Source organism: Marinobacter sp. ELB17, assembly GCF_000169375.1.
GTDB lineage: Bacteria > Pseudomonadota > Gammaproteobacteria > Pseudomonadales > Oleiphilaceae > Marinobacter.
On record NZ_AAXY01000002.1, the window covers coordinates 229518 to 287188 of the forward strand.

56 protein-coding genes, 1 tRNA gene and 2 pseudogenes (1 of these 59 only partly in view) are annotated in these 57671 nt (G+C 53.9%); 33 read left to right on the forward strand and 26 right to left on the reverse strand.

Translation table 11 applies throughout. The annotated features are described in order from the left end of the window. Positions 1-53: 53 nt before the first annotated feature. Entirely contained in the window at positions 54-626 is a 573-nt protein-coding gene (locus tag MELB17_RS03835) for a glutathione S-transferase family protein (RefSeq protein WP_007348824.1), read from the reverse strand. 158 nt (positions 627-784) lie between these two features. Here MELB17_RS03835 and MELB17_RS03840 point away from each other — a divergent pair, with 158 nt between their 5' ends. After that, a complete protein-coding gene (locus MELB17_RS03840; protein WP_007348825.1) occupies positions 785-1585 on the forward strand; it encodes a dienelactone hydrolase family protein in 801 nt (266 codons plus the stop codon). Positions 1586-1765: 180 nt separating this feature from the next. Here MELB17_RS03840 and MELB17_RS03845 read toward each other — a convergent pair. Continuing rightward, positions 1766-2611 (reverse strand): annotated as a pseudogene (locus MELB17_RS03845) (bile acid:sodium symporter family protein); the annotation flags it as partial. Positions 2612-2915: 304 nt separating this feature from the next. Further along, positions 2916-4691, reverse strand: a complete 1776-nt coding sequence (locus tag MELB17_RS03850) for an acyl-CoA dehydrogenase C-terminal domain-containing protein (protein WP_007348827.1) — start codon at positions 4689-4691, stop codon at positions 2916-2918. A 248-nt stretch (positions 4692-4939) separates the two neighbouring features. On the opposite strand from MELB17_RS03850, the gene MELB17_RS03855 reads away from it, so the two are divergent. Both MELB17_RS03855 and MELB17_RS03860 read left to right on the forward strand, forming a co-directional pair. Next, a complete protein-coding gene (locus MELB17_RS03855; RefSeq protein WP_007348828.1) occupies positions 4940-5683 on the forward strand; it encodes a ParA family protein in 744 nt (247 codons plus the stop codon). Between the two features lie 218 nt (positions 5684-5901). Then, positions 5902-6108: a hypothetical protein gene (locus tag MELB17_RS03860; RefSeq protein WP_007348829.1), complete on the forward strand. Its 207-nt coding sequence runs from the start codon at positions 5902-5904 to the stop codon at positions 6106-6108. A gap of 157 nt (positions 6109-6265) precedes the next feature. Here MELB17_RS03860 and MELB17_RS03865 read toward each other — a convergent pair whose 3' ends face one another. Beyond that, entirely contained in the window at positions 6266-6721 is a 456-nt protein-coding gene (locus MELB17_RS03865; RefSeq protein ID WP_007348830.1) for a phosphate-starvation-inducible protein PsiE, read from the reverse strand. 371 nt (positions 6722-7092) lie between these two features. On the opposite strand from MELB17_RS03865, the gene MELB17_RS03870 reads away from it, so the two are divergent. Beyond that, positions 7093-7677, forward strand: coding sequence for a histidine phosphatase family protein (locus tag MELB17_RS03870; RefSeq protein ID WP_007348831.1), 585 nt, complete (start codon positions 7093-7095; stop codon positions 7675-7677). 119 nt (positions 7678-7796) lie between these two features. On the opposite strand, the gene MELB17_RS03875 is transcribed toward MELB17_RS03870, so the two are convergent. Next, a complete protein-coding gene (locus tag MELB17_RS03875; protein WP_227498780.1) occupies positions 7797-8168 on the reverse strand; it encodes a DUF2784 domain-containing protein in 372 nt (123 codons plus the stop codon). A gap of 144 nt (positions 8169-8312) precedes the next feature. Further along, entirely contained in the window at positions 8313-8642 is a 330-nt protein-coding gene (locus MELB17_RS03880) for a HigA family addiction module antitoxin (RefSeq protein WP_007348833.1), read from the reverse strand. A 549-nt stretch (positions 8643-9191) separates the two neighbouring features. Here MELB17_RS03880 and MELB17_RS03890 point away from each other — a divergent pair. Continuing rightward, a complete protein-coding gene (locus MELB17_RS03890; RefSeq protein ID WP_007348835.1) occupies positions 9192-10151 on the forward strand; it encodes a transposase in 960 nt (319 codons plus the stop codon). A gap of 120 nt (positions 10152-10271) precedes the next feature. On the opposite strand, the gene MELB17_RS03895 is transcribed toward MELB17_RS03890, so the two are convergent. Together MELB17_RS03895 and MELB17_RS03900 are read right to left on the reverse strand one after the other, a co-directional pair. Then, positions 10272-10571 carry a type II toxin-antitoxin system RelE/ParE family toxin gene (locus MELB17_RS03895; RefSeq protein ID WP_007348836.1) on the reverse strand — a complete coding sequence of 100 codons (300 nt, stop codon included), beginning with the start codon at positions 10569-10571 and terminating at the stop codon, positions 10272-10274. Continuing rightward, positions 10568-10834: a YlcI/YnfO family protein gene (locus MELB17_RS03900; protein WP_036183525.1), complete on the reverse strand. Its 267-nt coding sequence runs from the start codon at positions 10832-10834 to the stop codon at positions 10568-10570. Before MELB17_RS03900 ends, MELB17_RS03895 begins: the two co-directional genes overlap by 4 nt. 915 nt (positions 10835-11749) lie before the next feature. Here MELB17_RS03900 and MELB17_RS03905 point away from each other — a divergent pair. Both MELB17_RS03905 and MELB17_RS03910 read left to right on the forward strand, forming a co-directional pair. Further along, the gene (locus MELB17_RS03905) at positions 11750-12202 is read left to right on the forward strand and encodes a hypothetical protein (protein WP_007348838.1); all 453 of its coding nucleotides are present in this window, start codon (positions 11750-11752) and stop codon (positions 12200-12202) included. A 20-nt stretch (positions 12203-12222) separates the two neighbouring features. Next, positions 12223-12531: a type II toxin-antitoxin system RelE/ParE family toxin gene (locus tag MELB17_RS03910; RefSeq protein WP_007348839.1), complete on the forward strand. Its 309-nt coding sequence runs from the start codon at positions 12223-12225 to the stop codon at positions 12529-12531. 320 nt (positions 12532-12851) lie between these two features. Here the strand turns inward: MELB17_RS03910 and MELB17_RS03915 are convergent, their stop codons facing one another. The 5 genes from MELB17_RS03915 to MELB17_RS26060 all read right to left on the reverse strand — a co-directional run bounded on the left by MELB17_RS03915 (position 12852) and on the right by MELB17_RS26060 (position 18001). Further along, positions 12852-13151 carry a HigA family addiction module antitoxin gene (locus tag MELB17_RS03915; protein WP_007348840.1) on the reverse strand — a complete coding sequence of 100 codons (300 nt, stop codon included), beginning with the start codon at positions 13149-13151 and terminating at the stop codon, positions 12852-12854. A gap of 12 nt (positions 13152-13163) precedes the next feature. Then, positions 13164-13442: a type II toxin-antitoxin system RelE/ParE family toxin gene (locus MELB17_RS03920; protein ID WP_007348841.1), complete on the reverse strand. Its 279-nt coding sequence runs from the start codon at positions 13440-13442 to the stop codon at positions 13164-13166. Positions 13443-14204: 762 nt separating this feature from the next. Then, positions 14205-14603, reverse strand: coding sequence for a hypothetical protein (locus tag MELB17_RS03925; protein WP_007348842.1), 399 nt, complete (start codon positions 14601-14603; stop codon positions 14205-14207). 726 nt (positions 14604-15329) lie between these two features. Next, positions 15330-17036: a PglL family O-oligosaccharyltransferase gene (locus MELB17_RS03930; RefSeq protein ID WP_007348843.1), complete on the reverse strand. Its 1707-nt coding sequence runs from the start codon at positions 17034-17036 to the stop codon at positions 15330-15332. 506 nt (positions 17037-17542) lie between these two features. Beyond that, positions 17543-18001 (reverse strand): pilin, encoded by a 459-nt coding sequence (locus MELB17_RS26060; RefSeq protein WP_007348844.1) that lies wholly within the window; start codon positions 17999-18001, stop codon positions 17543-17545. A gap of 305 nt (positions 18002-18306) precedes the next feature. Here MELB17_RS26060 and pilB point away from each other — a divergent pair, with 305 nt between their 5' ends. The 13 genes from pilB (at position 18307) to MELB17_RS04000 (ending at position 30627) form a co-directional block, all read left to right on the forward strand. Beyond that, on the forward strand, positions 18307-20022 hold the full coding sequence (gene pilB, locus MELB17_RS03940) for a type IV-A pilus assembly ATPase PilB (RefSeq protein WP_007348845.1): 1716 nt from the start codon (positions 18307-18309) through the stop codon (positions 20020-20022). 2 nt (positions 20023-20024) lie between these two features. Beyond that, positions 20025-21245 carry a type II secretion system F family protein gene (locus MELB17_RS03945; protein ID WP_007348846.1) on the forward strand — a complete coding sequence of 407 codons (1221 nt, stop codon included), beginning with the start codon at positions 20025-20027 and terminating at the stop codon, positions 21243-21245. Positions 21246-21248: 3 nt separating this feature from the next. After that, positions 21249-22124, forward strand: a complete 876-nt coding sequence (locus tag MELB17_RS03950) for a prepilin peptidase (protein WP_007348847.1) — start codon at positions 21249-21251, stop codon at positions 22122-22124. A gap of 29 nt (positions 22125-22153) precedes the next feature. Further along, positions 22154-22762, forward strand: coding sequence for a dephospho-CoA kinase (gene coaE, locus MELB17_RS03955; RefSeq protein WP_007348848.1), 609 nt, complete (start codon positions 22154-22156; stop codon positions 22760-22762). Beyond that, entirely contained in the window at positions 22734-23870 is a 1137-nt protein-coding gene (locus MELB17_RS03960; protein WP_007348849.1) for a hypothetical protein, read from the forward strand. Before coaE ends, MELB17_RS03960 begins: the two co-directional genes overlap by 29 nt. A gap of 5 nt (positions 23871-23875) precedes the next feature. Next, positions 23876-24679, forward strand: a complete 804-nt coding sequence (gene tsaA, locus MELB17_RS03965; protein ID WP_007348850.1) for a tRNA (N6-threonylcarbamoyladenosine(37)-N6)-methyltransferase TrmO — start codon at positions 23876-23878, stop codon at positions 24677-24679. Positions 24680-24752: 73 nt separating this feature from the next. Next, positions 24753-24950, forward strand: a complete 198-nt coding sequence (gene yacG, locus MELB17_RS03970; protein WP_007348851.1) for a DNA gyrase inhibitor YacG — start codon at positions 24753-24755, stop codon at positions 24948-24950. Positions 24951-25158: 208 nt separating this feature from the next. Further along, on the forward strand, positions 25159-25719 hold the full coding sequence (locus MELB17_RS03975; protein ID WP_007348852.1) for a YfaZ family outer membrane protein: 561 nt from the start codon (positions 25159-25161) through the stop codon (positions 25717-25719). Positions 25720-25857: 138 nt separating this feature from the next. Further along, positions 25858-26787 (forward strand): glucosaminidase domain-containing protein, encoded by a 930-nt coding sequence (locus tag MELB17_RS03980; RefSeq protein WP_036183445.1) that lies wholly within the window; start codon positions 25858-25860, stop codon positions 26785-26787. A gap of 87 nt (positions 26788-26874) precedes the next feature. Further along, a complete protein-coding gene (locus MELB17_RS03985) occupies positions 26875-28737 on the forward strand; it encodes a phospholipase effector Tle1 domain-containing protein (RefSeq protein WP_007348854.1) in 1863 nt (620 codons plus the stop codon). Further along, positions 28734-29342, forward strand: a complete 609-nt coding sequence (locus MELB17_RS03990; RefSeq protein WP_007348855.1) for a DUF2931 family protein — start codon at positions 28734-28736, stop codon at positions 29340-29342. Before MELB17_RS03985 ends, MELB17_RS03990 begins: the two co-directional genes overlap by 4 nt. A gap of 245 nt (positions 29343-29587) precedes the next feature. Then, positions 29588-30151, forward strand: coding sequence for an antitoxin Xre/MbcA/ParS toxin-binding domain-containing protein (locus MELB17_RS23140; protein WP_007348856.1), 564 nt, complete (start codon positions 29588-29590; stop codon positions 30149-30151). Then, the gene (locus tag MELB17_RS04000) at positions 30148-30627 is read left to right on the forward strand and encodes an RES family NAD+ phosphorylase (protein ID WP_007348857.1); all 480 of its coding nucleotides are present in this window, start codon (positions 30148-30150) and stop codon (positions 30625-30627) included. The genes MELB17_RS23140 and MELB17_RS04000 overlap by 4 nt, the downstream gene beginning before the upstream one ends. 209 nt (positions 30628-30836) lie before the next feature. On the opposite strand, the gene MELB17_RS04005 is transcribed toward MELB17_RS04000, so the two are convergent. The 8 genes from MELB17_RS04005 to MELB17_RS04040 form a co-directional block, all read right to left on the reverse strand. Continuing rightward, on the reverse strand, positions 30837-33671 hold the full coding sequence (locus tag MELB17_RS04005) for a LuxR C-terminal-related transcriptional regulator (RefSeq protein WP_198136433.1): 2835 nt from the start codon (positions 33669-33671) through the stop codon (positions 30837-30839). Between the two features lie 150 nt (positions 33672-33821). Next, positions 33822-35183, reverse strand: coding sequence for a DUF1329 domain-containing protein (locus MELB17_RS04010; protein ID WP_007348859.1), 1362 nt, complete (start codon positions 35181-35183; stop codon positions 33822-33824). Between the two features lie 33 nt (positions 35184-35216). After that, on the reverse strand, positions 35217-37088 hold the full coding sequence (locus MELB17_RS04015; RefSeq protein WP_007348860.1) for a DUF1302 domain-containing protein: 1872 nt from the start codon (positions 37086-37088) through the stop codon (positions 35217-35219). A gap of 178 nt (positions 37089-37266) precedes the next feature. Then, entirely contained in the window at positions 37267-38334 is a 1068-nt protein-coding gene (locus MELB17_RS04020; RefSeq protein ID WP_007348861.1) for a succinylglutamate desuccinylase/aspartoacylase family protein, read from the reverse strand. Between the two features lie 3 nt (positions 38335-38337). After that, positions 38338-39243, reverse strand: a complete 906-nt coding sequence (gene rimK / locus MELB17_RS04025) for a 30S ribosomal protein S6--L-glutamate ligase (RefSeq protein ID WP_007348862.1) — start codon at positions 39241-39243, stop codon at positions 38338-38340. Further along, positions 39243-39728 carry an ATP-dependent zinc protease gene (locus MELB17_RS04030; protein ID WP_007348863.1) on the reverse strand — a complete coding sequence of 162 codons (486 nt, stop codon included), beginning with the start codon at positions 39726-39728 and terminating at the stop codon, positions 39243-39245. The genes rimK and MELB17_RS04030 overlap by 1 nt, the downstream gene beginning before the upstream one ends. Then, entirely contained in the window at positions 39709-40596 is an 888-nt protein-coding gene (locus MELB17_RS04035) for a mechanosensitive ion channel family protein (RefSeq protein ID WP_007348864.1), read from the reverse strand. Before MELB17_RS04035 ends, MELB17_RS04030 begins: the two co-directional genes overlap by 20 nt. Before the next feature lie 119 nt (positions 40597-40715). Continuing rightward, a complete protein-coding gene (locus tag MELB17_RS04040; protein WP_007348865.1) occupies positions 40716-41594 on the reverse strand; it encodes a hypothetical protein in 879 nt (292 codons plus the stop codon). A gap of 166 nt (positions 41595-41760) precedes the next feature. On the opposite strand from MELB17_RS04040, the gene phrB reads away from it, so the two are divergent. After that, positions 41761-43227, forward strand: a complete 1467-nt coding sequence (phrB, locus tag MELB17_RS04045; protein ID WP_007348866.1) for a deoxyribodipyrimidine photo-lyase — start codon at positions 41761-41763, stop codon at positions 43225-43227. A gap of 122 nt (positions 43228-43349) precedes the next feature. On the opposite strand, the gene MELB17_RS04050 is transcribed toward phrB, so the two are convergent. The 4 genes from MELB17_RS04050 to hemA are packed head-to-tail and all read right to left on the reverse strand — an operon-like array spanning position 43350 to position 47459. After that, entirely contained in the window at positions 43350-44099 is a 750-nt protein-coding gene (locus MELB17_RS04050; RefSeq protein WP_007348867.1) for a molybdopterin-synthase adenylyltransferase MoeB, read from the reverse strand. Between the two features lie 45 nt (positions 44100-44144). Then, the gene (prmC, locus tag MELB17_RS04055) at positions 44145-45089 is read right to left on the reverse strand and encodes a peptide chain release factor N(5)-glutamine methyltransferase (RefSeq protein ID WP_007348868.1); all 945 of its coding nucleotides are present in this window, start codon (positions 45087-45089) and stop codon (positions 44145-44147) included. Beyond that, the gene (gene prfA, locus MELB17_RS04060; RefSeq protein ID WP_007348869.1) at positions 45079-46173 is read right to left on the reverse strand and encodes a peptide chain release factor 1; all 1095 of its coding nucleotides are present in this window, start codon (positions 46171-46173) and stop codon (positions 45079-45081) included. The genes prmC and prfA overlap by 11 nt, the downstream gene beginning before the upstream one ends. Further along, positions 46170-47459 carry a glutamyl-tRNA reductase gene (hemA, locus tag MELB17_RS04065; RefSeq protein WP_036183550.1) on the reverse strand — a complete coding sequence of 430 codons (1290 nt, stop codon included), beginning with the start codon at positions 47457-47459 and terminating at the stop codon, positions 46170-46172. The genes prfA and hemA overlap by 4 nt, the downstream gene beginning before the upstream one ends. Before the next feature lie 206 nt (positions 47460-47665). Here hemA and MELB17_RS04070 point away from each other — a divergent pair, with 206 nt between their 5' ends. The 8 genes from MELB17_RS04070 (at position 47666) to ychF (ending at position 54885) form a co-directional block, all read left to right on the forward strand. Beyond that, on the forward strand, positions 47666-49531 hold the full coding sequence (locus tag MELB17_RS04070; protein ID WP_007348871.1) for a tetratricopeptide repeat protein: 1866 nt from the start codon (positions 47666-47668) through the stop codon (positions 49529-49531). 2 nt (positions 49532-49533) lie between these two features. After that, positions 49534-50181 carry a lipoprotein insertase outer membrane protein LolB gene (lolB, locus tag MELB17_RS04075; RefSeq protein WP_007348872.1) on the forward strand — a complete coding sequence of 216 codons (648 nt, stop codon included), beginning with the start codon at positions 49534-49536 and terminating at the stop codon, positions 50179-50181. 113 nt (positions 50182-50294) lie between these two features. Beyond that, positions 50295-51152, forward strand: a complete 858-nt coding sequence (gene ispE / locus MELB17_RS04080; protein ID WP_036183554.1) for a 4-(cytidine 5'-diphospho)-2-C-methyl-D-erythritol kinase — start codon at positions 50295-50297, stop codon at positions 51150-51152. A gap of 22 nt (positions 51153-51174) precedes the next feature. Further along, positions 51175-51249: transfer RNA gene (locus tag MELB17_RS04085), tRNA-Gln, on the forward strand. A gap of 52 nt (positions 51250-51301) precedes the next feature. Next, on the forward strand, positions 51302-52252 hold the full coding sequence (locus MELB17_RS04090; protein ID WP_007348874.1) for a ribose-phosphate diphosphokinase: 951 nt from the start codon (positions 51302-51304) through the stop codon (positions 52250-52252). A gap of 185 nt (positions 52253-52437) precedes the next feature. Beyond that, on the forward strand, positions 52438-53073 hold the full coding sequence (locus tag MELB17_RS04095) for a 50S ribosomal protein L25/general stress protein Ctc (RefSeq protein ID WP_007348875.1): 636 nt from the start codon (positions 52438-52440) through the stop codon (positions 53071-53073). A 21-nt stretch (positions 53074-53094) separates the two neighbouring features. After that, entirely contained in the window at positions 53095-53685 is a 591-nt protein-coding gene (gene pth, locus MELB17_RS04100) for an aminoacyl-tRNA hydrolase (protein WP_007348876.1), read from the forward strand. A gap of 108 nt (positions 53686-53793) precedes the next feature. Continuing rightward, complete coding sequence (gene ychF, locus MELB17_RS04105; protein ID WP_007348877.1) at positions 53794-54885, forward strand: redox-regulated ATPase YchF; 1092 nt, start codon at positions 53794-53796, stop codon at positions 54883-54885. A gap of 173 nt (positions 54886-55058) precedes the next feature. On the opposite strand, the gene MELB17_RS04110 is transcribed toward ychF, so the two are convergent. Then, entirely contained in the window at positions 55059-56027 is a 969-nt protein-coding gene (locus MELB17_RS04110; protein ID WP_007348878.1) for an asparaginase, read from the reverse strand. A 197-nt stretch (positions 56028-56224) separates the two neighbouring features. Here MELB17_RS04110 and MELB17_RS04115 point away from each other — a divergent pair. From MELB17_RS04115 to MELB17_RS04125, 4 genes and pseudogenes are all read left to right on the forward strand, one after another. Then, positions 56225-56647, forward strand: a pseudogene (locus MELB17_RS04115) (PAS domain-containing protein); the annotation flags it as partial. A 234-nt stretch (positions 56648-56881) separates the two neighbouring features. Beyond that, complete coding sequence (locus MELB17_RS26410; protein ID WP_413540275.1) at positions 56882-57091, forward strand: hypothetical protein; 210 nt, start codon at positions 56882-56884, stop codon at positions 57089-57091. After that, positions 57054-57281, forward strand: coding sequence for a hypothetical protein (locus tag MELB17_RS24940; protein ID WP_198136445.1), 228 nt, complete (start codon positions 57054-57056; stop codon positions 57279-57281). The genes MELB17_RS26410 and MELB17_RS24940 overlap by 38 nt, the downstream gene beginning before the upstream one ends. Before the next feature lie 2 nt (positions 57282-57283). Then, positions 57284-57671, forward strand: partial view of a GGDEF domain-containing phosphodiesterase gene (locus tag MELB17_RS04125; RefSeq protein ID WP_007348882.1) — the 5' portion only. 272 nt of this gene lie beyond the right edge of the window; the window shows 388 of its 660 coding nt (coding positions 1-388); the start codon lies at positions 57284-57286; the stop codon falls past the right edge of the window.

Below are 57671 nucleotides of genomic sequence, written 5' to 3' on the forward strand. Positions count from 1 at the left end.
TTCTCACCACAGTGAAGGTGGATGAATTGATGTTTACTGTGGATACAAAGAAGTCAGGCTTTGCGGGGGTCCGTTTCCGCGACCATAGGTTGTTGCAAATTTTGGTCGCGGAATGACAACAAGTTCTCGATGCCCTCAAAATCGACAAGAGCCCGGAAATCCAGCCAGTCGATCAGGCTGAACAGACAGATTGACGGATAATGCCAGTCTGTGAATTCGCCCGCATCCACCATGGCTGACAACTTACGCAAGGTCGTTATGATGCGTTCGCGCTGGATGTTGTAAAACATCACATCCTGCTCGATGTCGAGGCCGGATCGTTTCGACAACAGCATCGTGACAAAGGAATCGTTGGCCGCATCAATCAACGTTAGCTGGTTTTCCTGATCCCAGCTCGGGGCAGCGTTGCCCAGCTTAGCCCCAAGATAGCGAGCGATAACCCGGGAATCGTATATTTCCTGGCCGTCATCATCCAGCATCGGAATTTTGAGCGCCGGGTTATTTTTACGCAACTCGTCTCGCCCCTCGCCGTAGATATTCAGGTTCACAAAATCATAAGGACGGTCCGCCAGCAGCAGCCGGGTGCGTCGGACATAAGGGGATGTGGTCGAGCCAAGCAGCTTCATGGAGCCTCCGATTTGTCGTGTTATCGTATAAGTGTCTGTAGCTAACCTCATAGCGCCAGACCGGGCAACAGGCAGTCCCAACAATATGGCACGGAGCAGCCGCTCATGAATAGTGAACAATCAGGCCTTACAATAATCGAAGCAAAAGGATCCGGACAATGAACATGATGCAACGACTCGCGCTTACCGCGGCGACCTCTCTCGTTTTCACTACTGCAGCCTTTGCCGAGATAGTGTCTGAAACGGTGGAGTATACCGTCGATGGTGATTCGTTCACCGGCTACATGGTGTATGACGACGATGTTGAGGGCGAGCGCCCGGGAATACTGGTAGTTCACGAGTGGTGGGGCCACAACGAATTTGTCCGCAGCCAGGCCGAAAGGCTGGCTGAAGAGGGCTACACTGCGTTTGCACTGGACATGTACGGCACTGGTAAGCTGGCCGAACATCCTGACGACGCCAAGAAATTCATGCAGGCCACCATGGGCGACAAACAGGCACTCGAAGCCCGCTTCCGCGAGGCCATGAGCATTCTGCAGGACCATGAAACGGTCGACGAATCCCGGATTGCGGCCCAGGGTTATTGTTTTGGTGGTGCGGTCGTGCTCAACATGGCGCGGCTCGGCCTCGATCTTGACGGCGTCGTCAGCCTGCACGGATCACTGGGTAGCGACATCCAGCCCGAACAGGGCGCAGTTACGGCTAGGATTTTGGCCTACACCGGTGGCGCTGATCCGTTCGTTCCAGTGGAGCAGGTCACCGGTTTTGTCAGTGAAATGACCAAAGCCGGTGCAGACCTTAGCCTGACTGTGTTCCCCGGCGTCAAGCACTCCTTCACCTCCAAAGCGGCTAATGACACCGGTGAAAAGTTCGGGTTGCCCATGGCCTATAATAAAGAAGCCGCCAATCGTGCATGGGAAGGCACGATGGCGTTCTATCAGGATATATTTGCCCAGTAATCGGCCGTGTCGGTTGTCAGGGAGAACACTTGGTGCAGTTTCTCCCTGCCACTCTCATTGCCCTCAGCTACTTCGCCCAACGTGCTGGCACAGGAGGTGGGGGTGATAGGCATTTTTTCAGACTGGCCCGCCGCCGCCTACTACGCCAACTGCATGGGGCTTTGAGCGATTCAGACAGTAGACCAACACGCCAGCGGTGATAAACATCACCCCAGTGTAAATCGCTGGTACCAGCGACATCGCGTAATTGTTCAGCATACCCAGCGCCAACACCATCGACAGGCCACTGTTCTGGAGGCCAGTCTCCAACGTGATCGAAATGCTTTGCTGACGATTAAGTGCGAACAACCGAGCGCCATAAAAGCCAATAAGCATGGTCGAAAGGTTCAGCAGCAACGCTACCGGTCCGGCACTGATGATCGAATCAGCAAAGGTCTCCCGTTGTTGGTAGACCAGAAAGGCGATCAACAAGGCCAGGAAAATCACCGCAAAATACTTGACCCTTTGCTCGACGGCGATGGCAAGCACCGGCATAAAACGCCGGACTGTCATGCCAATAGAGATCGGGATAATGGTCAATAACACCAGGCTGACCATGGTACGGCCTATCGGTAGGGTTATTGCCTCACTCTCTCCCATAAAGTGGAGCAGCGAACCATTGACGATAAACGGAATGGAGAACACCGTCACTACACTCGCCACTGCCGTCAGGGTAACCGACAGTGCCACATCACCCTTGGCAATGTGCGCGTAAAGATTTGAGGTAGTGCCACCCGGGCAAACCACCAGCAACATCACACCGACCGCAAGTTCAGGCGAAAGAGGCACCAGATTGGCGAGACCAAAGCCAATCAGGGGTAACAGTACCAATTGGCAGCTGAGGCCAATGGCGACAGCCTTGGGGTAAGCCAGCACTCGCCTGAAATCGTCAGGAACCAGAGATAATCCCATTCCGAGCATGATCAGAAACAACGAAATGGGTACGATCTGAACGTTAACAAGGTGGACCAGCTGCTCCGCACTCATGACTTCTCCAATGCCGGGGCGGCATTACAAAGGGTTTTATTTTCTGACTTATTTGTCCTCCGAAACCAACGCTCAGAAACGACGCAATAATGTCATCAGAGTCTAGCGGCTTGACAGATATGCGGGAAATTCATTTGCAGAATGGACATGCCTGTCCATCACCAAATCTGAAGTCAGTGATCAGATAGTAGCCTTTGGGTTTTGGTGGATTGCTCCCGCGCCAATTCTCAATCCAGCAGACTAAGCCCAAACCAAAAAAGCCACGCGGTGCGTGGCTTGATTCAAAACGCCGGGATATAGAGGCTCACGCCGCCCAGTGATCGTCTCCCATATCCATCAGGCTGCCCTTGCCGCTTTCGATGTCGCTGAGCAACCAGTGAATTTCCAGCAGCAGCTTTTCAAAGTAAAAGCGGGCAGACACCAGCTTGCTTTCGAGCAGAGGCTTGTTGCCTTCGCCGGCTGCAATTTGCTGGCCGGCAACGTTGGCCATGCGTGACCACATGTAACCGATAACCGTCAGAGCCATCAGGCGCAGGTATGGCGTGGCAGCGGCACCCGCCTGCTCCGGATCTTTCGGGGCGTTGGTTGCCAGCCAGAGAGTGGCCTTTTCCAGCGAACTTACAGCGCCTTTCAGCTCATCGCGATGGGGTGCTTCCGGGTTGTCCTTCAGGTAGCTGGTCAGTACGCCAAACAGGGTGCGCACAAGCCGCCCGCCTTTCAGACTCAGTTTTCGGCCCACCAAATCCAGCGCCTGTATGCCATTTGTACCTTCATAAATGCGCGCAATACGGCCATCGCGAACCAGTTGCTCCAGAGGCCAGTCGGTGGTGAAGCCCGAACCGCCCAGCACTTGCAGGCCGATGTTCGTATTGTTAGAGCCTTCGTCGGTCAGAAACGCTTTCACCACCGGAGTAAGCAGTTGCACCAGGTCATCGGCGGATTCCCGTACCGCCTCGTCCGGATGGGCAACCGAGAGATCAAGCTGGTGACCGGCAAACAGGGCCATGGCACGCATGCCTTCGTTCAGAACTTTCTGGCGCATCAGCATACGGCGCACATCCGGGTGCACGATAATCGGGTCGGCCGGGCCATCCGGGTTCTTCACGCCGCTCATAGAACGGCCCTGCAGACGCTCGCGGGCAAATCCGAGGCTTTCCTGATAGGCCATCTCTGCCAGTCCAAGGCCCTGCATGCCCACCATCAGGCGTGCTTCGTTCATCATGGTAAACATGGCACGCATGCCGTCGTTGGGCTCACCCACCAGCCAGCCTTTGGCGCCCTCAAAATTCATCACGCAGGTCGCGGAGCCCTTGATGCCCATTTTGTGTTCCAGGCCACCACAGAAAGCCGGGTTGCGCTCGCCAGACTCAGGCAGAACCTTGGGAACCACAAACAGCGAAATGCCTTTTGTGGTGTCCGGCGCGCCGGGCAGTTTTGCCAGCACCAGATGCACAATGTTGTCGGTCAGGTCGTGTTCACCGCCAGTGATCCAGATTTTGGTGCCCTCAATGGCGTAGCTGCCATCTGCGTTGGGCGTAGCACGGGTGCGAATCAGACCCAAATCGGTGCCACACTGGGGTTCGGTTAGGCACATGGTACCTGTCCACTTGCCGGACACCAGTTTTTCCAGGTAAGTCTGTTTAAGCTCGTCGGAACCGTGGGCGTACAGTGCGCTGATAGCACCGTGGGTTAGCCCCGGGTACATGCCTAAAGACAGGTTGGTGGAGCAGACCATTTCATCCACCACAAACTTAAGCGTATGGGGTAACCCCTGCCCGCCAAACTCCACCGGCGCATCCAGTGCGGTCCAACCACCTTCTACAAACTTTTTGTAGGCCGGCTTAAACGCTTCAGGCGTTGTCACAGCGTGGGTTTCGGGGTCGTAATGGCAGCCTTCGCGGTCACCGGCTTGATTGGTCGGCTGAATCACTTCAGCCGCCACTTTTCCAGCTTCATCAATAACTGCAGAAATCAGATCCGGTGTGGCATCGGCGTATTTTTCCAGCTCATGAAGCCGGTCTACGCCCAGTACATCAAACAACAAAAAACGAAGATCATTTGCCGGGGCTTGGTATTTCATGAGCACTCTCCTAAATCGGATTCTTTGGTCTAGCAGTTTAGCGTTAATTCATACGACTGTTTTAATTTTGTGGTTCACCCGTTTATGACCTATTTATGCCCGTCCAAGATCCGATTTTTTCTGCGCGCAGAGCTGATCTGTACCTGCACGTGATCAGGCCGTGTCACAAAAGTGTCATCAGGCAGGGCCAAACGCCTGCTATTCTGTAGGTCCTAATTCACTGGAATCAATACAGGAACAGGGCAGCAATGAGGATTATTGCGTTCTATAGCCCCAAGGGCGGAGTTGGCAAAACGGCGGCGGCAGTGAACGTTGCATACCTTGCAAGCAAGGACAACTGTCAAACTCTATTGTGGGATCTCGACCCTCAAGGCGCTTCCAGCTTCTATCTTTCCGGTGCCGAGCCACTCAAAGGCAACAAACTCTCCAAACTGCTTGAGGGCAAATCGCCTATCGCCAAGTTCATCCACAGTGATGTTTACCCCCGCCTGGATTTTATTCCGGCACACTCGAGTTTCCGCAACTTCGACATCAAGCTTGATCAGGAAACCGATGGCAACCAACTCAAGAAGCTGCTCGCCCCACTTTCCGAAGAAACCAGCCTGGTGATTCTGGACTGCCCACCTACGCTGTCACGATTAACCGAACAGGTGCTGGAGGTGGCAGACCAGGTTTACGTGCCACTGGTGCCTACCTGGCTGTCCATGAACAGCTGGAATCAGCTGCACGATTTTGCCAAGAGCAAGAAATTGGGTGTTAAAAAGCTGCGCCCGTTTTTCTCTATGGTCGATCGCCGCAAGAAGCTGCACCGGGAGTTGGTTGAGCGTGGCCCGGAACTGACAGCCAACTGTCTGAACGTCGCAATACCCTACGCAAGCGTGGTTGAGCGTATGGGCGAAGAAGGCCAACCTCTGGAAAAACTGGATGCCAGAAGCACGGCGGCCGGGGCTTATCGCCAACTTTGGGCCAGCATTAAAAAAGACCTTGGGTGAGATCGGGTTGGTTTCGTTGTGTGAACCTTTTTAAAGCTGGGTTGTGCCTGCTCTTGATCCTTCAGGGGACAGATTTGAAATCTGTCCCCTGAAGGATCAAGCTATGCCTATACACGGTAAGTTCAATATGCAAGCCCAACACAACCGCTTGCAAATCCGCCGTTGGAAGGCCAGCGTAATATTGAGTACAGCACAAATGGACCCGGAGGTATTTCAAGATGCCAATCAGCGCAACGGATTTTCTGAAGAAGCACGGCTACGACGAGGAAGATAAGGGAGACCACAGTCTGCAACACAACGCGAAGGAGCATGCCAAGCACCTGAAAAAACCGCATGCCGGAACGCCTCATGACTGGGAAGACTGGGAGCGTTATAAGCAGGAGCATCCGGACGAGGTGGAAGACGACGACGCAAACGAGGAATAGGCATTTTTATGGTCCTTAATGAACCTGAATGACCTGTGACTGCTACCTGCCCTGCCGTAAGGAATTCTGCACTGTTTAGGTAGCAGCCAAATCGAACTTGGGTCTGTGCATGTTCACCGAACCCGGGTCTGTGCCTGTCTGGATTGCTATTGCCTCTTCAAATTCGGTTCAAACGAATGATAACAATCGCGGCCAAAGCCAAGATTAGGATTGCAATTGCTTCGTACAAAATGTTCTCAGGCGCCATGTCTTTGCCTTGCAGGATAATGAGTCGGGCGAGTGCCGTAATCGCAATGAAAATCGGGTAGACAAAGGCAGAGCGCCGATCCGAGTAAAACACAGCCACCATGCCGATCACCTCCAGGTAAAGAAACATCAGCAGGATGTCCGCAAGTTGGATTCTCTGGGCGCTGTAGACCGTGAGAAGCTCGAAGGCCACACCGCCCAGCGTCATCAACACAACGATGATCAGCAACAGGTTCTCGATCACCTTGAAAGTAGCAAGAGCGAAAGTCTTTTTGCCGGAATCGACACCGGCTACGTCGTCATTCCCGCTTGCCGTTGACTGCGTTTCTGAGTCTTGACTGCAATCTGTATTTCTTTTAATGCTCATAATTATGACTTAAGTATCAGGTGATTTTAGCGCACATCTAGGCTCCGGCGGACTGCGCTGGGGATCTAAGCTGCACCGGAGACTAAGCTGTGCCGAGACTAAGCTGTGCCTGTCCACCTTCAGACCATACGTATATTGCGCAGCTATTGATCAGTTCGAACCCGAAAGACTGCTGTGCCTGAAGACTGCTGTGCCTGTCCAGAAAGACTGCTGTGCCTGTCCAGACATTTGTGCCGGCTGCTGTGCCTGTCAGAAAGACTGCTGTGCCTGTCCAGACATTTGTGCCGGCTGCTGTGCCTGTCCATAATCTGCAGTAATGATCCTGAGCGGTGCCTGTCCAAGCTATAATTTCTGTACGAAGGAAAGACCTCATGACGCTACTTATGCGCTGCCTGCTTATCACAACGGTGTTGGCGCTGACGTCCGGGCCGGCGGCGGCTGACGCTACTTTCGACGAAAATGTTGCCTGGCAGGCATTGAAAGAAGGCAAGGCGCTATTGGTGCTCCGCCATGCGTTGGCTCCTGGCTTTGGCGATCCGGAGTCTTTCCAACTGAAGGACTGCAGCACCCAACGCAATCTGAGCGCAGAGGGCCGCAGGCAGGCGCAGGCGTGGAAGCCTTTTCTGGCAGCTCAGGGTATAAATGAAGCCCGGGTGTTCAGCAGCCAATGGTGCCGGTGCCTGGATACGGCAAGCGGGATGGCCATCGGCCCCGTAACCGAGTGGTCGTCTTTAAATTCGTTCTTTCAGGGCCGCGGTGATAGGAGGCTGCAAACCCAGCAGACCATTAAACAAGTGAACGAGATGCCGCCGGGCAAGCCAGTGATTATGGTGTCGCACCAAGTGAATATTACCGCCCTCACGGGCGTATACCCGTCGTCAAACGAGGGGGTCATCATTTCGCTGCCGCTGTCAGAAAATCCCAGGGTATTGGCACGCGTATCGCCTTCGACTTGACCTTTCGAATCAAGCACTTTCCGGCAAAACGTCTATGACCAAGTCGATTTCTATAGCCCCTCTGTGAAGAGTTCCTATGAAGAGTGCCTGTCTATATGAAGAGTGCCTGTCTACGAATATTAATTCCGAGAGGCAAGGTTTGGCCGAACCAGAAACCAACTGAGCAACACCAGCCCACCAAAAGCGGTGTAGCAGGCAACAAAGACCCACGGCGGCGCTTGAAAATATAAAAGCTGGTGCAACCAATGTGCGATGAAAGAACCATCGTAAACAATTTGACCTGCCCGCGCTCGCAGACTCATTTCCCAGGTTGTAAGCGGGCAAATGAAGCCGAACCAAGACTGCAAAACGACAACGCCGATTGCAACCAAGTGCACACTACGGAACCACACATTTCTCACCCACTGCCACTTCAGAAAAAAGCCCGCATAAACCAGTATCAGCCCGAAAACGACAAAAGCCACGAACAATACATGCGTGACAAGTATCACGTCAGCGGCAAAAGAATACAGCGTACTGAAGTCGATAAAGCCTCCTAACGCGCCGGTTTGGCGCCTGAGTGACTGTTCATGGGCCGTTAGGGGACAGATTTAAAATCTGTCCCCGGGATGTCATGGTCGGATTTATGCTGAGATCTAACCTACTATTATTTCACTCCGGCCCAAATGCGGCTTTACCAAGCGAACATTTTCGGATTCCTGTTCATAAGCATTGTGGCGAACATCCCAAAGCTCCACAGCATGCTGAATGTTCAGCCAGAACTCTGGAGTGTTACCAAGCGCAGCAGCCAGTTTGATTGCCATGGGCGCAGTCAGCGTTCCTTTATCATGCACAAGTCGACTCAGTGTGTTTCTGTGAACGCCCATGGCTGCTGCCAGCTCGCTAATCTCAATATGCATCGCCTCCAAAAATTCGATCGCCAGCATTTGACCAACCGTTACCGGACGACGTTTTGTATTCTTCATAGCCTCTACCTCCACTAGCCCTTGTAAACATGGGGATCCAGATAAGTATCCTGAGCGATACCATCCACCCAGCGAAAAATGAGCCAATTTGTTTGTTCACTCGAACAGAGCACTGATCAAAACTAGCGCCCCCTTACAGTGCCGGGTATTTCTTATGGCCCAGATCCTCCTCATAGAAGGCCTCGAGCCCTGTGTCTCTGAATTCAACAGCCATACATTCCCTGTTCGCTTTTTAATCATCTTATGCACAACATCATTGTGCGTCAAGCTAACGGCCAGATCCTGAGCTGTGCCCATCCTGAGCTGTGCCTGTCCATGATCACTTCTTAGTCCATGATCACTTCTTAGTCCATGATCACTTCTTAGTCCATGATCACTTCTTAGATCCTGAGCTGCATTGAGCTGTGCCTGTCCATGGTCAAAACTTCCTGTAGCAAGGCTGAATGCATTGAGCTGTGCCTGTCCATGGTCAAAACTAGATATACAGTTCTTTATACAGTATCGTACAAGCATGCCAACGGTAGAAACCAAAATGACAGGAAGTCAATTATGCCAAAACCACGAGCACAGCAAGTCAGCGTATCCGATACGCCCTTCTACCACGTTATTTCCCGCTGCGTACGGCGAACCTTTTTATGCGGGGAAGACCGCTCGACAGGTCAAAGCTATGAGCATCGACGCCTGTGGATTGAAGAGCGTATTCGGCTGCTAGCGTCCGTATTTGCAATAGATGTGGCCGCTTATGCGGTCATGTCCAACCACTATCACGTGGTGGTAAAAATCAATCCGGACGAAGTGGTGCACTGGAATAACGATGACGTTCTGGAGCGCTGGTGCTGCCTGCACAAAGGTCCGCCCCTGGTACAGCGTTATCAGCGCGGAGACGAGCTGATTCCCGCAGAAATACGCCGGGTTGTTCAATACGCCGACACCTTCCGTGAAAGACTCGCTAATTTGAGCTGGTTCATGAAGTGTTTGAATGAGCCTGTAGCGCGGCGAGCCAATAAAGAGGACAACTGTACAGGGCATTTCTGGGAAAGTCGGTTCAAGTCACAGGCTTTGGATACCGAAGAAGCCGTGCTTTCCTGCATGGCCTACGTTGACCTGAATCCGGTTCGAGCCGCAATTGCGCCAACGCCGGAAACTTCCGAACACACCAGTATAAAAGAGCGCATAGCGCCGCAGTTCGACCTGGCAGAGGCGATACAAAGTCAGACAGCCCAGCACGCTTTGAACAACTTTACAGTCCCGTTAAAACCCCTTCTGGGTTTCGAGGGCGTTATCCGTAAAGGCTTCCAACGCGGCATTCTATTCGGGTTCGAGGATTACCTTACGCTGGTTGATTGCACCGGGCGCATCGCACGCGAAGACAAGCGCGGCGCTATTGAAGAGAACATGCTGCCGATTTTAAAGCGCCTCAACCTCGACCCAGACCGATGGTGCGAGCGAGCTACGCAGTTCGAAACAACCTACAACGATTATCGCTGTCATCGGCGAAGAGCGGCTTGAACCTAGCCATGATCAACTGCTCAGTGGTCCGTAGACGTGTTAACCGCCCATTCCGGATCTTTATATTGCGCTGTGCCTGTCCATTACTCACCTCCTGTAGTAAGGCTGAAAGAGCGAGAATCAATAAAAGTCATCTTCGCGCTGATGGCGTATAGCCAAAATGGTGACGTAGTCTGCGTCCTCAATCTCAAACAGCGCAACGTATCCTGCCGCCCCAAAGGCAATAACAAGCTCACGAAGAAATGGATTCGAGTCGTCGGCTTTACGACATGCAAACGGCATTAACTCGGCAAATTCATAAGCCTTTTCTATCGCTGCGCGAGCACGTATCGCAGCTTTCAGGTCATTCGCCGCCAAAAACTCAAACAACCGCTCTAGGTCTTCCTGCGCAGCTTCCGATACACGCAGTTGATAGCTCATTTAGTGCCGCGATATTTATCCAGAATAGCGTCCAAGGCCTCCAGAGAGTCTTCCTTACTCACGTACTTACCCGATTCTTTAGCGCTTTCACGCGCGGCCAAACCCCTTGCGATGAATGCCGCTTGGTTCTTGCGAAATTCGACCTGCTTTACCAGCGATTTTTCAACAAAACTGCTAAGGCTCTCACCATCTTGAAGCACACTTTCAGCGGCTTGCCGTAATTCAGGTGTAACACGCAGTGGTGGAATTGTGGCTGATTTCATAACAAACACCTCGCATTGCATATGCAATACAAAATACACCTTTTCGAGCCGCACAGCCAACAACAGGTCGGAGATTGCTGCATGGTCGCGGTGCCTGTCCTGCATGGTCGCGGTGCCTGTCCTAGGTTCAGGCCCGGTCCTAGGTTCAGGCCCGTGCACAGCGGGAATTAGGCGCATAACAAGGTCAGGTTGTGCGCCGAGCCGGCAATACGGATAAAGAAAGATCACTGATCGCTACAAATTCAGGCCTTTACAGCTGCTTACCGTAACGCACCCTTAAGCACAGAACAGCAAGAAGGCCCGGGGACGAATCCGCGGGCTTTATTTTTAAGCATCTGATAAATAATGATTTTTGTTTAAGGGTATTCGTTGTGCCTGTCCATGATCACTCCTGACCGGCCAAGAAGCTCGCGCCTGGTTGAATACTTGGGGCAACGATGATGAAAAGGTAGCGCCAGAGTGCCACGAGTAATTATCACCGAAGGCGCTGCGAAAGGCCTGGAACGATGCCGCAGGTTCTTAGCCACCAAAGCACCCGAGGGTTCTTAGCGGTGCCTGTCCCGATCCTGCGTGTTTGTCATGCCTGTCCATGATCAGGCAGATGATCAGGCACCGAGTGACCGACAAGGAATTGCAGTTAGCCCGAACCGGAACGCATGCGGATTTGTTTCAGGAGTAGTTCCGCCTGTGTGGACGGTTGCCAAGACTTCAGCCAGGCCCGGCCGTTCAGCCTTCGCACCGCTGGCCGAGTCCATTTAGACCTTTTCACAACCGGTCGCCTTTAGCGCGGCCCGTTGAAGATCCATAAAAAGCCCACAAAACGACCGTTAACTGATCATAAAACGCTTTCATAAATTCCATAGGTCATACACAATAAATGCTTGAGTACACGCTTAGCTTATAAAGGATCGAATCATGCAAAGCATGACACTAGAGCAGCTACGCGCCACAGCCAGCGCCGGCGGCGTTGTAGGCGTCACTTTGAAAGGCGAGGGCAGTGGCTTTTTCATGGAGATTGCCACCCGCAGCGGACAAGACGCTTTTTTGGTGAAGGCCCGGAGCACCGAGCCGCGCCGCTTCGGTAGTGCTAATTCGGCGCTGACTGTATTGCGCGGCATCGGTATTGCTGTTGCACAGATCGACGCGACTAACTGGGACCCCGACCAAAAAGAAGTCACGCAGAACCGGGATAACCGCGCCCAAGCAATGCGCCAAGCCCACGAAGCCGCCGCCTATAACCAGTGGTTGGCTGCGGAAATTCAGGAAGCCATCGACGACCCACGGCCGAGCGTTCCGCACAATGAAGTTATGACCCGGATGGACGCCCGCATTGCACGCCACAAGGCAGCAGGTGCGAAGCTAGCATGAATCAGCAGGCCAACTGACTCATGACGAAACCAAAGACCCCTTACCAAATTGTCTGGCGACCGATAGCCGAAGCCGACTTAGACAACATCGTTGACTACATCGCCCAGGACAACCCGATCAAGGCCGAGGAATTCGGCCAAGAACTGCGTGCCAAGGTGTTGCCGCTTGCGCAGCATCCAAAACTTGGCCGCACTGGCAGGCCCGGTCTAACGACCTTCCTGCGTGAGCTAGTTGCGCATCGAAATTACATTATTTTTTATCGCGTGCTGGACGAGGCACGCACTATCGAAATTTTGAGAGTGAAGCACGCGGCGAGGCAAACGCCGTGATTACCCCCGGTGCGCTAACACCGGTTTTTCAGGGGTGGCTGATGATGAATTTAGAGCGAAGTGCCGGGGTCAAAGCGAAGTGCCGGGGTCAGGTCTTGCGTTTTGCCCCTGCCTTGCCCTGCCGTTGTAGTCGTCTCAATCTGTCCGGCCTCAATGGTGGCAGCTTTGCCGTGGAATCAGTGGCAGCTTTCACGTGAAATGGGTGGCAGGCTTCGTCTGGAATCATTGGCAACCTTGGTCTGGAATACGCAGCCGAGTATACCGTCGATCCTGAGGTCTGCCTGTCCATGATCACTTCCACGACCAACCCAAACCGAACCTCATGCTGCGTGCGGCTGAATCTCTCGGGTCACTTGTTCCGCTTTGCTAATCTGAGCCCGGCGAAGCTCATACTCCGTTTGCAGATTCAGCCAAAAGCGGTCACTGGTGCCGAAGTACCGAGCAAGCCGGAGCGCCGTATCCGCGGTGACTCCCCGGTTTTCCCGGACAATTTCATTCATCCGGGTTGCCGGAACATGTAGCGCCTTGGAAAGCGCATTAACGCTCATTCCCAGCGGGTTTAAATACTCCTCCCGAAGAATCTCTCCCGGATGAATGGGGCGCATACCATTGCGAATCATAGTGCATTCTCCTCAGTGATAATCGGTAATTTCAACATCCTCAGGCCCATCCTCCGTCCATCGAAAACACACGCGCCACTGCTTGTTTATGCGGATGCTGTGTTGGCCTTTGCGGTCTCCCTCCAGCGGCTCCAGACGGTTACCAGGTGGCGACTTCAGATCATTCAGCACCTCTGAAGACTCAAGCATGATGAGCTTGCGCTCAGCCGCTGCTTTGATTGCAGAAAACCGCCGTGTTTTTCCTGTTTCATACAGAGCCTGTGAATCTTTACATCGGAAACTTTTAATCATGCAAAATAGCGTATGACGCTTATCGTTAAACGTCAAGCGTCAAATAATGCCTGCGTTTGGACTGAACGTTACCTCAAGGGTCCTTAGCGGTGCCTGTCCATGATTACTTGTCCGCAGTGGCTTACCATAACGCCCTCTTACGCGCAGCACAGCAAGAAGGCCCGGGGACGGATCCGCGGGCCTTCTTTGTAAGCATCTGATCAATCAGGATATTTGTGGTGCCTGTCCATGATCAAATTTTTCGTGATCCGCTTACCCTGCAAGCAACTGATTACACTACAAATGAACAGTGCCTGTCCATGATGACACCCCTGATCAGTTATTGGTGAGATATTTTGAAAAGGCCCGGGGACGAATCCACGGGCCTTTCTGGTAAACATCTGATCAATCAGGATATTCGTTGTGCCTGTCCATGATCAATCTGGATCAAGATATTCGTTGTGCCTGTCCATGATGAGAACCAGAAGGCCCGGGGACAAATCCGCGGGCCTTCTTTTTAAGAAGCTGATTAATATAGGTATTTGTTGTGCCTGTCTTTGATCAGCCCCTTTGATCAATCGAAATATTTGTGGTGCCTGTCCATGATCAGGTTCCGGTCCATGATCCGTTGCCCTGAACAGCAAGAAGGCCCGGGGACGAATCCGCGGGCCTTCTTTGTAACCATTTGATCAATCGGGATATTTGTTGTGCCTGTCCATGATCAGTCCATTCGTTGTGCCTGTCCATGATCAGACTTGATGATCAGACTTGCTAAGCATCTGATCAATCAGGATATTCGTTGTGCCTGTCCATGATCTGTAGCCGAGGCAACCGCCCAGCCAGCACAAATCCCAGAAAAAACACCGCATACATGCCCGGCTCCACCCAAACAAACGGAGCCTTGCCAAATGGCAATGACAACAAAACGAATCCGACCGATAACACTGCTGCCGGCAATACTTCTACTGAACACTGAAGGCCATCACGGTAGATCAAAAAAGCTGACGCGAAGACACCCACTAGCCCCAAAAAGCCCACAAGAAAAAGCCGCTGAGCTGCATAACTGCCAACCGGCATGGGCATAAAATCAGCAAACAGAACAAGCAAAAAAAACGCAACAATCAATAGACAGAGAGCCATACTCCAAGCTTTTTGCATCGTTTTCTCATTATGCTTATCCATAAAAAACCGCTTACCCTGCAAGCAACTGATTACACTACAAATGAACAGTGCCTGTCCATGATGACACCCGTATATTCGTTGTGCCTGTCCATGATATATTTTCTCCAAGCTTTTTGCATTGCTTTCTCATTATGCCTATCCATAAACAATCCGCTTACCCTGCAAGCAACTGATTAGACTACGAATTGACAGTGCCTGTCCATGTTCACTTTATGCCACGAATTGACAGTGCCTGTCCATGTTCACTTTATGCCAGGGTATTCGTTGTGCCTGTCCATGATCAGATCGCACAAGCAACTGATTAGACAGAGAATTAACAGTGCCTGTCCATGATCACTCATGATCACTCATTGGGTGCCTGTCCGTGATCCGATTCCGTGATCCGATTCAATGGTCATGATTGATCAATCAGGATATTCGTTGTGCCTGTCCATGATCACTACCTGTGTCCATGATCGGACCGTCATCAATGGGGATATTCGTTGTGCCTGTCCATGATGATCACGTTGTGCCTGTCCATGATGATCATATTTAGCAATACGGATAAAGAAAGATCACTGATCGCTACAAATCCAGGCCGTTGCACCGGCTCACCATAACGCACCCTTATGTGCAGAACAGCAAAAAGGCCCGGGGACGAATCCGCGGGCCTTTTTGGTAAGCATCTGATCAATTGAGATATTCGTTGTGCCTGTTCATGATCAGATTGATGATCAAGATGCATGATTATTGTTCGGCTTTTTTGTCCATCCAATTAGCTAAATTTGCTCGTGATGTTTCATATATTTCGTCACCATGCAGATGCTTTATTAAAAGCAACTCGCGATAGGCGTCTTCAATTCGACCTTGCTGCACTCTGAGTTGCGCCAGCTTGTAAATTGGCATAGGCAAAGGATAACGGAGGGCGATATTTTCAATTAGCTCAGCTTCGCCCTCTTCTAGGTTCACAAACTCGTGTGTTCGCGCAACCCAAGTAAAGGCTCGAAGTTGATCAAACAAAAACACATCCGGCGCTTTTTTATCTGCTCTTAAGGTGCCAATAGACGCTGCTTCGAACCTTAGCAATCTATGATCTTCTTCCAGAACCCGGTAATCTATCCATGCAAGGGTTAAAAAGGAGCCGTAGATTAAGATACACATACCTAGAACCCACTGAGGAACATTAACACTTTTTTCTAAATGACCCCAAGTTTTCAAGAACCTATTGATTAGCGGGCGCAACAAATTCGATATACGATCTGGATTAATAACATCAAATAAAGATAAACCGATAAAAAAACCAGCAATTAGCAAAAAATAACTGTACGCGTGTGGGTATTCCAGTAAAGAGTGAACCAATATAGAAGAAAAAGCCGATATGCTATAGAACCCTTTTTTACTGTCAGAAACCAAAAAAATTTTTATCCAAAACAAACTAATTAAGCAAAATATTAAAAGCCCTAGTGGGATCCCAGCCCAAACTAATAAATCCAGAAATAAGTTGTGGGTATATTGAGTCATACCAACGGCGGGATAACTCTCGGCCACTGCAACTTGAGCGTGCGACACTTGCCCAAAACCATAGCCAAACCATGGTTTTTCAAGAATTGCAGTCCAGAAGGAACTCCACATATCAATTCGTATATCAGTCAGGTGCAATCTTGTGGATTTAACACCGTCGAAAAAAAGAAAATTATTAATATGAGGCCACGCCCAACCAGAAATAAAATACGCCAAGCCGGCCAAAGCTACAAAACGCAGCCGACCAGCCTTCCAACTTCTAAAAATAGCGCAATGCCCTAAGGCAACGAAGAGCAAAACAAATAACAAAACATATGATGTGCGGGACTGCGCTAACGCGGCTCCACCAACAAGGAAAAAACCACATATCAGACCACCAGCGCGTCCAATACATTTTTTTTCATACAAATAGTAAAGCGAAAAAACAGCCAACCAAATAAGCGTTGAATAATTATTCGGCTGTCCTAGGTTGGCATATGGACGAGCATGCAACGGGAGGTTGTGAATAAGAGGCGAAGAAAATAATTGTAATGATTGAATAAGCGCCAACCATACCGAAATGATACCTATTACCAAAAAAGATAGCGCGACTGAATCAACTGTTTTTGAATTTATCTCTTCACCTACAATGAAATTTGAAACTATTAAACATAATACAAAACTACTCAAATAAAAAAATACGGTAACTGCATCACCAAAAAAGTCAATTTTTCCTGTTGCCACTTGCAAAATAGGTAGTAAAGAAACGAAAAAAAACATAATGGAAATTCGAGGAACAACAACAGAACCAGACCTACTTGCGACCTTCAGAAGCGCTGAAAAGAGAGCGATGAAGGCAGCAAATTCTAAATAAAAAGAACCCCAAGGGTAATAATGATTGGGCAATAAAAATGCGATAAAAAATGTCATAAAAAAAAATAAATTTAAAACCATGAAAAACCCTCTGCCAAAAAATCTTATTTAACCGCGCCTACGATCAAAAGGCCTAAAGTCGAAAATAAAAATCACCTGCGATTTTAAGTCGCCATTTACGAGACATGGAAATCTCAAAGGCTGAATTCTCTTAAACTTTTAGCAGGTAAGTCAAAAGGGGCAAAACAATAACTGCATATGACTAAACTCTAGTCATGATGGTTTGAACCAGGAAGGCTCTTAAGTAAAACTCTCTTGAACTGTCGACAACGGCATCGAAATGCAGTCCGCAGTGCATGTCCAAAATCAAACCGTTTCGTCCTCCGAGTCAGGCTAAGCTGTGCCCGCTCTATAATTTTCTTTAAACTAAATTAACGGCTACACAATTTTGCATGGCAAATTGATGTACTTTTTCATACTTAATAGAGAAACAGATAGACTCAGTACTCAAAAAAAAGCCTGAAAATATGATTTTCAGGCTTTTTTTTCAATACATATATGCGACTGTAGCGATCCGATTGTTCAGATTAAGTTTGGCCGTTATCATCAAACGCTTGACAACTAGCAGGGCGATACTTGGCATCAATAGTACCTCCACACGTCCAAACAACCTTCCCGCCAACATTCTCTCCCCTCAGAACGATCGTATCTGCCGCAATAACGTCACCGCCTACAGCGTTCGTTGCTGTAACTGTCACCACACCTAGAACATCAGACACACCGGTGTATATTAAGCTACCGACATATGTTGAGCTCTGATCCTCGATCGTGACATCGCTAATGCTGCCAGTCACTGCAGCTGCCTCTGATACATTAGTCCGCGCAGAAGAAGCTACTAAGATCATCTCCGATACTTTAGCCCGCACCGTATAATCCTGATAAGCCGGAATCGCAATCGCCGCCAAAATACCAATAATAGCCACAACAATCATAAGTTCGATCAGCGTAAAACCCTGCTGACCATGTTTCATTTGCATATTTCTCATAAAAACACCTCTATCATCATCGTTAGAAAATCTTTTCACCCTGCCCAACGTGCTGCAGCCCCCGTGCCAGTTGTCTAATTTTTACAAATATCACAGTAATTCAAGGTACTACCGCCTTTCGTAAAACAGCCCGAATTCACCAAAAAACAAAAGAACCACCACCCCACGTCAAAACCTGACAATTTTTGTCACTTACAACCCGCACACCCCAACCCATCCCAGCCTTTCCAAACCGCCCCTACCCATCTAAACTCAAGCCTCGTCATTACTCGCACCTCAACCGCCAGGCTGCAGCGCCCTAATCTATGACAATAAACACAAGCAACATCACCTTAACGGGTCTGGCACGGCGCTTTGTGAGCGACGGCCTGCTGGATGAATCCACGGCCAAAGACGCCTTTTTTCAGGCTTCTCAGAACCGTATTCCGCTGATTACCTACCTGACCCAGCACAAGTTGGCAAACAGCTCGGCGTTGGCGTTTTCGGCGGCCATGGAGTTTGGTATTTCGGTGCTGGACCTGGATGCGTTTTTGCCAGAGGCCATGCCAGACAATCTGGTGGACGAAAAACTGCTGCGCAAGCACAACGCACTGCCTCTGTATAAGCGTGGCAACCGGCTGTTTATTGCGGTGAGCGACCCCACCAACGTTCAGGCCCTGGACGAGATCAAGTTCAACACCGGCTTAAGCACTGATGCGATTCTGGTGGACGATTCCAAGCTTCGCGCCGCTATCGAAAAGTATCTGGCGTCCAGTGAAAGCTCCATGGGCGACTTGGCCGATTCAGACCTTGAAGGTATCGATACAGAAGGCGCAGATGGAAGCGAGGACGACAGCGCCGTCGTTGTTGCAGAAATAGACGATGCGCCCATCGTAAAATATGTCAATAAAATGCTGCTGGATGCGATTCGCGGAGGCTCGTCAGACGTTCACTTTGAACCTTACGAGAAAACCTACCGCGTACGCTTTCGCACTGACGGCATTCTGAAAGAAATGTCGCGACCCTCTATAAAGCTGGCACCGAAAATATCCGCGCGAATAAAAATCATGGCTCAGCTGGATATTTCCGAGCGACGCCTGCCGCAAGACGGCCGCATAAAGATGAGGCTATCCAAAACCAAGTCCATCGACTTTCGGGTGAACACCCTACCCACGTTGTGGGGCGAGAAAATTGTACTGCGTATTCTGGACCCCAGCCAGGCAAAGCTGGGTATTGACGCCCTTGGGTACGAGGAAGACCAGAAGAAGCTGTACATGGACGCGCTGGCGCAGCCACAAGGCATGATTTTGGTCACGGGCCCCACCGGTTCCGGTAAAACCGTATCGCTGTATACCGGCCTGAACATTCTGAACACCGACGAGCGCAATATTTCCACAGCGGAGGACCCAGCAGAGATTAACCTGGAAGGCGTGAATCAGGTAAACGTGAACAACAAAGTGGGGCTTGGCTTCGCCGAAGCGCTACGGGCGTTTTTGCGGCAAGACCCGGACGTCATCATGGTGGGCGAGATTCGAGACCTGGAAACCGCCAATATTGCCATCAAAGCGGCGCAGACCGGTCACCTTGTATTATCCACCCTGCACACCAACAGCGCAGCCGAAACGTTAACCCGTATGATGAACATGGGCGTGCCTGCGTTTAACATTGCCACATCTGTTAGCCTGATTATTGCCCAGCGCCTGGGCCGCCGGCTTTGCAGCTGCAAACAGGTTGGAAACATCCCAAAAGACGTACTTATAGCCGAAGGGTTCTCAACTGAACAAATTGAAACAGGGTTCACGTTGTACCACCCGAAGGGCTGTGATAAATGCACTAATGGGTATAAAGGCCGCGTCGGCATTTACGAGGTGGTTAAAGTGACCGAGCAGCTGGCCAACATGATTATGGAAGAGGCCAGTTCTATCAAGATTGCAAAAGCAGCTCAGGCTGAAGGCTTTCGAACCCTGCGCCAATCCGCTCTGTTAAAAGTGATTGAGGGTGTAACCAGCCTTGAAGAAGCCAACCGCGTGACCAAGGATTAAGCATGGCTCAAAAAGCGAAGAAACTCGAATCCTACGTATGGGAAGGCAAAGATCGCCGGGGCAACAAAGCCAAGGGTGAACTGTCTGGCGCTAGCCTGGCTTTGGCCAAGGCCCAGTTGCGCAAGCAGGGCATAGTTCCAGACAAGGTAAAAAAGAAATCCAAGCCCTTGTTCGGCGGCAGCAAAAAAATTACGCCCTTTGACGTTGCCATGCTCACACGCCAGCTGGCCACCATGATGAAAGCCGGTGTGCCCCTTGTGCAAAGCTTTGACATTGTGGCTGATGGCTTGGAAAACAGAGGCTTGCAGGACCTAGTGATGTCGGTTCGGAACGACATTGCCTCTGGCAACAGTTTCGCCGGATCGTTGCGTAAACACCCCCGTCAATTTGACGACCTGTACTGCAACTTGGTGGATTCCGGCGAAAAAGCCGGTGCGCTCGAGAAGATGCTCGACCGTATCGCTACCTATATGGAAAAAACAGAAATTTTGAAGAAAAAAGTCAAAAAGGCAATGACTTATCCGATCGCCGTTGTGGTGGTTGCGATCGTGGTAACGGCCATTTTGCTGGTAAAAGTAGTACCGCAATTTGAATCGCTTTTCAACGGGTTTGGTGCGGAGCTGCCGGTGTTCACTCAGATGGTGGTGCGCCTATCAGAATGGATGCAGACCTGGTGGTTTGTAGTGCTACTCGGCATTATCGGCACCATCGTTTTATTCAAAGAGTCAAAACGACGGTCACAGAAGTTTTCAGACGCTGTCGACAAATATGTGCTGAAAGTGCCGGTTATCGGAGAAATTCTGGACAAATCCGCCGTCGCGAAGTTTGGCCGGGTGTTATCAACAACTTTCGCAGCCGGTGTTCCCCTTGTGGACGCCCTTGAATCCGTTGCGGGCGCTACCGGCAACGCGGTTTATCGCGATGCCATCATGCGCATTCGTAGTGATGTTTCCAGCGGTACCCAGCTTCAGGCCTCTATGCGGGCGCAGGACGTGTTTCCGGTGATGGCGGTTCAGCTGACGGCGATTGGCGAGGAATCCGGTAACTTAGACGAAATGCTGGAAAAAGTAGCCGAGCACTACGAGGCCGTAGTGGATGACATGGTAGACAACCTGACTGCGCTGATGGAGCCGATGATTATGTCGGTGCTGGGCGTGCTGGTGGGTGGTTTGATTATCGCCATGTACCTGCCGATCTTCAAAATGGGCCAGGTTGTTGGGTAATTCATGGTCGATTTAAGCATTCTTCTGGACACACCCTGGTTGCTGTACAGCACGGTTGCCTTTGTGTCTTTGTGCATTGGCAGTTTTCTGAACGTGGTTATTTTTCGCCTGCCGGCGATGATGCAGCAGGAGTGGCGCTGCCAGTGTGAAGATCTGTTGGAAGTGCCAGAGGCCAAGCGGGAACCGGCGAAGGTTCTGAGTCTGTCAAAGCCGGCTTCTACCTGCCCCCACTGCGGCTACGGTATTCGCGCCTGGCAGAATGTACCGGTCATCAGCTACCTAGTGCTGAAAGGCAAATGCGCCAATTGCAGCGAACCGATTTCAGCGCGCTACCCGATTATTGAGTTAGCGACAGCGGTGCTTTCGGTATTTACCGTGTACATGCTGGGCCCAACGCCTGCGGCGCTTTGGGCGTTATTGCTGGTGTGGGCGTTGGTAGCGCTGACAATGATTGATTTTGATACTCAACTGCTGCCAGACTCCATTACCCTGCCCCTACTTTGGTTAGGGCTGATGGTGAATTACTTTGGCCAGCTGGTGCCTTTTGACGAAGCATTCTGGGGCGCCATAGTCGGTTACCTGGCACTCTGGTCGGTTTACTGGCTGTTCAAGCTGGTTACCGGTAAGGAAGGCATGGGCTACGGCGATTTCAAGCTGTTGGCAGCGCTGGGCGCCTGGCTGGGTTGGACGTTATTGCCGGCGGTTATTCTGTTATCCTCTGTTGTAGGCGCAGCCGTTGGTATAGCCTTAATGGTGTTCAAACAGCAGGGCAGAGAGGTACCCATTCCATTTGGGCCTTATTTGGCCACGGCTGGCTTGATGTGCTTGTGGTTTGGTGATGAAATTGTGGGTGTGTGGTTCCGTTTTCTTGGTGTATAGGCTTGGTTACAAAAGGAGTAGGCGCGCGTATGGCACCCAAAATTGTGGGGCTGACCGGTGGTATTGGATCAGGAAAATCGATGGTTGCCAGCCTCTTTGGCGCCTTTGGCGTGCATTGGGTAGATGCAGATGATATCGCCCGCCAGGTGGTAGAACCCGGCACCCGAGCGCTGGAGCTGATTGCCGAGCACTTTGGTCACGACATTTTGATGTCTGGTGGGGCGCTGAATCGCGCAGCCTTGCGCAAGCTGGTGTTTGACGACGCCGACGAGCGCAGGTGGCTGGAAGAATTGATACACCCCATTATCCACACGGAACTGGAACGCCAGTTAAAGCCCGACGATTACGACTTGCCTTATGTATTGCTGGTGTCGCCGCTGTTATTTGAAACGATTCAGCACACCATTACCGAGCGGGTGATTGTTATAGACAGCCCAGAGAGCGTGCAAATACAGCGCACCATGGCGCGGGACAACAACCCCCGAGACCAGGTTGAACGCATTATTGCCGCACAGATTCCGCGCCAGCAGCGGCTTGACAAGGCCGACCTGATAATTGATAACGGCGGCACCAAAGACAACGTACGCCAACAGGTGCGAGACGCCCACAATGCGCTGCTGGTGGAATTTGGCCATTAACCGGCGCCAAGTGTTTGGCGCCGGTTTCTTTACTATTTCTGCAGTGCTTACAGTGCTTACAGTGCTTACAGTGCTTACAGTGCCCTCAGCCTATGCGCTGGAACCTTCAATACAATTCCACCAGCGATCTATTCCCCAGCACCTTGCCCCGCAGGCGTTACCCAGCAACTTTTACGACTTCGCCCCAGAGGACTACTGGGCCGAGCCGGAAGACTCTTATTGGCTGAACTTCAGCAACTGGGTGCTGTTGCAGGAGCGCACTCAGGGAGAGCGTGTGGGACAGCTGGGGCAGTGGGCAGACAGAACCCTGTCAGGCGAACGTCACAGCCTGCCGCTGAACGAAAGTTATTTGCGCCTGAGCTTCGCCACCGAAACCCGTGCCGGCACAGTGTTGGATTTTGAACCAGAGGCGCGCTTTCGGGTGGATATACCCACTGCCCGCAAAAAGCTGAGGCTGGTCATTGAAAGCGAAAGCGAAGAGCTGATTCCGCTGGCAGAGCGGCAGCGCGACCGTCAGCTTACGGAACCCGAGCGCTCTTCAACCAGCGCCACGGGGGCCCTCCGGTTTTTGGGCCAATTGGGTGACTCGATTAATTTCTCCAATGATTTTGGCGCGCGCCTGCACTTGCCCCCCGATGCTTTCTGGCGCGCCACAGTGCGCAAGAGCTGGCGGCCACCTGGAGACTGGGGCTTGCTGGCTCAACAGCGTTTTTATTATTACCATCAAAACGGCTGGGGTTCGCGCAGCTGGTTTGAGGCTCGGCACGATTTAGGTAAGGGCTGGGAGTTTATAAACTCATCCGAGCTCGAGTGGGTGCACAGTGACAGGGAGTTTGTGGCGGCCCAAGTGTTCAGTGTGAGCAAACGGATGAATAACCGTGCGGTGCTTACGCCCCGTATTGGTGTGCTGGGTGAAAGCCAGCCCGGTTGGCGCACCACGGAAGCCTTTGCCGACGTTACCTGGCGCTATCGTATGTACAGCGATTGGTTGTTCGGAGAGGTTATTCCTGCGCTGCAGTTTGCGCGAGATAATTCGTTTAAAGACGATAGCTCGCTGGTTTTGCGGCTGGAGATGTATTTTTCTGGCAACATTGTTCGGCGCAACTAACACTTATGCCTCGCCATAACGCGAAAGATGCCACTGAAGCACTGACTCTTACTCCGATTGCTATCACTCGCTCCTGCTTTGCCGACAAGTTCGGCGTGCCGCGGCAGCCGGGCTTAACCCGCCATGCCCACGCTGACTTATTGATTCAACCGCCGTTTGACCGCGAGGACGCTTTTCGCGGTTTAGAGAGCGCCAGTCATTTATGGCTTACGTTTCAGTTTCATCAGGCGGTGCGAGCCGAGTGGCGGCCTGTGGTGCGGCCACCCCGTTTGGGAGGCAACCGCAAGATTGGCGTGTTTGCCAGCCGGTCGCCGTTTCGCCCCAACAGCCTGGGGCTGTCGGTAGTGCGTAATCGCGGGCTGGTGCGCAAGCAAGGCAAGCTGGTGTTACAAATCACTGATCACGATTTGATTGAAGGCACGCCGATTCTGGACATCAAACCGTATCTACCTTTTGCAGATGCGGTAAGCGGTGCGCACTTGGGTTGGGCCGAAGAGGCGCCGGTAGAGCGTTTGCCCGTGGTGTTTTTGCCCGAGGCACAGCAGCAGCTAGATGAGCTTTGTGCAGGGCAATCTTCAGAGGGCTCTTCAGGTAATTCGTCAGATAATTCGCCAGAGAATTCTTTACAAAAATATCCAGATTTTGCCGCTCTGATTGAGGATGTGGTGAGTTACGATCCGCGGCCGTCGTTTCGCCGCGGCCGCGAAGAGGAGCGGATTTACGGCGCGCATCTGTACGATGTCAATGTGCGCTTTCGATTTGTAACCGACGAAGCAGGCAGCCGTGTGGAAGTGCTGACGGTTTGTTAAACTGCTTTAGTTCAGTTTCTTATTTCATAAATGATTAGATAGATTTCTCTCACCAATGATTAGATAGGTTGCCATGAACGTTGAATGCCCCACCTGCCGTAAAGCCGTGGAATGGACCGATGCCAATCCGGAGCGCCCATTCTGTTCGCACCGCTGCAAGTTGATTGACCTGGGCGCCTGGGCCAATGAGGAATACCGGGTACCGGCACAGAATGTAAGCTCGGAAGACCTGGATCAACTGGACCAGTTGGAAGACGACACCCAGCACTGAGCGCACTGTTTGTAGCCGTTTTCAAACCATATGCAAAAAAACAGTGTGGATTGTGCAAACCGTTCATACCCAGCGGTTACGGGCTTTTAAGTTGTGGGTTACCGTCGTGCGCTTTATCATCGCCTTAAGAGCCTTCCGCCATTGCCGGCAGCTTACACTTTCGTTCATGACCCGCTCATCACTCTTTCATCACCAAAAAGGTAGCATTATGAAAGCCTCTCGTATTTCCCTGATGGCCCTGTCACTTGCTATGGGCGCAGCACCTGCGCTGGCCAGCGACGTTGACCTGAGCTTGACCACAGAATCCGCAAAGGCACAGATGAACTTCTTTGACAGTCGCGACGACATGCAGTTGGGCGCCGGTTATACCTACCACGAAGGCAGCCGCCACATCGGCAACGTGGATTTTCACGCCCAAGGCCGCACAGCCCTTGGCAATCTGCCTACCACCGCAGGCCTTGGCATGCGCCTGATCGGTTGGGACGACGACCGGGTTGACGGCGGCGCTTTGGCGCTGGGTGGCTATGCAACGGTGAATATTCCCGATGTACCGGGTTTGTCTGTCACTGGCGGCCTGCACTATGCGCCCAGCATTCTGGCGTTTGGCGATTCCGATGACATGACCAGCCTTGAGGCCCGCGTTAGTTACCGTGTGATTCGTAACGCAGAGTTGTTTGCCGGTTACCGCTACCTCAACACAGATTTGGATGGCCGCGGCGATCTGAACCTGGATGAAGGCCTTATGGCCGGTATGAAATTGTACTTCTGATCAATTTGTTACCGAACCTGAAAAAATCCCCGGCCCGCGTACTGCGGCCCGGGGATTTTTGTATATTGGCTGCGCTGCTGTTATTTTGATCGCTTAATCACAATAACCATCAGGTTATTATTAAAGCCCAGAGGTGATATGTCAGTTAACACAGGCGCACCTTCCTCCGCTGCCAAGAAGCGTCATGCTTTGGCGTTCATTCTATTGCTACTTGCCGGTGCTTTGTTTGGAGCATTTTATAAACCGTCGCCGAACGCATTTAGCAGCCGTTACTATCCCGGCGAGGAGTTTCAGTTTGCCTCGTTACCGGCATTGCCCAGCTGGGCCAATGCACCTTTGCCAGATTTTTCTGGCTACGCCGATACTGACGGAAAAAAAGCCGCTTTTTTTGAATTTCTGTTCCCCCGCATTGTGCTGGCCAACAGCCGCATTTTGTTGGAACGTGAGTACCTGGACGCTCTGGCGGCAAAGTCCGAGTTTACCGGCAAAGAAAAGCAATGGCTGAAAGACGAAGCCAAGCGCCTGCGGGTAGACCCTGCGCCGGCGGGCAAAGCCCAGATTGCCAAGCTGAAAAAGCGCCTGGACGTAATACCGCCGTCGCTGATTATGGCCCAGGCGGCTAACGAGTCCGCTTGGGGCACGTCGCGTTTTGCGGTGGAAGGGAACAATCTTTTCGGCCAATGGTGTTTCACCGCTGGCTGCGGCCTGGTTCCGCTTAGCCGGGTATCGGGCGCCAGCCACGAGGTGGCAAAGTTCTCTTCTCCCTATCGTTCGGTACGGGCCTATATCCAGAACTTGAACCGCCACCCTGCTTATCAAACATTGCGGGATATTCGCCTGACCGATCGCAAACAACAGGAACCGCTGTCTGGCAAGGGGCTGGCCGCGGGGTTGGAGCTTTACTCCGAGCGCGGGGAAGAGTACATCGGCGAAATAACGGCAATGATCCGCCATAACAATCTGGCCGTGTACGATCAGGCGTTTGCCGAGATTTTGCAAAATCGCAACCCGGCTCACTTGCAACAACTGGCCAGCGCCCGCAATATTAACGAGCTGATGCCGCGCTAAAAGCGGCCGGTAACCAGAAGCATTGTTGACTTAAAGCAAGCCAGTTTTCGGAGTAAAACCGGTTATCACCCAAGGAAGGAATATCTCATGAGCAACCTCATGGTCGCCTGCGTTGGCGACACCCACGTTTGCCCCCTGCACGGCCACGGCAGCAGCCCCATTATTGCGAACGGCGCGACTGCGAGCGTGGATGGTGTAGCCATCGCCCGGGTGGGTGATACCTGCGGCTGCGGTGCCGTGATCGTTCAGGGCTACCCGCTGGCCCTACTGGACGGTCGCCCTATGGCCCACATGGGCAGCCCTACCTCCCACGGTGGCCAGATCATCACCGGCAAACCTCGTGTCCTATTAGGCGTCGCCACCTTCACGGCACCAGTGGTGGATTTCGCCAAGGCTGGCGCCTTGAACAGCCAGGGCCAACTGACCCCGGAGGCTGAACAGGCGCTGAACAAAGACCCTTTCGGCTTTGTTGAGTGGGCCAAAGCCAAAGGCGCACTGGTAGACGAAGGCCTGGAAGGCGCGACCCCGGAAGAAATCGAAGCTTCGAAGCGCTATTCAGAAGGCCGGTCTGACCTCCGCCCCAAAGTGACCGTTGAAGCCGGCGTGTTCTTTGACGGCACCGGCAACAGCATCGGTAACACCGGTGCCTTTGAGCGAAAAGTAGATGAATGCCTGACCGCTCAGGCAGCGGGAGCCATCAGTGAGGAAGCCTGCAGCGCTGAAATCTCGCAATTGATGGAAGGGAGCTACCTTAATGCTGAGACCAATGTGTCGAAGCTCCACACGCTCTATCAACCCTTGTCCACCGACACGGTCACCGTAGAGAATCACCGTATTCCCGTATACGTCTCGGGCGTTGGCACCAAATCCGGTAAAGAGGACGATGCCTGGGCCATGGGAACCGGTATGGGGGAGCGGGGGATCTTGGCCAAGATTGAGTTAGCAGTGGAACGCCTGTCGACTGAGCTTTCCAATATGCTAACAGCTCAAATGGATGAGCTGATTCTGGATGTCTTCGGCTTCAGCCGGGGAGCGGCCACTGCCCGGCATTTTGTGAACGAGGTGCAAGATGGGGCCAGCGGTGCATTGGGCCAAGCGTTTCAGGGGGAGGGTATTGCCTGGCCGAAAGCCGTCACTATTCGTTTTCTAGGGCTGTTTGATACCGTCACCGCAGTTGTAGACCTGCGAAATGGCGATTTTTCAGCTCACAATGCCAACAATGGTGAGGTGCGCGTGAATATGGCCGCCGATGCAGTCCAGCGGGCTGTGCACCTGACCGCCCGGGACGAATGGCGTTACAACTTTTCCCTCAACAGCCTGCGAGGACCAGATGGCCGCCTGCCGGAAAATTTTAACGAGTGGGTGCTGCCCGGTGCCCACTCCGACATTGGCGGTGGCTACCCCGAAAATTTCCACGAACACGTCCAGGTAACCCAGCCCCGTAAGTTCCTCGGCCACCACCCCAGAGAAAGCTATGAGTACGCAAGGGTACTGATGGAGCGCAGGCAGATGATTGATCAAGGCTGGCTGGGGCCAAATAACCCTGAAGCCACGTTAACGGTTGAAGAAGCCTACCGGCGGCGGCTAAAAGAGGGCGAAGTCGAATTGCAGTTCCAACTCTGGCTGGACCGGCGAGTACAGGCCGAGTATTCCCGTGTGGCCTTGCGGCAAATGTACCGGCTGGCGAAAGATGCGGGTGTGCCACTGGATACCGTGAAACCAACAGATATTGGTTTTTCGTTATCTGACGAACTCCAACCCATCGCCACCCAGATCACTCGTCACATCAACGAAGGTCGGCCACTGCAATTGATGCCCAAAGAAGAAGCCCTGCTTCGCCAACGCTACATTCATCACTCAGCCCATTATCAGACCGCCGGACCACTTTTTCCATTCAAACCCGCACCCGGTGGCATGCGGAACATCCATCCAAACGGCGGACTCAAATGATCAGAAGACTCGTAGTGCTTGTAACAGTAATCTGCACGAGCCTCCTGTTAAGTGGTTGCTCTTTCGCGGGCAAGCCTGAATGGGACAAACAGGTGAAATATCGACTCAAGGTCAGTGTGCCCCGACATTACGATGCCTGGGTCAAGACATTACAGTTTGAAGCGACAGGTGAGCGAGCTTGGTGGTGGCCGGTTGGCATCACCAGTTGTTGCTGGAAAGGTCTAGGGAGAGGGGGTGGCGAATTGGAACCCATGCCCGACTACATTTACATCAGTTGGTTTTCACTTGCCGAACAGCAGTCTTACGCCAGACTGATCCACATACCTGACCCGGAAGCGTTGCGTGAACGAATGGAGCAACTTGCACCGGTTCATAAGATTGGCAAGTTGTATAATCTTCCTCGCTACAACCTGGTACTGGGCCTCGCTCCAGGAGGGACCGTTGTCATGTGGATTATGAGTAAAGCTGAAACCGCCATCGAAGTGGGGCGTTATAAGGCGGTGCCGTTTGACGATGATGCCAGATACGAGGGTGCCCTAGAGTCCTATATGGAACGTGAGGGTGACTACCTCAAACAAAACGGTCTTCAGCTTGATCGTTGGTGAAGATCATTTACGAAGAAGCGCGCTGGGGGTAGGCCTGGGTGTCAATACCAATACAGGCCGGAGGGCCAGCCCGTTTCAAGATTTAAAAATGCCCCCGGGTCGATGCAAATCAGATAGCGTGCGATCACCCCGTAGATTGAGGGTGTGGTGGCTCACCAGTCGGGCCACCTGTTGAGACGGTTACGCTGGCTATAGCTTATGCGCGGGCCTACAATGAAATCAAATGAGTAATTGGAGGCTATCAAATGTCGGCTCGTGATGACATGCACGGCACACCAAATCAGGGTGAGCTGCGTGGAAGATCAGTGAATCCAAAAGTTTTTCGTCCTTCAAATGAAGAAGTTGCGCCTGGTACTGTTCGCTGGATTTCTAATCCGGAACATTTTTTTATCGATGTTGTGATGGGTATTGACGCTGAAGCTGTTGATAAGCGCCATTTGAATCTTTACAAGATCATCAGCGAAGGCGTCCCATTGGAAAGTGTTCATCGGATCAAAAAAGTTCTCAAGCTTCCCAAAGACAAAGTGCTGAAATATCTGGACATCTCACAAGCTACCTTTAATCGTAGAATGAAAGGTGAGGCGAAACGACTTACCGGCAGAGAATCAGGCCAGGTCTATCGCTATTCCCGATTGATCTCTCTTGCTACCAACATGTTTCATGGTGACCAAGAGGAGGCGCTGCGGTGGCTCAAATCCCCAGCCTACGCTTTTAAGGGCGAGACGCCTCTGGAACATGCTCGAACGGAATATGGCAACAATGAGGTTGAAACTCTCATTGGCAGAATGGAGCACGGCATACCGTCATGAGCTCTATTACTCTCTGGCGCATGAGTGCTCCACATCACGCAAAAACCATTGCCGAGATGCTTAGTGGAGAAGGCGCGGTTATGTATGGTGGACGCTGGAACAGTCCTGGGAACCGGGTTGTCTATCTTTCTGAAACCCTTTCCCTTGCCGCGTTCGAAATCCTGGTTCATGCCGCAAGTACCGCCATTCTTCAGCCCTACCAGTTCCTAAAGGTTGAGGTTCCTGAGGATTTGATAATGGCTTTGGACGATAATGTCTTGCCGCCTGACTGGAAAGAGCCGTTCAACTACGCTCTTCAGGCCATCGGTGATGACTGGATTGCCTCTGACCAATCGTTGGGTCTATCGTTACCCAGCGCGGTCATCCCCGGCGAGCGTAACGTCATCCTTCGACCAACCCATCCGGACTTCAAGCATGTTCGTGTCGGCACAATTGAGCCTTTCAGCTTTGATGATCGAATCTTCGCTGAAAACTAAAACTTCTTTCGCCCCTGTTGAATTTTCCAACTTTCAGCAGCAACACCCGCACGCCGGGTAATGGGAATACAGATTTGGATCCTATGCGCGACTGATTCACATCCCCGACCGGGAAGCCCTGCGTGAGCGTATGGAGCAACCTGCTCCGGTTCAGAGAAATGGTAAGACGGTCAACATGCCACGGGATACGTTGATTCGGGGCCTGAGGTTTAAAGTACGCCCAGTTCGCGGGCTCGAACAATGGCTTGGGTGCGGGATTTCACACCAAGCTTGGCGTTTATACGGCGGGCGTGGGTTTTAACGGTGTGCAGTGAAATGTGCAGTTTGTCTGCAACTTCCTGATTCGACAGGCCGCGGGCAATGCATTCCAACACGCCTTTTTCCCGTTCACTGATGGGCTCGGCAAGGGGCACAATCACCCTCGTCGCACTCGTCGCTGCCTTGATGCCGAACAGCTTTACCAGGGCGTCGGTGAAAACACCGGTTGGAAGCTGGTCAAACGTTTGCCGTAGCAGTGGCTCAAGTTCTTGTTTGAGCTCGTTAAACGGGCTGATGAAATGCTCTTTGGCCGCCAACTCAACAATACTGACCAGGCGTTTGACGGCTTGGGCAGGACTTTTTTCCCGGGCAAGCAGCGCGACGTCTAACAGGCTCATGTGTATGTCTACGCCCATGGGAACGGAATCGCGGTAGCCAGCACGCAGGCCATTCAGCCGGGTTCTGGCCGCGCCATATTCCCCGCGGGCCATGGCAATGCGCACTTGCAGGCAATCCATCAGCCCCGGCATAGTGGGGAAGAGCTCCGGTGAATAGCCAGCTTGGCGATAAGGCAATATTTTGGCCATCGCCTGGGCCGCCCTGTCAGTCTCGCGCTGGGCCAGCCAGCACGATGCCTTTAATGCTTCCAATACCGGCACGTAAAGTTCACCGTCTACCTGCCATGACTGCATGGTGCGTTCGGCGCGGGCAATCCAGGCAAAGGCTTCGTCAAAATGGCTCTGGCTGCGGCAGATAAGTACCCGCAAACACATAGCCATTAACAGGCCCAGATCCCGGGTTTGTTCGGCCTGCCGAGTGCACACGGCCAAAACCCGGTCTACATCCTGATATCTACCCTGGTGCCATAACACCAGCGCGAGATTCAGCTGTAGCCGGATTTCCCCTACCCGCGCTGGCCGCGCCAACTCTTGCATGGCCGTGTCCAGACTGCTGCGCAGCAGGTGTTCGGTATGGCGAAGTTCGCCCTTACTCAGTTCGATGCGGGCATGGGCGTAAACCGCCAGGGCTTCGGAGCCGGTATCGCCAGCCTGTCGCGCCAGGCGTGCGGCTTCGCGGCTGGCCTGCCGGGCATCGGCGAAACGACCGAGGGCACACAAGGCGCTGGATCGCACCAGTTGGGTAACCAGCTGGCCCTGAACGGATAACTCCGGATCTTCGAGGGCAGCTTCGGCCAGCACCAGGGCCGGTTCTACCTGGCCTTGGCCGCGAGCAATAAACGCCTGTAAGGCCTGAATTCGTCCAAGAGGAATGTCGTGTGTTTCCACCTTGCCCAAATGTTCAACCAGATCTGTTGCCTGGCGACATTGCCCGCCAATGGCGTGTACCCAACCAAAAACCAACCGCAGCCGCGGATTGGCGGCCAGCGCGGTTGCCGGCAGGCTACGCCTCAGGCGTAGCAACGATGCGGTGTCTTGCCCCAGAAGAAGAGCCTCGGAGCCTTCCGCCGCCATGCGCCGGATCTGTCCCACGTCTGCAGACATAAGAGCGTATTTCAAGCCTTCTGAGTACTGCCGGCGCTGGGCGAACCACTCACTCACCCGTAACATGCGCTGAGCACTGCCGTTCAACGCCGGCGTTTGCAACCAGTCCAGCAGCAGCGGATTCAGCCGGTACCAGCGGCCACGCCCGGCCATGAGCTTTGCGGGCAAGCCGCGCTCGACCGCCTGTGAGGGCACCAATTGAGAGAGTGTTACTCGTATAGGCGTTGCCTGCGCGAGCGCTGTTTGTGAAGGTGATAAGGCTAATTCAGTCGTGGTATCTGCCAGCGATGCGAATAAATCGTCAGAAAATACATCAAGTTCGGCCAGTGCACGCAGCGCAAACTGCTGCGCGTTTGTGTAATGGCCCAATACGGCATCCGCCAGAAATCGCTGAACGCTTGCGGTGTCTTGCAAGGCTTTGCGCTCGCGGCCACTGCGCAACTCACCACGGTACAGCGCCAGGGGCGTTGGCCAGCCTTCGGTGAGGCTGTAGAGATTGTCTACCGAAACGGTGGTCAACTTCTGTTGCTGCACTTCGCTGGCGAAAAATTCAAACACTTCACTGCGACTGAATTCAAGTTTATCCGGGCCAAGGCTGGTAAAACGGTTTTGCAGCTCCAGCGAATGGGTGCTGATAGCCAGCGGGCCGCGGGATATGCCAAGCAAGCGCAGTTGAGCTGGCAGATTATCCACCAGTTGTTGCAACAATGCCAAGGCCGCCGGATTGCTGATTGCATCCAGATTGTCTAGCACCAGCACTTGAGGCAGAAGGCTGGCCGAATCGGGCCGCTCTGTGGCCGCCAGCAACCACTGCAAGCCGTCGGCAAATGCACCGCTGTGTGAGGGTTCAGGCTGATTCAGCGCTACCGCCAGCAGCATTAAAAAACGCTCGGGGGCGTTATCTTGGGCGCTCAGGGTTACCCAGCGGATATGAGCGGAGGAGAAATCAGACGCCAACAACGCCTGCGTAGCGGCGGCCGATTTGCCATAGCCACAAGGGCCGTAAATGTTCAGCAGCCCGGCGGGCACCACACTGCCCATCAACACCTGATTTAACTCTGGCCGAACCAGCAAACCTTGCAGATGTTTTTCATCAAATGGCAGTTTTACCCGCTGCATCAGGAGCTCACGTACCCGCTCGCCACGCTGAAGCGCGCTGTTAGCGGTCTGGAATTCGTCGTTTGCTGCTTTACCCTGTTCAACTTGTTTCACGCGCTGCCCCGTCGATACCGGCGCGTGGCGAACAAAAGCCCTGCGCTGACCGGCAAATTCCAAAAGTGGCATTATAATCGACGGCTTAGCTGCCGCGATTAAGGTACAGCGCAGATTAGCATAAAAATGGCGGGCACTAAGGCCCGCCATTTTATTTCCAGGTACTTTCTATTTAAAAAGTACTTTCTACAAGGTGCTTTCTACAATCTACTGTCTTAAGAACTAGCGCACACCAGACCTGCGCAGCGCGGCCGGAGTGTAGTCACGGGACTGCCGTTGAATACCGAACTCGTACGGGTTGGCTTCTTCGTTCGTCAGGCCCAACACCAGATAGCGGCCAGAAAGCACATCAGAGATGGTTTCAACGGCGTACCAGGGTACATCGCGATCGTAGAACTGAATGGCGTGGGCTTCTGACACCCTCCACAGCTCGCCGCGGCCGTCGTACTGGTCAATCACCGCTGCCTGCCAGGAATCTTCGTCAAAGTAGATGTCACGCCTGGCATAGATGTGGCGTTCGCCTTCCTTCAAAGTAGCGCGCACATGCCATACCCGGTGCAGTTCATAACGGGCCAGCTCCTGGTTGATATGGCCAGGCCGCACGATATCGGTGTACTTGAGGTCACGGTCGAGCAACTTGTAGGAATTGTACGGAATGTACATTTCTTTTTTGCCCACCAGCTCCCAGTTGTAGCGGTCTGGGGCGCCGTTCATCATGTCCAGGTTATCCGAGGTACGCATGCCGTCGGCCGCGGTGCCCGGGCCGTCGTACGCTACCTGAGGCGCACGGCGAACACGACGTTGGCCAGCGTTGTAAATCCACGCACGGCGGGGTTCGGCGATCTGGTCGATGGTTTCGTGCACCAGCAGCACGTTACCTGCTAGCCGAGCCGGCCCGACGATGGCCTGCTTAAAGTAAAACAGCACATTGGGATCGAGGTTCTGATTAGCGTCTTCCAGGAAGGTACGGTAGGTCAGCTCTTCCTGAAACCGCACTACGCTGAAATCGCCGCTTTCTGTGGGTGTTGCCTGGCCAATGTTACGCAGCACCGAGCCGCCGCGGTAACGGGTGATGTGGTTCCAGTAAACTTCCAAGCCACTTTGTGGCATCGGGAAAGGCGTGCCGGCCTGATAATTTTCCAGCCCAGAACCGCCTTCTTTCAATTTCACCGTGGTGGCATTGGCGCGGGTTTGCTCCTGCACGGCTTGCGGGTACGCCATTGTGCGTCGTGTTTGATACACCGGTATCACGAAGTTGTCGTACTTTTCGATCATCGCCACTTGGCCTGGTGACAGATTAGCGCGGTACTGATCTACGTTGCTACGATCGATGGTGAATTCTGGCGTATCTGACGGGAACGGATTCACGTAAATGCCATCGTTCTTGTAGCCAGCCGGCGGGGTGGTCAAGCCACCCTCAAAGGCTGGAATAGCACCGCCGTTGCCAGCTTGCTCTGCGCCCATCAGGGTCAGCGTATCGCCCAGCTTGGCGGCCTCGCTGCCTGACACCGCGGCAAAAGCGTTCATGCTGAACAGCGATGCCGCAAGAATCCCGGTGGTCAGTAATTTCTTGTTCAATTTCATGGTTATCACCTCGCTAAACGAATAAGAGACGGATTAGAACGAGTAGGAAACGCTCGCGCTGATGAAGTCGCGGTCTCTGAAGTCGTTATAGGGTTTGCCACCGAAGTAGTTGGTGTAGCTGACATCAGCACTGAGCTTGTTCTGATACACCGCCTCTAAGCCAAAGCCAATAGACTTGTTGCCTTCGTTAAACGCGCCACCGGGTTGCGGGGCGTAGCCTTTCACATCGTGACTCCAGGCCAGGCGCGGGAACAGGTTTACGCCGGAGAATGCGTTGAGGTAATCCCATACCAAGCGGGTGCGATAGCCCCAGGAGAAGTCTGTAGTGAAGCCTTCGTTTTCACAGTAGGCAGTGTTGGAGTTCAACGGTGTTCGCCCTATAAGGGCTGCATCCGAACCGCACAGGTCTAGCTGGCCAAAGGGTGTATCCACCAAGGTGGGACCGATACCGTAAGTGCCTGAGCGCCCGAAGCGGCCTTCGTCAAACCCTGGCAGGTCATGGACCCAGTTGGCACCGGCTTCGCCAATCAGCGACAAGCGGTTGGCGCCCATGACCTGCTCAAAGAATTTAATCAAAGTAAATTGGGCCTGGGACACGTCGTAACGGTCGTTACCAGAAGCGACAAGCCCGTCGATCGAGCCACCAACCAACCCCAGTTCCTCGCGGCGACGCTGCTCTAGCAGGCTGGTTCCAGTTTGCAGACCAGCAGTGATTAGCTCAAAGGCGTTCCACTGTAGAGGCAAGTCTTTGCGGAAGCTGTACTCAGCGCCTAACGACCAGCCACCCGGTATGGTCGTGTTGATACTAATGCCAAACAGGTCAATATTTTCCGGATACTCAATAAAGTAATCAGGAAAATCAGGGAAGTTTGGTGACAACGGATTGCTACCACTGCCGCCGGGGCTGCTGTTGACCACGCCGCTGATATACGGCAAGCGGCTGTTGTACTTGATGTAATAAAGGCCAATTTCGGAATCGTTCAGGGCTGGCACAAACCAGCGCAATGCCACGCCAAACTGATCTTTAGTATCCGGCTCGCGATCCGCCAATCGGGGAATGACAACTCCGGCGCTGGCGAATTGTGCACTCTGGGCATCGCTGAGACTGCCAACCGGATTGATCGGCCCACAACCATCTGCCACAAAATCCACCGTGGAGAAAAAAGTACCACAGTCATCAATACGAGTTTTCTCCCAGTCGGTCTGAACAAAACCTTCAATAGTGACGTTTTCAGTAATACCCGCGGAAAGGTAGAACATTTCTACCGGTAGCAGAGCATCTTTCAATTCGGCACCTGGGGCACGGAAAGCGTTTACATCAATAGGGTTAATGGTGTTGATACCACCCGGGATAAAGGTGCTTTCACCCCAGCTGACCACCTGGTTACCGTAACGCGCGCTGATTGGCACATTGCCCAGGTACCAGTCAGTAAAAATATAGGCGTCTAGAATTTCACCGCCGGAGGCGTTGTCTCTGCCATCCGAGCTTAGTGGCACATGCTGACGGTTTTCGTCTTTCAGTTCAAAATCGTACCAGTAGCGGCCACGTACCAGCGCACCTACTCGGGTGAGCACACTGCTGTCGACATCGTAACTGAGGAACAGTTCGCTGTTGCCTTTGACAAGCTTGGAAACCGTATCGCCTTTATCGAAATTCAGGTTGCCGTCGTCGTAGTTGGTCGACGAAGCCGTACCGCCGTTGCCCTGCCCTACCAAACCCTTGTCACGGTTCTCGGTACGCCAGGTAGCACCTGCAGACAATGTGGTGTTGAACTGGGCTTCTACACCGCCCAATTTTTCGGAATCGAAGGAATAAGCTGAGGCATAACCGGAAAAGCCGGCCGCGATGGCAATCGCCAGCGGCAGTCGCTTCCAGATACGCGGCACGTGTTGGTTTTTTATCATTGGAAGACTACTCCGTTTATTTTTGTGTTCTTGCTGTGATAGAACTGACAGGATCACACTATACCAACGCCCTCTCCTGTTCTTATCAGTCAAAAGTATGATTTTCACTCTCATTCCCACTGCATAAGCGTGGGCTTGCTTAATCCGACCATAGTCAACCCGCCCGCAATGGGCGACATTATTGTTTTTGCAGTTCATCCCAGGGGTGAACCGGCAATACCGCTTCGCTGACTTCCGATTCCATGCTGTCGCGGAAATAGTCCATGGCTTTTTCTGCTTCGCCGAGTTCGTCGAAACGGGCAATGTGATAAATCGCCTCGCCTTCGTTCACCAGTGGCAGGTTATTCACGCAAATCACAATGCCGGAACAGGGGGAGATGATGGCGGTTTCCGAGGCTCCGAAAGGGTCAGCAACCATCGCCAGCTTTTGGCCTTTGCTGATTTTTTGCCCCAGTTTGGCCACCGGGCGCATGATGCCATCTATATCGGCCCTTACCCACTGGGAACTGGCTGCAACCTCGGAGCGTTTGCGAGGCGGCTTTACACTCTTTTTGGCCGGTGTCATTTTCAGCTCCCGCATTACCCGCATCACGCCTTTAACACCGCTGGCGATAACCACTTCGTCAAAGCGCAAGGCTTCGCCGCCCTCATAGGTAATCACTGGAATATTCTGTGAATCGGCGTAGGCGCGCAGGCTGCCCTCGCGCAGGCCGGCGTCTATAATAACCGGTGCAGCAAAAGCTTCCGCCATACGGGCGGTTTCAGGGGTTTTCAGCTCGGCACGAATCTGCGGCAGGTTAAATCGATGTATGGCGCCGGTGTGCAGGTCAATAATGTGGGTAACGTGTTCCATGATCTGGGTGCGCAATAAGTACGCGATGCGCCCACCCAAAGAGCCGCTTTCGCTGCCGGGAAAACAGCGGTTCAAATCACGGCGATCTGGCAGGTAGCGGGTGCGCTGCACAAAGCCGAAGATATTGACAATGGGCACAGCGACCAAGGTGCCACGCAAATTACGCAGAGCGGTGTTGGTGAGTACCCGGCGCACAATTTCCACGCCGTTGATTTCATCGCCGTGAATAGCGCCACACACCATCAGCACCGGGCCGTCACGGCGGCCGTGCACAATTTCCACCGGAATGTGCAGCGGAGTGTGGGTGTACAGTTTGGCCACTTGAACTTCTATGGTTTTACGGGTGCCCGGCTGAACCTGAATGCCGGCAATTTCAAACGGAGCTCGTGCCATTGGTTATCCTCTGCCTCGGGTTTTTGTGCGGCTGGGGGCCTGATTTTTTTCAATCCAGCTCATGATCAAACCGGCGACGTTTTTGCCTGTGGCGTTTTCAATGCCCTCAAGCCCTGGCGAGGAGTTTACTTCCATCACCAGCGGCCCGCGGGACGAGCGCAGCAGGTCTACACCGGCCACGTTCAGGCCCATGGCCTTGGCCGCGGTAATGGCGGTGCGGCGTTCTTCCGGCGTAATCCGAATCAGCGAGGCGGTGCCGCCGCGGTGTAAATTGGAGCGGAATTCACCGTCAGCACCCTGGCGCTTCATGGCGGCGATAACTTTGTCGCCTATTACAAAACAGCGAATGTCGGCGCCGCCGGCTTCCTTGATGAATTCCTGCACCAGTATGTCAGCTTTCAGGCCCATAAAGGCTTCAATGACGCTTTCCGCAGCGGTGCGTGTTTCCGCCAGCACCACGCCAATACCCTGAGTACCTTGCAGCAATTTGATAACCACCGGGGCGCCGCCCACCATTTTCAGCAGATCAGGAACGCTATCGGGCTTGTTGGCGAAACCGGTGACTGGCATGCCAACGCCTTTGCGGGCTAACAGCTGCAGCGAGCGCAGTTTGTCGCGGGAGCGGGTAATGGCGACCGATTCGTTAACCGGAAACGTGCCCATCATTTCAAACTGACGCAATACCGCAGTGCCGTAGAAAGTGACTGACGCACCGATACGCGGAATAACCACGTCAAAATCTTCCAGCACTTGCTGGTGATAATGAATCGCAGGATTTGCCGAGGTAATGTTCATGGAGCAGTGCAGGCAGTCAATTACCCGCACCTCGTGGCCGCGGTTGACTCCTTCCTCCACCAGCCGGCGGGTGGAATACAATTTGCGGTTACGGGACAGCACGGCAATTTTCATCATTCGTTCCTCAACGCCGGTTGCCCGGCCAGATAAGATGCTTCCGGGAAAACAGTGGCCCGGCCGGCCATAGCGGTACGGCCAATCAACATACGAAAACGCATGGAGTCCCGGTTGGTCAGTGTCATTTCTATGGGCCAGCTTTGGTCGCCCACCACTAGGGTGGTTTCAACCACCAGCCGCAATTCTTTGTGGCCGCCGGAGTCGGACACGTTGCGTTCATCCAGCACCCGCGCGTCGCACTCAATCACCTCTTGCAGGTCATTCTGTGTCGGGTGCACCCAGAACTTTACCCGGCGCTCGCCGTTTTCAGTGTAGGGCTCGGTGCGAAAGGTATGCAGGCACGATGTGCGCGCACCGGTGTCTACCTTGGATTTAATCAGGCCAATGCCCAGATCGGGCAGAGCCACCCATTCGCGCCAACCCAGGCGCACTGCTGTAGAGCCTTTAGCTGGTGTTAAGCCGTCAGCTGTCTTTGTGGACATCTGGCTGTTCCTTGTCTGGCAAATTTTGCGGCGCCATCAGCTGCACACGGAAAGGTTCTGAATGGCTACCGGCGTAGATGCTGGTGTGGGGGAACGGGATTTCAATTTTTTCCCGGTCGAGCATTTTTTTAACCGCAATCATCATGCTGCTGCGACTGGCTTCCAGTTTTTCTCTGGGCACCCAGAATGAAAACTGCACGTCTACCGACGACTGGCCAAACCCGGTCACCAACACGAATGGGTTCGGCTCCTTCAGGCAGGTTGGGTGCTTTTCCGCCAGCGCCAACAGCAGTTTTTCTACCCGTTCTACGTCTTCAGCGTAAGCAATGCCGACCGTCAGGTCGAGCCGTCGAATGGGAAAGCGGAAACGGTTAACCACCTTGGTTTTGATCAGGGTTTCATTGGGAATGCGCACATACAGGTTGTCTGGCGTGCGCAGTTTTACACTCAGCATGTCAATACTGACCACCTCGCCAATGGTGGCGTCGGCTTCGATTACGTCGCCAATTTCAAACGGCTTTTCAACCAGCAGAAACAATCCGCTGATCATGTTAGAGGCCGATGTTTGCGAGGCAAAACCGATGGCTACGGTTAAAATACCGGCTGCGCCCAGCACCACATCCAGCGAAAAGCCCGCCTCACGCAGGGCGGCCACCGCAAAAATCACGACAATTACATAAAACACCAGGCGCTTCAGCATTACCGTGTGATGGCGCGAGGCACGTTTGGCCATAAATCGGCTGACACTGCGGGCTGCAAACGTAGCCAATAACAGGCCTAAGCCAAACAGGAACAGCGAACTGAACCACTGACCCCAGGCAATGCCATCAATCACGCTGGCAGCCATGTGTTTTAGTTGGTCCAACACAGTACGTTTACTCCCGGCTTGTACCAATCAAATAGAAGGCCACTCGAACAGAAGCTCAATCGAATAGAAGGCCACGCAAACACAAGGTCAATCAAATGGGAGATCAGCCAAATAGAAGGTCAACCGAATATCCGGTCCAGAGTGCGCACAAAGCGCCCGCGGCTGACTTGCTCCCGGGCCGGGCCCAGGGGCTCGCAGGGGCCGGCAGCCGGCGGAGGCGACGGGTCTACCCGCATGCTGGCGGCGTTCACGTCGGTGTCTACTTCCACATTCACCCCCGGTGTCCACAGCTGGCCAAGGTGATTGCGGTGAATCGATAGCAGTTGGGTAGGCAGGTTGAAGCGCTCTACTAACAAAGGCTGCGGCCGCCGGTTGTGGATGTTGACCGGGGTAACAGCGCGCCAGGGGCGCTTGGGCACCGCGTCTAACGCCAGGCGGGCGTAGCTTTGGGCGGAATAACACAGCTCGCCTTCCATGGTGTTGCTACCGACCCATGTCAACGACGGTTCCGACAGCGGTATGCTTGCCACCAACACCTGTTTGGGGCCGATGCACACGTTCATCCAAAGGGCTGTGCCTACATAGATAACGCACTGCCCATCGGCCGCTATGGTGAGCGGCTGGTAAGGCCGAATAACCGTTGGGCGGTCCGCCATGGCGGGAACATAGGTAACCATTTCGGCATCGCCGTTGCGGATGAAACGCTGCACTGGAATGTCTGACGATGGCAGTGAGTGGCCGGTCACCAGCTTCCAGTCTTTAGGCACCTGCTGCTGTTCTTCCTGCTGGGAACGAATTTGCCATTCCATGTCCAGCAAAGTCACCCAGATTTGCGAGTGGCCCAGGCTGTGGTGCTGGGTTTCGCCAGATTTCAGGGTGTACGGGCTGGCCCACAGGCCGTCATCGTTGCTGGATTTCCAGCGTTGGTCAGCGGCTAGCGAATGCTGTGGAGAGTGCTTTAGAGAGCGCTTTAGAGAGCGCTCTGCGGGCTGTTTCATACGCCGGTTATCTTCCTGTTTTATTAGTCGCCATGTTGCGCTCACTATAATCCAATACCACAATAGCAGCGAATAGATAAACGCGTCGTTTTAGTAGCTCCGCGCAGTGTAATTACCCGTACGGTTAGCTCTGAACAACCCTTTTAGCCAACACTCAGGAGACACCATGACTCAGCTGGTCTGGTTCCGTAACGACCTCAGAGCCGCCGACAATCCGGCCCTGGCCGCCGCCTGCCAGAGCGCTGCGCAATCATCCGGCGAGCCGGTTGAAGCCTGCTTTATAGTTACTACGGAGCAGTGGCTCAGCCACGACTGGTCGGCGGCCAAGGTGCACCTGATGCTTGACCACGCCGATGCGCTGGCCCAGGAACTGGCCAAACTGGGCATTGCCCTGAGTTTTTTACGCGCCGCAGACTTTGAGCAGTCGCTGAGTACGCTGGAAGCGTTTTGCCGCGACCACAAGATTAGCCAGGTTCATTTCAACGAAGAATACGGCGTGAACGAGCGCCGCCGCGACAAAGCCCTGAAGCCGCGGTTCGACACGCTTGGCGTTAAGGTCAGCAAGTACCGTGACCAGGCCGCCGTGCCGGTGGGCGAAGTACTGACCCAACAAAGCGAGCCTTATTCGGTGTTCACGCCATTTTCCCGGCGCTGGCGAAGCTGGCAGGAAGAGCAGCAACCGGCGCTGCTTGCCGTGCCAAAAAAAGTGGGCGAAGCGTTAGCCGGCGCCGACGTTAAAAACAGCAGCAGCGTGATCCTGAAAAAAGAAGTAGACGCGCTGTTTGGTGAGGCACCGCCGGCACTGGTAGCTACCGGCGAAAACGCCGCCCACGATGCTCTACAGGATTTTTTGCAGGAGCGGGCGGGTGATTATAAGAATGATCGCGACTTTCCCGCGATTGAGGGCACCAGCAAATTGTCACCTTACCTGGCTATAGGCGCGCTGTCTGGCCGCCAGTGTGTGCAGGCGGCGTGGCAACTAAAGCAATCCATGGGCAGCTCTTTTGGCAAGGCGGCCAACGACGAGGAAGGGTTTTTTACCTGGGAGACCGAGCTGGCCTGGCGCGACTTTTACATTCACATTCTTTACCACTGCCCGCGGGTGAGCATGCACCGGGCGTTCAAGCCCGAAACCGAGGCCCTGCAATGGAACACCGCCGACGAGCATTTTGAAGCCTGGAAAAATGGTAGAACAGGCATACCGATGGTAGACGCCGCCATGCGCCAGCTCAACGAAACCAGCTGGATGCACAACCGGCTGCGGATGGTGGCGGCGATGTTTTTGACCAAAAATCTGTTTATTGACTGGCGCCGGGGCGAGGCCTATTTCATGTCAAAACTGGCGGATGGCTACCTGGCTTCGAACAACGGCGGCTGGCAGTGGAGCGCGTCTACCGGCACCGATGCGTCGCCCTACTTCCGGGTATTCAACCCGATGACCCAGGGCGAACGCTTTGACGCAGACGGCGAGTTTATCCGCCACTGGGTGCCAGAATTGGCGAAGCTGGACAGCAAGCGGATTCACAACCCTGGCAAAGGCGGGGTGATTCCCGGGGGCTACCCCAGGCCCATTGTGGATTTGAAAGAAAGCCGGAAAGAGGCGATTGCGCGGTTTCAGGCGCTGAGGGACTGAATGGCCGGGGGCAGCCGGGGACGGATTTGAGAGAAAGCGGGGGCGAGAGAAAGCGGGGACGGATTTGAAATCCGTCCCCGGCGGTAGACTGCAGAACCGGGGACAGACTTGAAGTCTGTCCCCTATTTGTTATTGCACACCGGGCAAGCGGGATCTTTGGCCAGCTTCATTTCGCGCCATTCCATGCGCCAGGCATCGACAATCAACAGGCGGCCTACCAGGGTTTTACCCACACCGCTGATGACTTTTATCGCTTCCATCGCCTGGGCAGCGCCGATCATGCCGACCAGTGGGGCTATTACACCGGCTTCGGAGCAGGTCAGGTCTTCATTACCTTGTTCAGGATACAGGCAATGGTAGCAAGGGGATTGTGGCTGACGGCTGTCGTACACGCTGATCTGACCTTCGCCACGAATGGCCGCACCAGACACCAGCGGTACGCCGGCTTTCACGCAGGCTCGGTTCAGGGCAAAGCGAGTGTTGAAGTTGTCACAGCAATCCAGCACCAGGCTTGCTTGTGTCACAGGGGCGTCAAAATCTTCGCCCTCCAGCCGCTGGCGAATCACGTCTACCGTTATTAATGGGTTTATACCGCGAATGCGATCGGCCAGCCGCTCGGCTTTGGATTCACCCATCTGGGCAGTTTCAAAGGCGATTTGGCGTTGCAAGTTGGCTACTTCGATATGATCGTCGTCTACCAGGGTCAGGTGACCCACCCCGGCTGCGCCCAGGTAAAGCGCTACGGGGCAGCCCAGGCCGCCGGAGCCAACTATTAATACGCGCGCGGATTTCAGCGCCTGCTGGCCGGCAATGTCAAAATTCGGCATTAGAATCTGGCGGCTGTAACGTAACAGCTCGTCGTCACTTAGCATGGTGGGCTCCGTTGACAGATCGGGGACAGATTTGAAATCCGTCCTCTACTTGGCTTGGCCAAGAGTCATTCGATCATTACGACCGTAATCCTGGCGGCTGTGTACCTGATCAAAGCCCTGTTGGTGTAGCAATCCCTGCACCGCCTGCGCCTGATCATAACCGTGTTCTAGCAGCAGCCAACCGCCAGCGTTCAGCCAACTTGGCGCAGCGGCCACAATATGGCGGATATCATCCAGGCCATCGGCACCCGATACCAGTGCAGAGGCCGGTTCGAAACGAACGTCGCCTTCACTCAGATGATGGTCAGTGTTCGCAATATAAGGCGGGTTAGACACGATCAAATCAAAGCCCTGATCGCGATTTAAATCACCCCGTAAATCACGACGCGGATCGCCACTTTCGTCCAAACGTTGATCAAAACAGACAGCCGTGAGCTGGTCGAACCAATGGCTTTTCACCACCTGAATTGGCAGGTTCAGCGCCGCTGCGTTGCTCTGCGCCAAGGCGACGGCGGCATCTACAAAGTCACTGGCGGTTATGTCCCAATCAGGCCGCTCGCTGGCCAGCGCCAGGGCAATGGCGCCGGTACCTGTGCCTAAATCCAAAACCCGCGCCTGGGCTGGCAGATCCAGGGTCAGCGCCTGCTCGACCACACATTCGGTATCGGGCCGTGGAATCAACGTGGCGGCGCTCACCTGCAACGGCAGTGACCAGAACTCCTGCCATCCCAGCACATAAGCAACGGGTTCGCCAGCCGCGCGTTTGTCTACAAGCTGCTCAAAAGCGGCCGCCTGCACAAGGCTGACGTGTTGTTCAGGAAAAGCACGGAAGCGGGTTCGGGACCATCCGGTTACCTGGACCAGTAACAACTCGGCGTCTAGCTGGGGCGAATCACTGCCGATGCGGCTCGCGGCGGCGCGTAGCAAATCATCACAGCGTAAAGTGGCTGGTTCGAAAGTGCCCAGGTCGTCAGCAGAATCAGCGGTCATCGGCCAGCGCAGCCAGCAACTCGGCCTGGTGTTCTTGTAGCAATGGCTTGACCACCGAATCCAGATCGCCCGCAATCACTTCATCCAGCTTGTACAGGGTCAGGTTGATGCGATGATCGGTCACCCGGCTCTGGGGAAAGTTGTAGGTGCGAATGCGCTCGGAGCGGTCGCCGCTGCCCACCAGGCTTTTGCGGGTTTCGGCCATGCTCTGATGGGCGCGCTCGGTTTCAATATTCTGCAAGCGCGAAGCCAGCAGGCTCATGGCCTTGGCACGGTTTTTGTGCTGCGAGCGCTCTTCCTGGCATTCCACCACCAGGCCACTTGGCAGGTGGGTAATGCGAATGGCGGAGTCGGTCTTGTTAACGTGCTGGCCGCCGGCACCAGAGGCGCGAAAGGTGTCTACCCGCAAGTCGCCCTTGTTGATTTCTACCGCCTCGGCTTCGTCGGCTTCCGGCATAACAGCCACCGTGCAGGCCGAGGTGTGAATGCGGCCCTGGGATTCGGTTTCCGGTACCCTTTGTACGCGATGCACACCAGATTCAAATTTCAGCGTGCCATATACGCCGCTGCCGGCCACCCGGGCAATCACTTCTTTGTAACCGCCGTGTTCGCCTTCGCTGGCGCTGAGAATTTCTACCTGCCAGCGCCGGCGTTCAGCAAAACGGCTGTACATGCGGAACAGGTCGCCGGCAAATATGGCGGCTTCGTCGCCGCCAGTGCCGGCGCGCACTTCCAAAAACACGTTTTTGCCGTCGTTCGGGTCTTTTGGCAGCATCAGGCCCTGCAGTTCTGCGTCCAGCTCTTCGCTGGCTTGCTGGGCGGTGTGCAGTTCTTCTTCCGCCATTTCACGCATGTCGGCGTCGGCGTCGCCGTCTTTGGACAGTTCTCGGGCTTCGTTGATGTCCACAAGGGAGTGCTGCCAGGCCTGGAAGCACTGCACCACCGGCTCTATTTCGGCGTATTCGCGGGACAGCTCGCGAAATTTATTCTGATTGGCAATCACGCCGGCATCGCTGAGCAAGGCACTGACTTCTTCAAAACGTTCAACAAGCTGTTCAAGGCGAGACTGAATAGACGGCTTCATAGTTTTCCAACGGGGGTCTTATGGTCGGTTTCTTCTGCATCAAGCTGGTGCAATTCCCGCAACCATTCGGTGACTTCGGTGCGCCCGGCAGTGGTGGCCTTGCGTACCTGAATTGAAGGTTGGTGTAGCAACTTGTTGGTAATACCACGAGCCAGGCTGCGCATCACGGTTTCCGGATCGGCGCCGTTGCGTAAGGAGCGAAGCGCTTTTTCAGTTTCCACATCGCGCAGGTCTTCGGCTCGCTGGCGGAACTGCTTCAGGGTAAATACGGCGTCCAGTGCGCGCAGCTGGTTAAGAAATTCCTGCACACCTAGGTCAATCAGGTTTTCGGCCTCCCGAGCGGCGCCCTCGCGAGAGCGAATGTTCTCTTCAATCACTTGGCGCAGGTCGTCAACGGTGTAAAGATACACGTCGTCGAGCTCGGCCACTTCCGGTTCTATGTCCCGTGGAACAGCAATATCCACCATGAAAAAGGGCTGGTGTTTGCGCTTTTTCAGCGCCCGCTCCACGGTGCCTTTGCCCAGAACCGGCAGCGGGCTGGCGGTGGACGAAATGATAATGTCCACTTCGTGCAGATGTTCAGCGATGTCAGACAGCAGTATGCCTTTCCCGCCGTGGACCTGCGCCAACGTTTGCGCCCGCTCCAGGGTACGGTTGGCTACCAGGAAATCTTTCACGCCGGCGTCTGCCAGGTGGCGGGCAACCAGTTCGATGGTTTTGCCGGCGCCGATCAGCAGCGCTTTGTTGCGCGACATATCGGCAAAAATGCGGTTGGCCATGCTTACCGCCGCGTAGGCGACAGAAACCGGGTTTTCGCCAATAGCGGTTTGGGTGCGAACCCGTTTGGCTACCGAGAAGGTATGTTCGAACAGGCGCGCCAGAAACGAGCCACAGGCCTTGTGCTCCCGCGCCAGGGCATAGGCGTCTTTAAGCTGCCCCAGTATCTGCGGTTCGCCCAACACCATGGAATCCAGCCCGGCCGACACCCGCATAAGGTGGCGTACCGCCTCGCTGTCATGATGAACGTAAATCACGTCTTCCAGATCGCCGGCATCGACGTTGTGAAAACCGGCCAACCAGCGCAATATCAGCGGGGCACAATCTTCGTCAGCTGCGAGATAAATTTCGGTGCGGTTACAGGTCGAAAGTATGGCCGCCTCGGTTGCTCCGGCAGCCGCACGCAGCTCTGCAAATGCCTCGGCCATGCGCTCAGGGGTGAACGCTACCCGCTCGCGGATTGCCACAGGCGCCGTGCGATGATTAATACCAAGCGTTACCAGTGCCATTTTGTGATTCAACAACCCTGCGCGCTTTGCGATTAATGAAATTTTAATATTGTGAGTATTTTAACGGTCTGAAGGCCGCGCTGCCACCCATAAGCCTTGCGCTGCGGCAAGTGCGGACACGTTAGGCAACATCTGGCGATTATGCCATTATACGGTTTTGGCGCTCCACATCGGGTTTTACGCCTGCTCAACATACGGAATTTTGCATGCAAACATTCTTTTTCGGGCTCTTTTACCGCGCAGTTGATGGCAATCGTCGTTCCACTCGCCATCACACCCTTTATCGCGTTCTGGCCACTGGCCTGCTGGGCCTGGCGATTTCGGGCTGCAGCAGCCTTTCGGGCTTTGATGACGTCAATCCAGACGTGGATGGCGCCGAATCGAATGCCCCTGTACCCAACCCTATGCCTGCCTCTGTGGCACCCGACTCTACGCCGGTGTACGGGAATTTCGAGCCTGAAGTCCTGTACCTGCTGACCTCTGCGGAAATTGCCGCTCAGCGCGGTCACTATGATATCACTTTGGGCCACTACGTGCGGGCCGCCCAGATGTCCCGTGATGTCGGCGTTATTGAGCGGGCAACACGCATCGCCCAATCCCTCAACAGCGACAATATCCAGCAGGAGCTGGTGAAATTGTGGCTGGAAGTGGAACCCGACAGCATCGAAGCCCACCGCTCTGCCGCCATTCAGGCAGTAAAAAGTAATGACCTGGCACTGGCACTGGTGCACATGGAACGAATCATGGAACTCGGCGGCGACGCCGACTTTGACAGTCTGGCAGCCATGGCAGCCAGCCTCTCGGCTGAGCGGCAGCAGCAGTTGTTGTCGCTGTATCTGGATTTGGCCGAGCGCCAGAACAACAATCCAGAGCTGGAATACAGCATTGCCTTATTGATGAAAATACGCGACATGCCACAGCCGGCACTGGCGCGACTGCAAACGCTGCTGGGGAAACACCCCACTTTCCAACCGGCCATCATTCTAAAAGGCGACCTACTGTACGGCAGCGACCAAAAACGCGCTGCGCTTGACCACCTGATGACCAACACCCGGCGCTTCCCCGGCAACCGGAAAATGGGCGCTCTGTACGGCCGTATGCTGGTTAATGAGGGCGAACTGCAAGCCGCGCAAGACGAATTCGAGCGGCTGGTTACTCGCTATCCAGACATGTCTGAATTTCGCCTGTCCCACGCGCTGGTGGCGATTGAAAACCAGCAGGGTGACATAGCCCGCAAAGAGCTGAGCTTTTTGCTGAACCGCGGCCAGCAAGCTGCTGAAGCCAACTATTATTTAGGCCGACTGGCAGACAATGAGAACCACACTGTACAGGCGATTAACTACTACCAGGCTGTAGGCGAGGGCGTCTATTACCTGCCCGCCCAAGCCAGAGCCAGCAGCTTGTTGGCTGAAACCGGCGAGCTCGAGCAAGCGGTTAATGCCATTCAGCGATTACGCCAAACCAACCCTGGGCGCTCCGAAGCACTGTGGATGATTGAAATCAACCTGCTGCTGAAGCAGGACCAGCAACAGCAGGCCGCCGAGGCCATTGACCAGGCGCTACTGCAACACCCAGACAACATCCAGATTCGTTACGCTCGCGCCATGATGATGGACAGCCAGGGAAACACCGCCGAAGCGGTGCAAGACTTGGAGCAGATTGTGCGCGACGACGCCGACAACGCGGTGGCTTTGAACGCTCTCGGGTACATTCTGACCATTCGCACCGAGCGTCTTTTTGAGGCCCGGCAGTTGATTGGGAGAGCGCTGGAGCTGGAGCCCGAAAACCCGGCCATTCTCGACAGCATGGGCTGGCTACTGTACCGCGAAGGCAAATTGCAACAGGCTCTGGATTACCTGTCCCGCGCATGGGCCGCCTTCCCAGACCCTGAAGTAGCCGCCCATTACGGCGAAGTCTTGTGGATGACCGGCGCCGACGAGCAGGCGCGCATTATCTGGGAACAGGGACTAAAACAGGACCCCCAGCACGAAGTGTTGCTGGAAACCATTGAGCGGGTAGGCGCGCAGCCGGCACCAAGTACCGACGCTGTTGAAGCTACGGCTGGCGAATAACCGTGTTTTTTTCAACCTTGACCAAAGTGAGACTGCGCCACGCTGCTTTAATGCTTCTATTGGCTACGCTGAGCGGCTGTAGCACGATGACTCTGGAGCCATTACCAGAAGGCCTGACCGACCAGCCGCCCGCATCGTGGGCAGACACAGTGCGCCAGCGGCAGAATCTTGACCACTGGAAACTGACCGGCAAGCTCGCCGTTAAGCAGCCTTCTGACAGCGGCAGCGCGCTGATTAACCAATGGGTACAACACAACGAAGACTATGATCTGACCCTGTCTTCGGCCTTTCTGGGCATGGGCCGCACCCGACTGAAAGGCTCACCCGACTTTATTGAACTGACACTGGCCGACGGCGAGCGTTACCAATCCTCTGAGCCAGACGAACTGGTACTGGCGGCGACGGGCTGGCGCCTGCCATTGAGCCAGCTGACCTGGTGGGTGCGAGGCCTAACCGCGCCCGATGGCGACTACCGCCTGCTGTTCGACAGCACCGGGGAACTGGTGGCTATTCGCCAGAGCGGCTGGCACATCCAATACGACCGCTGGTACAGCGCCAGCGCTGAACTGCCGGCACTGCCCGCCCGCATCACTGCCACCAAGGGCGAGAAACGCGTGCGCATGGCCATCACTGACTGGCAGCCCCTCTAGCCCTGACGACAGATCTCGATACACGTTTTAAGGCAGCTCTCAAGAAAACTCTCAAAGCAACTCTGACAGAAACTATGACAGAAACTATGACGGCAACAATAGCGGCCATCACTATGACGACAATCACCCTACCGGCGCCGGCAAAGATTAATCTGTTCTTGCACATCAATGGCCGCCGCGCTGACGGTTACCACCTGCTTCAAACCCTGTTCCAGTTTCTGGACTACGGCGATGAACTGACCTTTGAGCTGACTCCCGGTAAACCCGGCGTACGCCTGGCGCAATCGATGCCCGGGGTAGCCGATGCCGACAACCTGATCATTAAGGCTGCTCACGCATTGGCCGGGGACGCGCTGGCGCAGTTGCCCGGTGTTACCATCAGTATTTGTAAAATACTGCCCATGGGCGGTGGCTTGGGCGGCGGTAGTTCTAACGCCGCAACCACCCTGCTGGCGTTGAATTACCTGTGGCAGCTTGGCTATGACGAAGACGCTCTGGCAGAACTGGGCCTGAATTTGGGCGCCGATGTACCGGTTTTTGTGCGCGGCCACGCAGCCATCGGCGAAGGTGTCGGTGAACAGCTCACACCCGCAAACCCACCACAAGACTGGTTTGTGGTGCTAAAACCCGAATGTAACATTCAAACCACCAAGATTTTTTCGGCAAAAGGGTTGACAAGAAACACTCCAAAAATGACAATGGCGCCCGCTTTTGAGGGAGACGCCTCGGGGTACAAAAACGACTGTGAAGCAACGGTTCGAAAACTGTATCCTGATGTCGCTGAAAGTCTGGATTGGCTTTCACAATTCGGACCTACAAGATTAACTGGAACAGGGGCTTGCATTTTCGGACGTTTCCCGACAGAATCCGCAGCCCGGATCATCTGGGAAAGTAGACCCTCTGGCATCAAGGGGTTCGTAGCTAGAGGGGTGAATCATTCACCTCTACACCAGAAACTAGCAGAGCTATAATGATGCCAAATAAGCACGACACTGGGGTGTCGCCAAGTGGTAAGGCAACGGGTTTTGATCCCGTCATGCGCAGGTTCGAATCCTGCCACCCCAGCCATCTTTCTTCTGCTTCTTCTGAATCACACGCCGATACCGAGAAGGGTGCTATCGTGTCCAAGTTAATGATTTTTGCCGGCAACGCCAATCCTGACCTCGCCCACGCAATTTCCAAGCAACTCCATATTCCAGTTGGCAACGCAACAGTCGGGTGTTTTAGCGATGGTGAAACCACCGTTGAAATTAACGAAAATGTGCGCGGCCACGATGTCTTTATCATTCAGCCTACGTGCCATCCCACCAATGATAATCTAATGGAACTGATTGTGATGGCCGACGCCCTGCGCCGAGCTTCTGCATCACGCATCACCGCGGTTATCCCCTATTACGGCTACGCCCGTCAGGATCGTCGGGTTCGTTCCAGCCGAGTCGCCATCAGCGCCAAAGTGGTTGCTGACATGATTTCCAGCATTGGTGTAGACCGAGTACTGACCGTAGACTTACACGCCGATCAGATTCAAGGCTTCTTTGATATTCCGGTGGACAATATTTACGCCACACCGGTACTGATTGAAGATATTGAAAAGCAGCGTTTTGAAAATTTTGTAGTGGTATCGCCCGACGTTGGCGGTGTTGTGCGGGCCCGCGCCGTGGCCAAGCGCCTGGATGACGCAGACCTTGCGATCATCGACAAGCGCCGCCCCAAGGCCAATGTGTCCCAGGTTATGCACATTATTGGTGATGTGCGTGGCAAAGTTTGCATTCTGGTTGACGACATTGTTGATACTGCCGGCACGCTGTGCAAAGCCGCCGAAGCCTTGAAAAAGCACGGAGCATCGCGGGTTGTGGCCTACATTACCCACCCGGTTCTCTCTGGCAAAGCCATCGACAACATCAACAACTCTGAATTGGACGAGTTGGTGGTGTGCGACACCATTCCTCTGGGTGACAAAGCCCGGCAGTGTGATAGAATCCGCCCCCTCAGTATGGCCGGTTTGCTTGCGGAATCTATTCGCCGCGTTAGCAACGAAGAATCTATCAGCGCCATGTTCGAAAATGTCTAAGCCGATCTGATTTTGAACCGTTCTGAATAATCGGAACAGTTCCAAATAGACCGCAAAAGCAAATACCGGTACGGGAGCCACAACGGCTCCCGTACCTTTTCATAGCTGGCACCGCCGGCTTTTTAAAACCTCATCTGTAAAGAGCCTGGTCGCGGGCCGTGCAGATGACGATAAGGATACTTACCATGTCTCAGGACTTTGTAATTGAAGCATTTCCTCGTGACGACCAGGGGAGAGGTGCGAGCCGCCGCCTGCGTCGCCAAGAGCGTAAAATCCCGGCCATCATCTACGGTGGTCATAAAGATGCTACGCCCATCTCCATCTGGCACAACGAGCTGAAAAAAGCGTTGGAAAACGAAGCTTTTTACTCCCGCGTTCTGACCATTGAACTGAATGGCGAAAAAGAAAGCGTTATCCTGAAAGATCTGCAGCGTCACCCGTACAAGCCGCTGCTGAGCCACGCTGATTTCCAGCGCATTAACAAAGACGAAGAAATCTTTGTTCACGTACCGCTGCACCTGGTAAACGAAGAAACTGCTCCGGCCATCAAGACCTTTGGCGGCGTTGCTTTCCGTCTGATGACCCAGGTAGAAGTAGCTTGCTTGCCGCAAAACCTGCCAGAGTTCATCGAAATCGACCTATTTGACGTCGAGATGGATGGCATTGTGCACATGAGCGACCTGAAGCTTCCAGAAGGTGTTCGTATTCCTGCACTGCAGCACGGCGCTGAGCACGACCAGGCTATTGTTACCATCAATAAGCCTAAAGGTGTTAAGACTGACGCCGCTGGAGATGAAGAAGAAGGCGAAGACAAGGAGTAATGACTCCGGAGGCGACGGCAGATGGCACAGGATATTGTCATGGTGGTTGGACTGGGTAACCCCGGTGCCGATTACGAGAATACCCGCCATAATGCCGGCGCCCTCTTCGTTGAGGCACTGGCCCGCGATGCGGGCCAGTCGCTTCGCCTCGAAAAGAAATACCACGGCCTGTATGCCCGTATTCAATGGCAAGGTTTGGAACTGCATTTGCTGAACCCCTTAACGTTCATGAATCGCAGCGGCTTGCCGGTAAAAGCGCTGGCAGACTTTTTCAAGATATCCCCCGAACAGATTCTGATCGCCCACGACGAACTTGATTTGCCCCCGGGCACTGCAAAACTGAAAAAAGGCGGCGGCCACGGCGGTCATAATGGTTTGCGCGACAGCATTGCACACCTTGGCACCAACAATTTTCAGCGCTTGCGACTGGGCATTGGTCACCCTGGCGAAGCCCGCCAAGTGACCGGCTATGTATTGGGGCGCCTGGGCAAACAGGAAGCCGAAGCGCTAACGGCGGTATTCGATGAAACCATGCGCGTATTGCCAGACGCTGCCAACGGCAACATGGCTGCGGCCATGAACCGCCTGCACGGCTTTGACGCCAACGCCTGACACACGCTCAAACCAGGGACAGATTTAAACTCTGTCCCTTAGCACAAACCGGGAAACCGGGGACAGATTTTAAATCTGTCCCTTATCTTACTGAATCAGAGGCACTCCATGGGATTTAACTGCGGCATCGTCGGCCTTCCCAACGTCGGCAAATCTACCTTGTTCAACGCACTGACCAAAGCAGGCATTGGCGCAGAAAACTTTCCGTTCTGCACCATCGAGCCCAACGCCGGCGTAGTGGCCATGCCCGACCCACGCCTGACCAAGCTGGCTGAAATTGTTAAGCCCCAGCGTGTTGTGCCAACCACCATGGAGTTTGTGGACATTGCCGGGCTAGTAGCCGGCGCCTCCAAAGGCGAAGGCCTGGGTAACCAGTTTCTGGCCAACATCCGCCAGACCGAAGCCATTGCCCACGTAGTGCGTTGTTTTGACGACAGCAACGTTATTCATGTGTCGAACAAGGTAGACCCAGCAGACGACATAGAGGTGATCAACACCGAACTGGCACTGGCCGACATGGACACCGTAGAAAAAGCCATCAGGCGGGTACAACGAATCGCCAAAGGCGGCGATAAAGAAGCCAAGGCTCAGCTGGATATTTTTGAACGCTTACTACCGGTTCTGAACGAAGGCCAACCCGTGCGCGGCATGGGCCTGAATAAAGACGAGTTGCTGCTGATTCGAGAGCTGTGCCTGTTGACCATCAAGCCCACCATGTATATCGCCAATGTGGCCGAAGACGGCTTCGAAAACAACCCATACCTGGATACCGTGCGCGAAATCGCCGCTGCTGAAAACGCCGTGGTGGTGCCCATCTGTAACAAGATTGAAGCAGAAATCTCCGAACTGGAAGACGACGAAAAAAGCATGTTCCTGGACGAAATGGGCATGGGAGAACCCGGCCTGGACCGCGTAATTCGCGCCGGCTACGGCTTGCTTGGTTTGCAGACCTACTTCACCGCTGGAGTGAAAGAAGTGCGCGCCTGGACCGTAAAAATTGGCGCCACTGCGCCCCAGGCGGCTGCCGTGATTCACACCGATTTCGAACGTGGCTTTATTCGTGCCGAGGTGATTGGCTACGAAGACTTCATCCAGTTCAAAGGTGAAGCGGGCGCTAAAGACGCCGGAAAGTGGCGCCTGGAAGGCAAAGAATACATCGTGAAAAACGGCGACGTGGTGCACTTCCGCTTTAATGTCTGACTAAAATAACGGGCCCCGCCGAACCTTGGCCAAGTCATGGTCGCGGCGGGTGAGCCCGCTATCAATTATAAAAACTCTACGCTGCGGTAATCCGTCAGGTCTAGCCTCTCAAGAACACTCAACGCTTTTCGAAGAGTCTGAAACGGTCGCGATTATAATGGGCAGCCAGGTTGTCAGGAAAATAGCGACTGATCGATTGGCATATTGCACGACAAGGCGCACATAAGCCTCAGGCGGGCCTTTCTAGCATTAAGGTGACTGGCCTTGAGCACACCTATCGAGACCTGTTCAGCCAGTGACCCCCGGTACTCATAGACTTCTGCGAGCCTGCCCCATTGGGTAGAAGACACGACCGCCACAGGAACGCCCGCAGCTCTCAGAACGCCCAGCGGTTTCATCCAGTTCGGCGGAACGTGCCCACGGCCGACAGCGTCTATCACCAGCCCTTGGGCACCGCTGGCCACCGCCGCTTCAAGCAGGGCGGGCGATGCACCAATCGCCACCGGAAGAATATCCACGCGCGGCAGCTGCTCGCCCGGCGCAATTGCGCTCAAGCGCTGCACCCGCTTGGTGAGCCTGACCTCATCGCCATCGACAAACCCCACCGGCCCGATGCCTGGCGAACCAAAGCCATTAAGCTGATAGCTGCTGAGTTTACGCACGGAGCTTGCCGCATGAATTTCCTCATTGAACACCACCAATGCGCCGGCGCCCCGTGCCTGCGGTGCATTCGCTACCTTCAGCGCATCGCGAAGATTGGGGCCGGCATCCGAGCCGCTGGCATAGGGCGCGCGCTGAGCGCCGGTGACCACAAGCGCGGTATCTTCAAGCGCCAGGCTCGTGTCGAGGAAGTAGGCGGTATCTTCAAGGGTGTCCGTACCCTGGGACACCACCAACCCGGCCACATCTTTACGCTGGGACAACTCAAGACACAACACTCTGAGCTGCAGCAGGTCGTCAGTGGTAATGGCATTGCTGGGCTTCTGGCAAAGGTTGATCACTTCAACCGGACCGTCGCTTTTAATCTGCAACTTGTCCATCAGTTCTTTACCTGAAAGAGCACCCGCAATCGCCCGCCCCGAGCTGCCCGGAAGACTGGCGATGGTGCCGCCCAGTGAAATAAGTACGACGGTATTTTTCATATCTATATCTTCAGGAAAAAATGGTCAGGATGTTCGATCGCACAGAACAGAACAGAACAGAACAGAACAGAAAAAATACTTCGGTTTTGGCATTTTTGCCCAAAATTAATAAATGCCCGTTAGCGCATGCAAACTTTCAATGAACGGGCCAAGTACCGATAATAGCATTTTAATCTCAAATCAAAAGAGCCGCCCCGATGCGTAAGAATCTTCCCCTGACAGAATAAGAATGCAGCTTTGACCCGTCTCAGCGACTCATATCTGCTACAGATGCCAAGGGCAAAATTCTATACTGCAATGATGTGTTCGAGGCCGTCAGCGGTTTCACCAGGGAAGAGCTGATTGGCAGCCCACACAACATTGTCCGGCACCCTGACATGCCGCCTCCCGTGTACGAGCACATATGGCAGTGCCTGAAGGCCGAGAAGAGCTGGATGGGTATTGTTAAAAATCGCTGCAAGAACGGTGATCACTATTGGGTGGACGCCTACATTACCCCAACCTTCGACAACGGCAGGTTGACTGGGTACGAGTCTGTTCGCACCAAGCCGAACCTCGAACGGGTTTTCAGGGCTGCAGAGCTTTACGCCAGCATCAATTCAGGCAAACTGCCATCGCCTGCGGTGCTTGCTGTAAAGTCAGCGTTTTAGAGCTTTGGATTCCAACGACTGTAGGCCTCGTCGTCGCCGCTGCTGCATTGGTAGCTGGAGCATCCTTTACGGGGGCAAGCCTTCCGCTGATTAGCGCAGTCGTTGCAGGCTTTATTGCCAGCCGTCAGTTCAAGGGTCGCGTTAACGCGGCTCTGACTGAGGTTCCTGATGTCTGAAACGTACGCGGCCCATCATGATGGCTATATGCAAAACTATCACCACTCCGGGCACGCCAAGATCATTGGTATTGGCAGGGATGTAGAGGGTCTCAGAAGTAACGGGACCACCTTCCCAATGCACCTGTCGGGAGGACGTGCCGATACACCGACTGGCCAAATTTATGTGGGTATCTGCCATAACCTGACTGACTACAAGAATGCACTGCTTAAACTGCACGCCGCTGGAAGAAGTTGAAACACTAAGCATTCGGATGATGCCGCCCAGTGGAGATACTCGCTGGATCGAATGGCGCGTTCGCCAGTTGCAGGACGGGGAGTATCCGGGATACTGGGAATTCCAGGGGTTTGGTGTCGACATCACTGAAAAGATACGCGCTAAAGAACAGATGGCCTATGCGGTCGCCTCCATGCAGACGAATTCATAGTTATGCTAGATGGCGCAAACCGCGCCGACGACCTGAAATCTGTGACTCATAGACTCTATAACCGTTTATCTGAACCCTTTTCCATTGAACAGCGGGGATTCAATTTAACGGCGTGTGCCGGCATCAGCGTCTGCCCAGAGAACGGCACAACTTGTAAGTCCCTGATGCGGGGGGCAGAATCTGCGCTTCGTGAAGCCAAGTCACGGGGGCGAAATGAATTGGAGTTCTTTTCTGAAGAGCTTGAACAACGTACAAAGTCTGCCGCTGACCTTGAGCTGGAAATCACGGAAGGGGCAGCACTCAGCCACACTGAAGAACAGATGGAGCTGATTCTTGCGCTCCATAACGAAGGCTTCAGCCTTGCCATCGACGATTTTGGTACGGGTTACT

Coding starts and splice junctions, on each gene's coding strand:
- MELB17_RS03835 (WP_007348824.1), bottom strand. CDS start 626: ATGAAGCTGCTTGGCTCGACCACATCCCCTTATGTCCGACGCACCCGG.
- MELB17_RS03840 (WP_007348825.1), top strand. CDS start 785: ATGAACATGATGCAACGACTCGCGCTTACCGCGGCGACCTCTCTCGTT.
- MELB17_RS03850 (WP_007348827.1), bottom strand. CDS start 4,691: ATGAAATACCAAGCCCCGGCAAATGATCTTCGTTTTTTGTTGTTTGAT.
- MELB17_RS03855 (WP_007348828.1), top strand. CDS start 4,940: ATGAGGATTATTGCGTTCTATAGCCCCAAGGGCGGAGTTGGCAAAACG.
- MELB17_RS03860 (WP_007348829.1), top strand. CDS start 5,902: ATGCCAATCAGCGCAACGGATTTTCTGAAGAAGCACGGCTACGACGAG.
- MELB17_RS03865 (WP_007348830.1), bottom strand. CDS start 6,721: ATGAGCATTAAAAGAAATACAGATTGCAGTCAAGACTCAGAAACGCAG.
- MELB17_RS03870 (WP_007348831.1), top strand. CDS start 7,093: ATGACGCTACTTATGCGCTGCCTGCTTATCACAACGGTGTTGGCGCTG.
- MELB17_RS03880 (WP_007348833.1), bottom strand. CDS start 8,642: ATGAAGAATACAAAACGTCGTCCGGTAACGGTTGGTCAAATGCTGGCG.
- MELB17_RS03890 (WP_007348835.1), top strand. CDS start 9,192: ATGCCAAAACCACGAGCACAGCAAGTCAGCGTATCCGATACGCCCTTC.
- MELB17_RS03895 (WP_007348836.1), bottom strand. CDS start 10,571: ATGAGCTATCAACTGCGTGTATCGGAAGCTGCGCAGGAAGACCTAGAG.
- MELB17_RS03900 (WP_036183525.1), bottom strand. CDS start 10,834: ATGAAATCAGCCACAATTCCACCACTGCGTGTTACACCTGAATTACGG.
- MELB17_RS03905 (WP_007348838.1), top strand. CDS start 11,750: ATGCAAAGCATGACACTAGAGCAGCTACGCGCCACAGCCAGCGCCGGC.
- MELB17_RS03910 (WP_007348839.1), top strand. CDS start 12,223: ATGACGAAACCAAAGACCCCTTACCAAATTGTCTGGCGACCGATAGCC.
- MELB17_RS03915 (WP_007348840.1), bottom strand. CDS start 13,151: ATGATTCGCAATGGTATGCGCCCCATTCATCCGGGAGAGATTCTTCGG.
- MELB17_RS03920 (WP_007348841.1), bottom strand. CDS start 13,442: ATGATTAAAAGTTTCCGATGTAAAGATTCACAGGCTCTGTATGAAACA.
- MELB17_RS03925 (WP_007348842.1), bottom strand. CDS start 14,603: ATGGATAAGCATAATGAGAAAACGATGCAAAAAGCTTGGAGTATGGCT.
- MELB17_RS03930 (WP_007348843.1), bottom strand. CDS start 17,036: ATGGTTTTAAATTTATTTTTTTTTATGACATTTTTTATCGCATTTTTA.
- MELB17_RS26060 (WP_007348844.1), bottom strand. CDS start 18,001: ATGAGAAATATGCAAATGAAACATGGTCAGCAGGGTTTTACGCTGATC.
- pilB (WP_007348845.1), top strand. CDS start 18,307: ATGACAATAAACACAAGCAACATCACCTTAACGGGTCTGGCACGGCGC.
- MELB17_RS03945 (WP_007348846.1), top strand. CDS start 20,025: ATGGCTCAAAAAGCGAAGAAACTCGAATCCTACGTATGGGAAGGCAAA.
- MELB17_RS03950 (WP_007348847.1), top strand. CDS start 21,249: ATGGTCGATTTAAGCATTCTTCTGGACACACCCTGGTTGCTGTACAGC.
- coaE (WP_007348848.1), top strand. CDS start 22,154: ATGGCACCCAAAATTGTGGGGCTGACCGGTGGTATTGGATCAGGAAAA.
- MELB17_RS03960 (WP_007348849.1), top strand. CDS start 22,734: ATGCGCTGCTGGTGGAATTTGGCCATTAACCGGCGCCAAGTGTTTGGC.
- tsaA (WP_007348850.1), top strand. CDS start 23,876: ATGCCTCGCCATAACGCGAAAGATGCCACTGAAGCACTGACTCTTACT.
- yacG (WP_007348851.1), top strand. CDS start 24,753: ATGAACGTTGAATGCCCCACCTGCCGTAAAGCCGTGGAATGGACCGAT.
- MELB17_RS03975 (WP_007348852.1), top strand. CDS start 25,159: ATGAAAGCCTCTCGTATTTCCCTGATGGCCCTGTCACTTGCTATGGGC.
- MELB17_RS03980 (WP_036183445.1), top strand. CDS start 25,858: ATGTCAGTTAACACAGGCGCACCTTCCTCCGCTGCCAAGAAGCGTCAT.
- MELB17_RS03985 (WP_007348854.1), top strand. CDS start 26,875: ATGAGCAACCTCATGGTCGCCTGCGTTGGCGACACCCACGTTTGCCCC.
- MELB17_RS03990 (WP_007348855.1), top strand. CDS start 28,734: ATGATCAGAAGACTCGTAGTGCTTGTAACAGTAATCTGCACGAGCCTC.
- MELB17_RS23140 (WP_007348856.1), top strand. CDS start 29,588: ATGTCGGCTCGTGATGACATGCACGGCACACCAAATCAGGGTGAGCTG.
- MELB17_RS04000 (WP_007348857.1), top strand. CDS start 30,148: ATGAGCTCTATTACTCTCTGGCGCATGAGTGCTCCACATCACGCAAAA.
- MELB17_RS04005 (WP_198136433.1), bottom strand. CDS start 33,671: ATGCCACTTTTGGAATTTGCCGGTCAGCGCAGGGCTTTTGTTCGCCAC.
- MELB17_RS04010 (WP_007348859.1), bottom strand. CDS start 35,183: ATGAAATTGAACAAGAAATTACTGACCACCGGGATTCTTGCGGCATCG.
- MELB17_RS04015 (WP_007348860.1), bottom strand. CDS start 37,088: ATGATAAAAAACCAACACGTGCCGCGTATCTGGAAGCGACTGCCGCTG.
- MELB17_RS04020 (WP_007348861.1), bottom strand. CDS start 38,334: ATGGCACGAGCTCCGTTTGAAATTGCCGGCATTCAGGTTCAGCCGGGC.
- rimK (WP_007348862.1), bottom strand. CDS start 39,243: ATGAAAATTGCCGTGCTGTCCCGTAACCGCAAATTGTATTCCACCCGC.
- MELB17_RS04030 (WP_007348863.1), bottom strand. CDS start 39,728: ATGTCCACAAAGACAGCTGACGGCTTAACACCAGCTAAAGGCTCTACA.
- MELB17_RS04040 (WP_007348865.1), bottom strand. CDS start 41,594: ATGAAACAGCCCGCAGAGCGCTCTCTAAAGCGCTCTCTAAAGCACTCT.
- phrB (WP_007348866.1), top strand. CDS start 41,761: ATGACTCAGCTGGTCTGGTTCCGTAACGACCTCAGAGCCGCCGACAAT.
- MELB17_RS04050 (WP_007348867.1), bottom strand. CDS start 44,099: ATGCTAAGTGACGACGAGCTGTTACGTTACAGCCGCCAGATTCTAATG.
- prmC (WP_007348868.1), bottom strand. CDS start 45,089: ATGACCGCTGATTCTGCTGACGACCTGGGCACTTTCGAACCAGCCACT.
- prfA (WP_007348869.1), bottom strand. CDS start 46,173: ATGAAGCCGTCTATTCAGTCTCGCCTTGAACAGCTTGTTGAACGTTTT.
- hemA (WP_036183550.1), bottom strand. CDS start 47,459: ATGGCACTGGTAACGCTTGGTATTAATCATCGCACGGCGCCTGTGGCA.
- MELB17_RS04070 (WP_007348871.1), top strand. CDS start 47,666: ATGCAAACATTCTTTTTCGGGCTCTTTTACCGCGCAGTTGATGGCAAT.
- ispE (WP_036183554.1), top strand. CDS start 50,295: ATGACGACAATCACCCTACCGGCGCCGGCAAAGATTAATCTGTTCTTG.
- MELB17_RS04095 (WP_007348875.1), top strand. CDS start 52,438: ATGTCTCAGGACTTTGTAATTGAAGCATTTCCTCGTGACGACCAGGGG.
- pth (WP_007348876.1), top strand. CDS start 53,095: ATGGCACAGGATATTGTCATGGTGGTTGGACTGGGTAACCCCGGTGCC.
- ychF (WP_007348877.1), top strand. CDS start 53,794: ATGGGATTTAACTGCGGCATCGTCGGCCTTCCCAACGTCGGCAAATCT.
- MELB17_RS04110 (WP_007348878.1), bottom strand. CDS start 56,027: ATGAAAAATACCGTCGTACTTATTTCACTGGGCGGCACCATCGCCAGT.
- MELB17_RS26410 (WP_413540275.1), top strand. CDS start 56,882: ATGCAAAACTATCACCACTCCGGGCACGCCAAGATCATTGGTATTGGC.
- MELB17_RS24940 (WP_198136445.1), top strand. CDS start 57,054: ATGCACTGCTTAAACTGCACGCCGCTGGAAGAAGTTGAAACACTAAGC.